Origin of the sequence: Stutzerimonas stutzeri (assembly GCF_002890915.1) — a bacterium.
Lineage (GTDB): Bacteria > Pseudomonadota > Gammaproteobacteria > Pseudomonadales > Pseudomonadaceae > Stutzerimonas > Stutzerimonas stutzeri_AF.
In genome coordinates this window covers 1-57671 of record NZ_POUT01000012.1, presented here as the reverse complement: position 1 = coordinate 57671, position 57671 = coordinate 1, and the positions used below count along the sequence as shown (strand labels likewise).

General features: G+C 63.5%; 49 protein-coding genes, 2 tRNA genes and 1 other RNA gene. 21 read left to right on the top strand and 31 right to left on the bottom strand.

The window, feature by feature from the left end; all coding sequences use genetic code 11:
* Positions 1–254 precede the first annotated feature (254 nt).
* The 5 genes from pgi to CXK94_RS18395 all read left to right on the top strand — a co-directional run bounded on the left by pgi (position 255) and on the right by CXK94_RS18395 (position 6565).
* Positions 255–1922: a glucose-6-phosphate isomerase gene (gene pgi / locus CXK94_RS18415; RefSeq protein WP_102895391.1), complete on the top strand. Its 1668-nt coding sequence runs from the start codon at positions 255–257 to the stop codon at positions 1920–1922.
* Positions 1923–2060: 138 nt separating this feature from the next.
* On the top strand, positions 2061–2936 hold the full coding sequence (locus tag CXK94_RS18410) for an oxygenase MpaB family protein (protein WP_102895390.1): 876 nt from the start codon (positions 2061–2063) through the stop codon (positions 2934–2936).
* Positions 2937–3060: 124 nt separating this feature from the next.
* The gene (locus CXK94_RS18405) at positions 3061–5946 is read left to right on the top strand and encodes a DUF748 domain-containing protein (protein WP_102895389.1); all 2886 of its coding nucleotides are present in this window, start codon (positions 3061–3063) and stop codon (positions 5944–5946) included.
* Between the two features lie 2 nt (positions 5947–5948).
* Positions 5949–6245: a DUF2845 domain-containing protein gene (locus tag CXK94_RS18400; RefSeq protein ID WP_102895388.1), complete on the top strand. Its 297-nt coding sequence runs from the start codon at positions 5949–5951 to the stop codon at positions 6243–6245.
* Positions 6246–6256: 11 nt separating this feature from the next.
* A complete protein-coding gene (locus tag CXK94_RS18395) occupies positions 6257–6565 on the top strand; it encodes a DUF2845 domain-containing protein (protein WP_102895387.1) in 309 nt (102 codons plus the stop codon).
* 112 nt (positions 6566–6677) lie between these two features.
* On the opposite strand, the gene CXK94_RS18390 is transcribed toward CXK94_RS18395, so the two are convergent.
* The 16 genes from CXK94_RS18390 to rlmE all read right to left on the bottom strand — a co-directional run bounded on the left by CXK94_RS18390 (position 6678) and on the right by rlmE (position 22659).
* On the bottom strand, positions 6678–7049 hold the full coding sequence (locus CXK94_RS18390) for a BON domain-containing protein (RefSeq protein WP_102895386.1): 372 nt from the start codon (positions 7047–7049) through the stop codon (positions 6678–6680).
* Between the two features lie 272 nt (positions 7050–7321).
* Positions 7322–9427: a polyribonucleotide nucleotidyltransferase gene (gene pnp, locus CXK94_RS18385; protein ID WP_102895385.1), complete on the bottom strand. Its 2106-nt coding sequence runs from the start codon at positions 9425–9427 to the stop codon at positions 7322–7324.
* Positions 9428–9599: 172 nt separating this feature from the next.
* Positions 9600–9869 (bottom strand): 30S ribosomal protein S15, encoded by a 270-nt coding sequence (rpsO, locus tag CXK94_RS18380; protein ID WP_003240577.1) that lies wholly within the window; start codon positions 9867–9869, stop codon positions 9600–9602.
* Between the two features lie 113 nt (positions 9870–9982).
* A complete protein-coding gene (truB, locus tag CXK94_RS18375; RefSeq protein ID WP_102895384.1) occupies positions 9983–10900 on the bottom strand; it encodes a tRNA pseudouridine(55) synthase TruB in 918 nt (305 codons plus the stop codon).
* 2 nt (positions 10901–10902) lie between these two features.
* Positions 10903–11289, bottom strand: coding sequence for a 30S ribosome-binding factor RbfA (gene rbfA / locus CXK94_RS18370; protein ID WP_102895383.1), 387 nt, complete (start codon positions 11287–11289; stop codon positions 10903–10905).
* A 127-nt stretch (positions 11290–11416) separates the two neighbouring features.
* Entirely contained in the window at positions 11417–13927 is a 2511-nt protein-coding gene (infB, locus tag CXK94_RS18365; protein ID WP_102895382.1) for a translation initiation factor IF-2, read from the bottom strand.
* Positions 13928–13955: 28 nt separating this feature from the next.
* A complete protein-coding gene (nusA, locus tag CXK94_RS18360) occupies positions 13956–15437 on the bottom strand; it encodes a transcription termination factor NusA (RefSeq protein ID WP_037038876.1) in 1482 nt (493 codons plus the stop codon).
* Between the two features lie 46 nt (positions 15438–15483).
* Entirely contained in the window at positions 15484–15942 is a 459-nt protein-coding gene (gene rimP, locus CXK94_RS18355) for a ribosome maturation factor RimP (RefSeq protein WP_102895381.1), read from the bottom strand.
* 128 nt (positions 15943–16070) lie between these two features.
* A tRNA-Met gene (locus CXK94_RS18350) sits at positions 16071–16147 on the bottom strand.
* Between the two features lie 95 nt (positions 16148–16242).
* A tRNA-Leu gene (locus tag CXK94_RS18345) sits at positions 16243–16328 on the bottom strand.
* Between the two features lie 8 nt (positions 16329–16336).
* Positions 16337–16720 (bottom strand): preprotein translocase subunit SecG, encoded by a 384-nt coding sequence (gene secG / locus CXK94_RS18340; RefSeq protein ID WP_102895380.1) that lies wholly within the window; start codon positions 16718–16720, stop codon positions 16337–16339.
* A 4-nt stretch (positions 16721–16724) separates the two neighbouring features.
* On the bottom strand, positions 16725–17480 hold the full coding sequence (gene tpiA, locus CXK94_RS18335; protein WP_102895379.1) for a triose-phosphate isomerase: 756 nt from the start codon (positions 17478–17480) through the stop codon (positions 16725–16727).
* A 65-nt stretch (positions 17481–17545) separates the two neighbouring features.
* Positions 17546–18883, bottom strand: coding sequence for a phosphoglucosamine mutase (gene glmM / locus CXK94_RS18330; protein ID WP_102895378.1), 1338 nt, complete (start codon positions 18881–18883; stop codon positions 17546–17548).
* A 12-nt stretch (positions 18884–18895) separates the two neighbouring features.
* Positions 18896–19747, bottom strand: coding sequence for a dihydropteroate synthase (gene folP / locus CXK94_RS18325; protein ID WP_102895377.1), 852 nt, complete (start codon positions 19745–19747; stop codon positions 18896–18898).
* Between the two features lie 168 nt (positions 19748–19915).
* Positions 19916–21826 (bottom strand): ATP-dependent zinc metalloprotease FtsH, encoded by a 1911-nt coding sequence (gene ftsH / locus CXK94_RS18320; protein WP_037038864.1) that lies wholly within the window; start codon positions 21824–21826, stop codon positions 19916–19918.
* Positions 21827–22026: 200 nt separating this feature from the next.
* Positions 22027–22659 (bottom strand): 23S rRNA (uridine(2552)-2'-O)-methyltransferase RlmE, encoded by a 633-nt coding sequence (gene rlmE / locus CXK94_RS18315; protein ID WP_102895376.1) that lies wholly within the window; start codon positions 22657–22659, stop codon positions 22027–22029.
* Between the two features lie 83 nt (positions 22660–22742).
* Here rlmE and CXK94_RS18310 point away from each other — a divergent pair, with 83 nt between their 5' ends.
* Complete coding sequence (locus CXK94_RS18310; protein WP_102895375.1) at positions 22743–23054, top strand: YhbY family RNA-binding protein; 312 nt, start codon at positions 22743–22745, stop codon at positions 23052–23054.
* A 173-nt stretch (positions 23055–23227) separates the two neighbouring features.
* On the opposite strand, the gene CXK94_RS18305 is transcribed toward CXK94_RS18310, so the two are convergent.
* From CXK94_RS18305 to grpE, 9 genes are all read right to left on the bottom strand, one after another.
* Positions 23228–23653 carry a DUF4149 domain-containing protein gene (locus tag CXK94_RS18305; protein ID WP_102895374.1) on the bottom strand — a complete coding sequence of 142 codons (426 nt, stop codon included), beginning with the start codon at positions 23651–23653 and terminating at the stop codon, positions 23228–23230.
* Positions 23631–24107: a transcription elongation factor GreA gene (greA, locus tag CXK94_RS18300; RefSeq protein ID WP_102895373.1), complete on the bottom strand. Its 477-nt coding sequence runs from the start codon at positions 24105–24107 to the stop codon at positions 23631–23633. Before greA ends, CXK94_RS18305 begins: the two co-directional genes overlap by 23 nt.
* Positions 24104–27325 carry a carbamoyl-phosphate synthase large subunit gene (carB, locus tag CXK94_RS18295; RefSeq protein ID WP_102895372.1) on the bottom strand — a complete coding sequence of 1074 codons (3222 nt, stop codon included), beginning with the start codon at positions 27323–27325 and terminating at the stop codon, positions 24104–24106. Before carB ends, greA begins: the two co-directional genes overlap by 4 nt.
* 22 nt (positions 27326–27347) lie before the next feature.
* Entirely contained in the window at positions 27348–28001 is a 654-nt protein-coding gene (gene leuE / locus CXK94_RS18290) for a leucine efflux protein LeuE (protein ID WP_102895422.1), read from the bottom strand.
* A 10-nt stretch (positions 28002–28011) separates the two neighbouring features.
* A complete protein-coding gene (carA, locus tag CXK94_RS18285; protein WP_102895371.1) occupies positions 28012–29160 on the bottom strand; it encodes a glutamine-hydrolyzing carbamoyl-phosphate synthase small subunit in 1149 nt (382 codons plus the stop codon).
* Positions 29161–29377: 217 nt separating this feature from the next.
* Positions 29378–30184, bottom strand: coding sequence for a 4-hydroxy-tetrahydrodipicolinate reductase (dapB, locus tag CXK94_RS18280; RefSeq protein ID WP_102895370.1), 807 nt, complete (start codon positions 30182–30184; stop codon positions 29378–29380).
* Between the two features lie 85 nt (positions 30185–30269).
* Complete coding sequence (gene dnaJ / locus CXK94_RS18275) at positions 30270–31400, bottom strand: molecular chaperone DnaJ (RefSeq protein ID WP_102895369.1); 1131 nt, start codon at positions 31398–31400, stop codon at positions 30270–30272.
* A 122-nt stretch (positions 31401–31522) separates the two neighbouring features.
* A complete protein-coding gene (dnaK, locus tag CXK94_RS18270) occupies positions 31523–33436 on the bottom strand; it encodes a molecular chaperone DnaK (protein WP_102895368.1) in 1914 nt (637 codons plus the stop codon).
* A gap of 100 nt (positions 33437–33536) precedes the next feature.
* A complete protein-coding gene (gene grpE, locus CXK94_RS18265; protein WP_037043497.1) occupies positions 33537–34106 on the bottom strand; it encodes a nucleotide exchange factor GrpE in 570 nt (189 codons plus the stop codon).
* 303 nt (positions 34107–34409) lie between these two features.
* Here grpE and recN point away from each other — a divergent pair, with 303 nt between their 5' ends.
* On the top strand, positions 34410–36083 hold the full coding sequence (gene recN / locus CXK94_RS18260; protein ID WP_102895367.1) for a DNA repair protein RecN: 1674 nt from the start codon (positions 34410–34412) through the stop codon (positions 36081–36083).
* Positions 36084–36146: 63 nt separating this feature from the next.
* On the opposite strand, the gene fur is transcribed toward recN, so the two are convergent.
* Complete coding sequence (fur, locus tag CXK94_RS18255; protein ID WP_037043491.1) at positions 36147–36551, bottom strand: ferric iron uptake transcriptional regulator; 405 nt, start codon at positions 36549–36551, stop codon at positions 36147–36149.
* A 95-nt stretch (positions 36552–36646) separates the two neighbouring features.
* Here fur and CXK94_RS18250 point away from each other — a divergent pair, with 95 nt between their 5' ends.
* Positions 36647–37162, top strand: coding sequence for an outer membrane protein assembly factor BamE (locus CXK94_RS18250; RefSeq protein WP_037043489.1), 516 nt, complete (start codon positions 36647–36649; stop codon positions 37160–37162).
* A gap of 46 nt (positions 37163–37208) precedes the next feature.
* Here the strand turns inward: CXK94_RS18250 and CXK94_RS18245 are convergent, their stop codons facing one another.
* Positions 37209–37520, bottom strand: a complete 312-nt coding sequence (locus CXK94_RS18245) for an RnfH family protein (RefSeq protein WP_102895366.1) — start codon at positions 37518–37520, stop codon at positions 37209–37211.
* On the bottom strand, positions 37513–37947 hold the full coding sequence (locus CXK94_RS18240; protein WP_037043483.1) for a type II toxin-antitoxin system RatA family toxin: 435 nt from the start codon (positions 37945–37947) through the stop codon (positions 37513–37515). The genes CXK94_RS18245 and CXK94_RS18240 overlap by 8 nt, the downstream gene beginning before the upstream one ends.
* Before the next feature lie 214 nt (positions 37948–38161).
* On the opposite strand from CXK94_RS18240, the gene smpB reads away from it, so the two are divergent.
* A complete protein-coding gene (gene smpB / locus CXK94_RS18235) occupies positions 38162–38644 on the top strand; it encodes an SsrA-binding protein SmpB (protein ID WP_102895365.1) in 483 nt (160 codons plus the stop codon).
* 30 nt (positions 38645–38674) lie between these two features.
* Here the strand turns inward: smpB and CXK94_RS18230 are convergent, their stop codons facing one another.
* On the bottom strand, positions 38675–39457 hold the full coding sequence (locus CXK94_RS18230) for a GntR family transcriptional regulator (RefSeq protein WP_037043480.1): 783 nt from the start codon (positions 39455–39457) through the stop codon (positions 38675–38677).
* 292 nt (positions 39458–39749) lie between these two features.
* Between CXK94_RS18230 and CXK94_RS18225 the strand changes: the two genes are divergently transcribed.
* The 10 genes from CXK94_RS18225 to CXK94_RS18180 all read left to right on the top strand — a co-directional run bounded on the left by CXK94_RS18225 (position 39750) and on the right by CXK94_RS18180 (position 53893).
* Positions 39750–41444 (top strand): L-lactate permease, encoded by a 1695-nt coding sequence (locus CXK94_RS18225; protein WP_037043476.1) that lies wholly within the window; start codon positions 39750–39752, stop codon positions 41442–41444.
* A 95-nt stretch (positions 41445–41539) separates the two neighbouring features.
* Positions 41540–42361 (top strand): (Fe-S)-binding protein, encoded by an 822-nt coding sequence (locus CXK94_RS18220; RefSeq protein ID WP_037043473.1) that lies wholly within the window; start codon positions 41540–41542, stop codon positions 42359–42361.
* Positions 42358–43818, top strand: a complete 1461-nt coding sequence (locus CXK94_RS18215; RefSeq protein WP_102895364.1) for a LutB/LldF family L-lactate oxidation iron-sulfur protein — start codon at positions 42358–42360, stop codon at positions 43816–43818. The genes CXK94_RS18220 and CXK94_RS18215 overlap by 4 nt, the downstream gene beginning before the upstream one ends.
* A 135-nt stretch (positions 43819–43953) precedes the next feature.
* Positions 43954–44625 (top strand): LutC/YkgG family protein, encoded by a 672-nt coding sequence (locus tag CXK94_RS18210; protein WP_102895363.1) that lies wholly within the window; start codon positions 43954–43956, stop codon positions 44623–44625.
* On the top strand, positions 44622–47471 hold the full coding sequence (locus CXK94_RS18205; protein WP_102895362.1) for an FAD-binding and (Fe-S)-binding domain-containing protein: 2850 nt from the start codon (positions 44622–44624) through the stop codon (positions 47469–47471). The genes CXK94_RS18210 and CXK94_RS18205 overlap by 4 nt, the downstream gene beginning before the upstream one ends.
* A gap of 182 nt (positions 47472–47653) precedes the next feature.
* Positions 47654–47959: a hypothetical protein gene (locus CXK94_RS18200; protein WP_037043463.1), complete on the top strand. Its 306-nt coding sequence runs from the start codon at positions 47654–47656 to the stop codon at positions 47957–47959.
* Positions 47960–48091: 132 nt separating this feature from the next.
* Positions 48092–48470, top strand: a transfer-messenger RNA (tmRNA) gene (gene ssrA, locus CXK94_RS18195).
* A gap of 98 nt (positions 48471–48568) precedes the next feature.
* Positions 48569–51010 (top strand): site-specific integrase, encoded by a 2442-nt coding sequence (locus CXK94_RS18190; protein WP_102895421.1) that lies wholly within the window; start codon positions 48569–48571, stop codon positions 51008–51010.
* A 162-nt stretch (positions 51011–51172) separates the two neighbouring features.
* Positions 51173–52432, top strand: coding sequence for a site-specific integrase (locus CXK94_RS18185; protein ID WP_011914403.1), 1260 nt, complete (start codon positions 51173–51175; stop codon positions 52430–52432).
* Between the two features lie 1095 nt (positions 52433–53527).
* A complete protein-coding gene (locus CXK94_RS18180; RefSeq protein ID WP_017243953.1) occupies positions 53528–53893 on the top strand; it encodes a histone-like nucleoid-structuring protein, MvaT/MvaU family in 366 nt (121 codons plus the stop codon).
* Between the two features lie 125 nt (positions 53894–54018).
* Here the strand turns inward: CXK94_RS18180 and umuC are convergent, their stop codons facing one another.
* On the bottom strand, positions 54019–55299 hold the full coding sequence (gene umuC, locus CXK94_RS18175) for a translesion error-prone DNA polymerase V subunit UmuC (RefSeq protein WP_017243954.1): 1281 nt from the start codon (positions 55297–55299) through the stop codon (positions 54019–54021).
* A complete protein-coding gene (locus tag CXK94_RS18170; protein WP_011914412.1) occupies positions 55286–55717 on the bottom strand; it encodes a LexA family protein in 432 nt (143 codons plus the stop codon). The genes umuC and CXK94_RS18170 overlap by 14 nt, the downstream gene beginning before the upstream one ends.
* 82 nt (positions 55718–55799) lie before the next feature.
* Here CXK94_RS18170 and CXK94_RS18165 point away from each other — a divergent pair, with 82 nt between their 5' ends.
* Entirely contained in the window at positions 55800–56513 is a 714-nt protein-coding gene (locus CXK94_RS18165) for an SOS response-associated peptidase family protein (protein WP_011914413.1), read from the top strand.
* A 376-nt stretch (positions 56514–56889) separates the two neighbouring features.
* On the top strand, positions 56890–57671 hold a 782-nt coding region (locus CXK94_RS18160), incomplete at its 3' end, for a LysR family transcriptional regulator (RefSeq protein WP_102895361.1).

Sequence of the window (57671 nt, the reverse complement as noted above, 5' to 3'; positions counted from 1 at the left end):
GGGACGATTCGCCTGGAGTCCTTCGGAACGCAGCGGGGGTTCCCCTGTCAGAGCAGTCTGTGATGGCATAGGATGTGCCATCGCCAGCTCGGTGGAAGCCGGGTTCGGTCAGCATCCCCAGCATTCAGGACGAGTGCCGGCGTGCCCGCACGATCATGCGAGTCAGTGAATCCTGCCGCGGCCATAGCGCACACACCGGTGCCCGCCAACCGTGCAGTTTTCAGTGGCCCGCCAGCAAAGGAAGCCGCATCACCATGAGCTACTACCAGCACCCCCTCGATGTCACCGGCCTGCCATCCTGGAAGGCCCTGGAAGAACACCGCCTGGCCATGCAGAACTTCAACATGCGCGAGGCCTTCCAGGCCGACCCCGCGCGTTTCGAAGAGCTGTCGGTTTCTTGCTGCGGCCTGTTCCTCGATTACTCGAAAAACCTGATCACCCCCGAAACCCGTGCGCTGCTGGTCAACCTGGCCCGCGAAGCCGGCGTCGAGCAGGCCGCCCACGCCATGTTCAACGGCGAACGGGTCAATGCCTCGGAAAACCGCCCGGCCCTGCATACCGCGCTGCGCCGGCCGATGGGCGACAACCTGATCGTCGACGGCGAAAACCTGATGCGCGAGGTGCATGGCGCCCTGGCGCAGATGACCGACATCGTCGGGCGCATCCACAACCACCTGTGGCGCGGCTACAACGACAAGCCGATCACCGACGTGGTGAACATCGGCATCGGCGGCTCCTTCCTCGGCCCGCAGCTGGTCTCCGAGGCGCTGCTGCCCTTCACCCAGCAGTGCGGCGTGCGCTGCCACTACCTGGCCAATATCGACGGCAGCGAGTTCCGCGAGGTGACCGCCAACCTCAATGCCGAAACCACCCTGTTCATCGTTTCCAGCAAATCCTTCGGCACCCTCGAGACACTGAAGAACGCCCAGGCCGCACGCACCTGGTACCTGGCCCGCGGCGGCACCGAGGAGAAGCTCTACCGCCACTTCATCGCCGTGACCAGCAACAAGCAGGCGGCGCTGGATTTCGGCATCCGCGAAAAGAACATCTTCCCCATGTGGGACTGGGTCGGCGGACGCTACTCGCTGTGGTCGGCCATCGGCCTGCCCATCGCCCTGGCGATCGGCATGCACAACTTCAAGGACCTGCTGTCCGGCGCCTACAGCATGGACCAGCATTTCCTCCACGAGCCGTTCGAAACCAACATGCCGGTGCTGCTGGCGATGCTCGGCGTCTGGTACCACAACTTCTGGGGCGCGCAGAGCTACGCCTTCCTGCCCTACGACCACTACCTGCGCAACTTCGTCAAACACCTGCAGCAGATGGATATGGAATCCAACGGCAAGAGCGTGCGCCAGGACGGTACACCGGTGTCCTGCGGCACCGGCCCGGTGATCTGGGGCGGCGTCGGCTGCAACGGCCAGCACGCCTACCACCAGTTGCTGCACCAGGGCACGCCGCTGATCCCGGCGGACTTCATCGTCCCGGTGGTCAGCCACAACCCGGTCGCCGACCACCAGGAGTGGCTGTACGCCAACTGCCTGTCGCAGAGCCAGGCACTGATGCTCGGCAAGACCCGCGAGGAGGCCGAGGCCGAGCTGCGCGCCAAGGGCCTGGCGGAAGCGGAAGTCCAGCGCCTGGCGCCGCACAAGGTGATCCCCGGCAACCGTCCGAGCAACACCCTGGTCACCGAGAGCATCAGCCCCGGCCGCCTCGGCGCCTTGATCGCGCTGTACGAGCACAAGGTCTTCGTGCAGGGCGTGATCTGGGGCATCAACTCCTTCGACCAGTGGGGCGTGGAGCTGGGCAAGGAGCTCGGCAAGGGCGTCTATGGCCGTCTGACCAGCTACGACAGTCCGCCGGCCGAAGATGCCTCGACCCAGGGCCTGATCGACTTCTTCCGCGGCCGCCATCGCGGCTGAGCTCCCCTGCCCGCCCGGCCACGATGGCCGGGCGGCGCCAGCGATCGCCGGCAAGCCGGCGCCTACATTGCGCCCTCCAGTCCCGCATCCCGCCCGCGACGCGCTAGCATGGCCGTCCACTCATCGACCAGACGCGCCATGGAATTCCTCCGCCGCCGTATCGAAACCCAGGTCCTCAGCCTCACCGGGCTCGCGCTCGGCGGCATCGACTACGAGAACCCGCCGGGCGATCCCGGCCTGTTCGGCCCCGAATCGGTGTGCTGGCGGGTCCATGGTGATTTCACCTCGATGCTCGTCGGTGGCATCTCCGCGCTGCTGCTGCAGGCGCTGCATCCCCTGGCGCTGGCCGGCGTATGGGACCACTCGAACTTCCGCGAGGATCTGCTCGGCCGCCTGCGCCGCACCGGGCAGTTCATTTCCGCAACCACCTTCGGCAGCCGGGCCGATGCCGAGAGGCTGATCGAACGGGTCCGGGCGATTCACCTGCAGGTCACCGGACATGCGCCGGACGGCAGGCCCTACGCGGCATCCGATCCGGACCTGCTGACCTGGGTGCATGTCGCCGAAGTGAGCAGCTTCCTCAAGTCGCACCTGCGCTATCTCGACCCGACCCTGCCGGACCACGCGCAGGATCGCTACTACGCGGAAGTCGCGCTGATCGCCGAGCGTCTCGGCGCCCGCGACGTGCCACGCTCGCGCGCGCAGGTGGACGACTACCTGGAACGCATCCGCCCGCAGCTGCGCTGTGACGAACGCTCGCGGGAAATCCTCCGGATTCTGCGCGCGGCCCCCGCACCCAGCGCCCTGGCCAGGCCCTTCGGCATGCTGATGCTGCACGCCGGGGTCGAGCTGCTGCCCGATTGGGCCAGCGAACTGTTCGGCCTGCCGCTGACGGCACAGCGGCGCCAGTTGATCCGCACCGGCGTGCGGTGTACCGCGCCGCTGCTGCGCTGGGCCGTGCGTAATGGTTCGGTGCACCGCGCCCGCCGGCGCATGGGCCTGCCGCCCCGCTAGCCCGCACTTCAGTGCCGGCGACCAATTCTGCGGGCTCGAACGCATTGCCGACGGCAACGGATTCGAGGAACCCCATCGGCATGCCATACTCCAAGGCAATCCATCGCAAGGAACCTGTTCGGTCATGCCCAACGGAATGAAGCGCGCGCTTAGCGGCGTCGCGCTCGCGCTGATCTTCTATTGCCTGCTCGGCTTCCTGATCCTGCCCGGTGCCCTGCAGCGCATCGCCAACCAGCAGCTGGCCGCCTACGCGACCGTGCCGGCGAGCCTGGAGCGCATCGAATTCAACCCCTTCAGCCTCGAACTGGACCTGTTCGAGCTGCACATAGGCGAGGCCGACGATCGCCAACTGGCCTTCGAACAGCTCTATCTGAACCTGCAGTGGGACAGTCTGTGGCAGCGCACCCTGCACCTGGCCGCCGTCGAGCTGACGGCGCCGCGCAGCGAAGTGCGCTTCGCCGATGATGGCGTGCTCAACCTCGGCCGACTGTTCGAACTACCGGAAGCCGAAGAGCCGGAGCCCGCGCAAGAAAGCGGCCTGTTCCCGCTGCGTATCGACCGCCTGCAACTGGCCCGCGGCTACCTGCACTTCCAGGACCGCCGCCCGAGCGAGCCGATCGACCTGGTCTACGATGCGTTGGATTTCGAACTGCACAACCTCACCACCCGGGCCGACGACAGCGCCGATGCGAGCCTCGCCGCCAGCGGCCCGGGCGGCGGCCGCATCGACTGGCAGGGCCAGTTCAGCCTGCAGCCGCTGGCCTCCCACGGCCGGTTGAAGGTCAGCAAGCTGGCCCTCACGGATTTCCGCCCCTATATCCGCGACGCCGCGCCGCTGGTGCTGGAGGGCGGCAGCCTCGACCTGAGCACGGACTACCGGCTGGACCTCAGCCAAGGGCTGGCACTCGATCTGCACAACGCCACGCTGACGCTGGCAGCGCTGGCCGTCGACAGTCCGCAGGGCCGCCCGCTGGTTCGCCTGGAGCAGCTCGTGCTGGGTGAGACCAGCGTGGATCTGCTCGGACAGCAGGTCAGCATCGGCACGCTGCGCAGCCGCAATCTCGAAACCTGGGCCGCGCGCGAAGCCGATGGTGAGCTGGATTGGCAGAAGCTGTTCGCCACCGCCGGTAGCACACCGGAGGCCCCCACCGAAGGCTCGCCAGCCGCCGAGCAAGACGAGCCGGGCAAACCCTGGCAGGTGTTCCTGCATGATGCGCAACTGCGCGATTACCACGTGCACCTCGCCGACCGGGTGCCGCAGGACGAAGTGGCGCTGGAGCTGGGCCCGCTGAACCTGGACGTGGCGGACTTCGACAGCCTGGGCACCAGCCCTTTCAAACTCAAGCTGGAAAGCGGCGTGGGCAGGCAAGGGGCGCTCCAGGCTACCGGACAATTGCAACTGAGCCCGATGAGCGGCAAGCTCGCCGTCACCACCCGCGACATCGACCTGCGGATCGCCCAGGCCTATATCAGCCCGCTGGTCCGCCTCGAACTGCGTAGCGGCATGCTCTCGAGCGAACTCGACGTCGAGCTGCAGGGCACCGAACCGCTGGCGTTCAGCGTCCGCGGCCAGGCCGAGGCAACCCAGCTGCACACCCTGGATACCCTCAACAACCGCGATTTCGTCAAATGGCAGCGGCTGCAACTGAGCGGCCTGGACTACCAGCACCCCAGCCGCCTGGAAATCGAGCGCATCGACCTGAACCAGCCCTACGCACGCTTCATCATCAACCCGGACCTGAGCACCAACATCAACGACCTCATGGTCGACCGCGGCGAGCCGACGGAAGAACCCGCGGCAACGCAGGCGCAACCGTTGGCGCTGCGCATCGGCGGCATCGCCATTGCCGACGGCTCGGCAAACTTCGCCGACTTCAGCCTGCGCCCGCCGTTCGCCACCGCCATCCAGTCACTCAACGGCAGCATCGGCACGCTGGACAACCGCGAGCAGAAGGCCGCCTCGGTGGATATCGCCGGCAAGGTGGACCAGTACGCCCCGGTAAGCATCAAGGGCAGCCTGACCCCCTTCGATCCGCTGCAGAGCCTGGACATCGCCACCCGTTTTCGCCAGGTCGAACTGACCACCCTCACCCCCTACTCCGGCAAATTCGCCGGCTACCGCATCCGCAAGGGCCGCCTCGACCTGGACCTGCATTACCGCATCCAGCAGGGCCAGCTGAACGCCGAGAACAAGGTAGTGGTGGAACAGCTGCAGCTCGGCGAGAAGGTCGACAGCCCCGACGCGGTGGACCTGCCGGTGCGCCTGGCGGTGGCCCTGTTGAAGGATACCAAGGGCACCATTTCCATCGAACTGCCGGTGCAGGGCAATCTCAACGATCCACAGTTCAGCGTCATGCCGATCATCTGGCAGACGCTGCGCAATCTGGTCCTGCGCGCGGCACAGGCACCGTTCAAGTTCATCGCCGGGCTGGTCGGCGGCGACCAGGTCGATCTCAGCCAGGTACGCTTCGCCCCGGCGAGCAGCGAGCTGGACGGCGAAGCGCGCCAGGCCCTGGACACCCTGGTCTCCGCCCTCCAACAGCGCCCGGCGCTGCAGCTGGAGGTCGAGGGCATGAGCGCCAGCGCAGCCGACGGCCCGCTGTTGGCCGAGCGGCGCCTGCAGCAGGAATATCGCGAGACCTGGTACCGCATCCTGCAGCGCCGCGGCGACAAGGTGCCGGCGGACGCCAGCCAGATCCAGATCGACGAGGACGACGAGGCCCCCTTGCTCGAAGGCATCTATCGCAGCCGGCTCAAGCAACAGCCTCCGGCCGAATGGCGGGAACTCGAGCCCGAGGAGCGTACCCAGCGACTGCGCCAGGCGGTTGTCGACTCCTGGGCCGGCAATACCGCGTTGCTGCGCCGGCTCAGCCAGCAACGCGCCGCGGCGATCAAGGACCATCTGGTGCAGGCCGGCCTCGATGCCGAGCGCATCTATTTGCTCGATACCGGAACGGCCGAGGCGGAGCCCGACGGCAAGGTCGCGACCATGCTGCATCTGGGGAGCTAACGATGCAACCGAACAAACGGCTCGTCGCCTGCCTGCTGCTGTCCACCGCCGCGGGCGTCCAGGCCGACACCTTGCGCTGTGGCAGCCAGCTGGTGAGCACCGGCGACCGCGCCTTCGAAGTCGAGCGCAAGTGCGGCCCACCCACGCACCGGGACCTGGTCGGCTACAGCCTCAGCCGCGACGACCGTCATGAATTCAAGCTGGAAGAGTGGGTCTACGGCCCCAGCAACGGCATGCTCAGCATCCTGACCTTCGAGGGCAATCGCCTGGTGCGCATCGAGACCCGCAGGGCCAACTGAGGAGCAAATCGATGGAGCGCCGCGCATTCACCAGCCTGCTCTGCCTGATGTTGCTCGGCTTCCAGGCGCAGGCGTCTTCCACCTATCGCTGCAACAGTCGCCTGGTCAGCCTGGAGGCGACGACGACCGAGGTTCGCAGCAAGTGCGGCGAACCGGCCAGCAGCTCGCTGGTGGGCTACAAGGAGGTTATCGACGATTACGGCTACCGGCAGGAAGTGGCGGTCGAGGAGTGGATCTACGGACCGAATCACGGCATGCTCCATTTCCTGCGCTTCGAGGGCAACCGGTTGCGCGGCATACGCAGCCGGCGAGGCAACTGAGTGTCGGTGCTCGCACATCGAGCCAGCCCCCGTAACGGAGCCATGAAAAAGCCCCGCCGAAGCGGGGCTTTTTCATCGGCCTTGCCGCCGCCCTTGGCAGCGGGCCCAACCCTTACTCGGCGGTCTTCAGGCCATCGGCGGACACATCACGCACGCCCTTGATGCCCTGGGCCTTGGTGATAGCGGCTTCCTTTTCCGCTTCGGTAGCGACGGTACCGGACAGCGAGACGACGCCATCCTTGGTTTCCACTTCGATATCCATACCCGGAGTCGCATCCTCGGCCAGCAGAGCCGACTTCACCTTGGTCGTGATCCAGGTATCGGAAACCGCATCACCGGCATCGTTCATGGTGTCGTTGGCGGCCAACATGACATTGGAGGCTTCGTCGATGGCGGGCGAAGTGTCGGCCAGCACGGTACCGGCGAGCGGCAGGCTGAGGGCAACGGCGATGGCGGTGGCAGTCAGAGTCTGAATAGTCTTCATAGATGTCACTCCTGTTCTCATGGTTTTCTGCGGCATGACTCCGGCCTCAGAACTCACGAATATTTAGCGCAAGCGACGTGCCAATCTCGAAATAAAAATTTCGCCAATAAAATCAATTAGTTAATAACAAGCATCGAAGCCCGATCACTTGCACAATGCAAGCTTGGCAATCCTGGCGCGTGCATCTTGCAATCTCCCGACGGTGCGATATCAGGAATCGCAGGCAAACAAAAAGGGCCCGAAGGCCCTTTTCGTCAGCAAGGAATGCCGGTTCAGACGCCGGAAGCTTCCGCCGCCGCCACGTCCTTGATGGACAGCTTGATGCGGCCGCGGTTGTCCACGTCCAACACCAGCACCTTCACTTCCTGACCTTCCTTGAGCACGTCGGTGACCTTCTCGATGCGCTGGTCGCTGATCTGCGAGATGTGCACCAGGCCATCCTTGCCCGGCAGGATGTTGACGAAGGCGCCGAAGTCGACGATGCGCTCGACCTTGCCAACATAGATCTTGCCGATTTCCGCCTCGGCGGTGATGCCCAGCACGCGCTGCTTGGCCGCCTCGGCCGCTTCCTTGGTCTCGCCGAAGATCTTGATCGAACCGTCGTCCTCGATGTCGATCGAGGCCTTGGTCTCTTCGCAGATGGCGCGGATGGTGGCGCCGCCCTTGCCGATCACGTCGCGGATCTTGTCCTGGTCGATCTTCATCGCCAGCATGGTCGGCGCGTTGGCCGACAGTTCGCTGCGCGACTGGGCGATGACCTGGTTCATCTGGCCGAGGATATTCAGGCGCGCTTCCAAGGCCTGGCCCAGGGCGATTTCCATGATCTCTTCGGTGATGCCCTGGATCTTGATGTCCATCTGCAGCGCGGTGACGCCCTTGGCGGTACCGGCGACCTTGAAGTCCATGTCGCCCAGGTGGTCTTCGTCGCCAAGGATATCGGTCAGCACGGCGAACTTGTCGCCTTCCTTGACCAGGCCCATGGCGATACCGGCGACCGGCGCCTTCATCGGCACACCGGCATCCATCAGCGCCAGCGAGGCGCCGCAGACCGAGGCCATGGAGCTGGAGCCGTTGGATTCGGTGATCTCGGACACCACGCGGATAGTGTAGGGGAACTCGTCCTCGCGCGGCAGCATCGCGGCGACGCCACGACGGGCCAGGCGGCCGTGGCCGATCTCGCGGCGACCGGCACCGCCCATGCGGCCACACTCACCGACCGAGAACGGCGGGAAGTTGTAGTGCAGCATGAAGGCGTCCTTCTTCTCGCCTTCCAGGGTGTCGAGCAGCTGGGCGTCGCGCGCGGTGCCGAGGGTGGCCACCACCAGCGCCTGGGTTTCGCCACGGGTGAACAGCGCCGAGCCGTGGGTCTTGGGCAGCACGCCGACCTCGATGCTCAGCGGACGCACGGTGCGGGTGTCGCGGCCGTCGATACGCGGCTGGCCGTTGACGATGTTCTCGCGCACGGTGCGGTATTCGATCTCGCCGAAGGCGTCCTTCACTTCGCCGGCGCTCGGCAGGCCCTCTTCGCCGGAGAGCTTGGCCACGGCCTGATCACGCAGCTCGCCGAGACGGTTGTAGCGGTCCTGCTTGAGGGTAATGGTGTAGGCCTTGGAGATTTCCGCACCGAACTCGTTGCGGATGGCGTCCAGCAGCACGCTGTTGGCCGGGGCGGGCTTCCAGTCCCAGGCCGGCTTGCCGGCCTCGGCGGCCAGTTCCTTGACCGCCTGGATTACGGCCTGGAATTCCTGGTGGGCGAACAGCACGGCGCCGAGCATCTGGTCTTCGGTCAGCTCCTGGGCTTCGGATTCGACCATCAGCACCGCTTCTTCGGTACCGGCCACGACCATGTCCAGGCTGGAGGCCTTGAGCTGCTCGTAGGTCGGGTTCAGCAGGTAGCCGGTGCTCTCGTGGAAGGCCACGCGGGCGGCACCGATCGGGCCGTCGAAGGGGATGCCGGAGATGGCCAGCGCCGCCGAGGTGCCGATCATCGAAGCGATGTCCGGATCGGTCTTCTTGCTGGTGGAGACGACGGTGCAGACGACCTGCACTTCGTTCATGAAGCCTTCCGGGAACAGCGGGCGGATCGGCCGGTCGATCAGGCGCGAAGTCAGGGTTTCCTTCTCGGAAGGACGGCCTTCGCGCTTGAAGAAGCCACCGGGGATCTTGCCGGCGGCGTAGGTCTTCTCCTGGTAGTGCACAGACAGCGGGAAGAAGCCCTTGCTCGGGTCGGCAGTCTTGGCGCCGACCACGGTCACCAGTACGCTGACGTCGTCATCGACGGTCACCAGCACTGCGCCGGATGCCTGGCGGGCGATGCGGCCCGTCTCAAGGGTTACGGTCGACTGACCGAACTGGAATTTCTTGATTACCGGATTCACGGTTTTTCCTTCTCTTTGTTGCCTTTGGGGAAATCGGTGGAATGGCGGGAGTCGGACCCGATTCATTCCCTATGGATAGCTAAAAGCTGGAAGCCCGAAGCTGGAAGCGGGGGGCAGGCCCCTGGCTTTCAACTTCGAGCTTCCAGCTTCTGGCTTCCAGCTCGGTTGCGTCTTAGCGACGCAGACCCAGACGGCCGATCAGGGCGCTGTAACGAGTGGTGTCCTTACCCTTCAGGTAATCCAGCAGCTTGCGGCGCTGGTTGACCATGCGGATCAGACCACGACGCGAGTGGTGGTCCTTGCCGTTGGCCTTGAAGTGGCCTTGCAGCTTGTTGATGTTGGCGGTCAGCAGGGCTACCTGCACTTCCGGGGAACCGGTGTCGCCTTCAGCTTGCTTGTACTCGTTAACGATCTGGGCTTTTTCTTCAACGCTCAGTGCCATGATGGGCTCCTTGAGTGAACAGGCCGGGAATCATCCCGTGTTTAGTAAAGAGAAATGACCGTGCCTGCTGACAGCCACCCTCGACGCACCGCGCAGAACGCGATGCGCAACGGTCATTCCGACCGAATCAGTCGACGCGGCGCAATGCGCCCGTCTTCGCTCACTTCACCGATACCGATGAAGCGGCCATTGTGGTCCTGCACGCGGACCATGCCGTACTTCGGCGCTTCCGGTGCCCGTACCGGCTGCCCGTGCAGCCAGTAATAGGCGCTGTGCTCGGACAGCTGCAACAGCTGCCAGTGTTCCAACCCGCTATCTACCGGCTGCAGCAAGGCATCCAGGGCCTCGGCACCGCCTTCGGCGTGCAACCGTTCCAGCGTCTCCAGTGCGACCGTCTGGGACAGCTCGAACGGACCGGCCTGGGTACGCCGCAGCTCGGCGACATGCGCACCGCAACCCAGCAGTTGACCGAGATCCTCGACCAGGGTGCGGATATAGGTGCCTTTGCTGCAGGCCACGGCCAGCCGTGCCCGGTCACCGTCGAGTGCGAGCAGCTCCAGGCGCGCAATATTAACAGAACGCGGCTCGCGCTCCACCACCTCTCCGGCACGCGCCAGCTTGTACAGCGGCTGGCCGTCGCGCTTGAGCGCCGAATACATCGGCGGCACCTGCTGGATATCGCCACGGAAGCGCGGCAGCAGGGCCTCCAGTTGCTCGTGGGTGACCGCTACCGGCCTGCGCTCGAGGACTTCGCCCTCGGCATCGGCGGTGGTAGTGGTCACCCCCAGCTGCATGACCGTCTCGTAGGCCTTGTCGGCATCGAGCAGGTACTGGGAGAACTTGGTGGCCTCGCCGAAGCACAGCGGCAGCACGCCGGTCGCCAGCGGATCAAGGCTGCCGGTATGCCCGGCCTTTTCCGCGTTGAGCAGCCAGCGAACCTTCTGCAGCGCGGCGTTGGAGGTGAACCCGCGCGGCTTGTCGAGCAGGATGATACCGCTGACGTTGCGGCGCACACGCTTGACCTGTGCCACGCTCACTCTCCTCGCTCGTCGCTGTGCTTGCGGTCTTCGGCGACCGCCCGCTCGATCAGCGAACTCAGCTCGACGCCGCGGCGGATGCTCGCGTCGTAATTGAAATGCAGTTGAGGAACGCTGCGCAGCTTCATGGCCTTGCCCAATTGCATGCGCAGGAAGCCGGCGGCCTCGTTGAGGATGCGCAGGTTGCCCTTGACCGTCTCCTCGTCGTCACGGCCCATGATGGTGATGTAGATCTTCGCGTGGGACAGATCACGGCTGACCTCGACGCCGGTGATGGTCACCAGGCCCAGGCGCGGATCCTTGATCTCGCGCTGGATGAGCAGGGCCAGCTCGCGTTGCATCTGGTCGCCGATACGCTGGGTACGGCTGTATTCTTTGGCCATATAAAGCTGCCTCAAGCTTCAAGCGCTAAGCTTCAAGCGAAAAAAATACCGAAAAGCCAAACGGCAAGCTCAATCGGTGGGCCAGGCCACCTCTTGAAGCTTGCCGCTTGAGGCTTACCGCTGCTCGTCAGAGCGAACGCGCCACTTCGACCTTCTCGAACACTTCGATCTTGTCGCCGACCTTGACGTCGTTGTAGCTCTTCACGCCGATACCGCATTCCATGCCGGCGCGGACTTCCGAGACGTCATCCTTGAAGCGGCGCAGCGATTCCAGCTCGCCCTCGAAGATGACCACGTCGTCGCGCAGCACGCGGATCGGACGATTGCGGTGCACCATACCCTCGGTGACCATGCAACCGGCGACCGCACCGAACTTCGGCGAACGGAACACGTCGCGGACCTCGGCGATACCAAGGATGTTCTCGCGCACGTCGCTGCCGAGCATGCCGGTGAGCGCCTTCTTGACGTCTTCGATGATGTCGTAGATGACGTTGTAGTAGCGCATGTCCAGGCCCTCGGCCTCGACGATCTTGCGCGCACCAGCGTCGGCGCGCACGTTGAAGCCGAACAGCACCGCGTTGGAGGCCAGTGCCAGGTTGGCATCGGACTCGGTGATACCACCGACGCCACCACCGACCACGCGCACCTGCACCTCGTCGTTGCCCAGGCCGTTGAGCGAGCCCTGCAGCGCCTCGAGCGAGCCGCGCACGTCGGCCTTGAGGACGATGTTGAGGGTCTTCTTCTCGTCCTGGCCCATGGTCTCGAAGATGTTTTCCAGCTTGCCGGCATGGGCGCGGGCCAGCTTGACCTCACGGAACTTGCCCTGGCGGAACAGCGCGACTTCGCGAGCCTTCTTCTCGTCGGCGACCACGGTCAGGTCGTCGCCGGCTTCCGGCGTGCCGTCCAGGCCGAGGATCTCGACCGGAATCGCCGGACCGGCTTCCTTCACCGGCTTGCCGTTCTCGTCGAGCATGGCGCGCACGCGGCCGAAGTTGACGCCGCACAGCACCATGTCGCCCTGGCGCAGGGTACCGTCCTGGACCAGTACGGTGGCCACCGGACCACGGCCCTTGTCCAGGCGCGACTCGACCACCACACCGCGACCCGGCGCCGACGGCGTGGCCTTGAGTTCGAGAATCTCGGCCTGCAGCAGTACGGCTTCGAGCAGTTCGTCGACACCGGTACCGACCTTGGCGGAAACCGGGATGAACGGCGTGTCGCCGCCCCACTCCTCGGGGATCACATCGAGCGCGGCCAGGCCGTTCTTGATGTTGTCCGGATTGGCTTCCGGCTTGTCGATCTTGTTCACCGCGACGACGATCGGAACACCGGCCGCCTTGGCGTGCTGGACGGCTTCCTGGGTCTGCGGCATCACGCCGTCGTCGGCCGCCACGACCAGGATCACGATGTCGGTGGCCTTGGCACCGCGGGCACGCATGGCGGTGAACGCCGCGTGGCCCGGGGTATCGAGGAAGGTGACCATGCCGCGATCGGTTTCCACGTGGTAGGCACCGATGTGCTGGGTGATGCCGCCGGCTTCGCCGACCGCCACCTTGGCACGACGGATGTAGTCCAGCAGCGAGGTCTTGCCGTGGTCGACGTGGCCCATCACGGTCACCACCGGCGCCCGGGTCACTTCCTCGCCTTCGAACTTCAGCAGCTCGGCCAGCTGTTCTTCCAGCGCATTGTCGCTGACCAGCTTGACCTTGTGGCCGAGCTCTTCGGCCACCAGCTGTGCGGTCTCCTGATCGAGCACCTGGTTGATGGTGACCGGCGAACCCATCTTGAACATGAACTTGATGACTTCGGCAGCCTTCACCGACATCTGCTGGGCCAGTTCGGCCACAGTGATGGTCTCGCCAATCGACACTTCGCGCACGACCGGTCCTGTCGGGCTCTGGAACCCATGCTGGTTACGTTTCTTGAGTTTGGACTTGCCACGACCACCGCGACGGAAACCATCCGCATCATCGTCGCCGCTGCGCACGGTACGCGTGAGCGGCGCCTTGGTCTTGAGCGAAGGACGGTGCTGGGCATGCTTGCGATCACGGCGCTCGTCATCGTCGCTGCGCGGCTTCTCGACGCGGCGCGGCTCTTCCTTCTTGCGCTCCGGCGCAGGAGCGGCAGGCTCGACTGCGGCCGGCGCCGGCTCGGTAGCAGCAGCGGACTCGACCGCCGCCGGAGCAGCAGGCGCAACGGCCTCGGCCTGCGCCTTGGCCAGCTCGGCCTGACGGCGGGCCTCTTCCTCGGCGCGCTGGCGGGCTTCTTCCTCGGCCTTCAGGCGAGCGGCTTCCTCGGCGGCGCGCTGTTCTTCCAGCTCGCGACGCTTCTCGGCCTCGATCTCCTCGGCGCTGCGCTTGACGAAGGTCTTCTTCTTGCGCACTTCGACGCTGATGGTCTTGCTGCCACCGACCTTCAGCTTGGTCGTGGTCTTGCGCTGCAAGGTGATCTTGCGCGGTTCGTCCACTTTCGCCCCATGGCTGCTCTTCAGATGGGCCAGCAGGGCCTGTTTCTCGTTATCGGTCACTACTTGCTCGGCGCTGGTGTGCGACAGTCCTGCCTCACGCATCTGCTGAAGCAGTCGCTCGACCGGTGTGTCGACCACCTGGGCCAGTTCTTTCACCGTGACTTGCGTCATGCATTTCTCTCCTCAGGCCGCTAATTGCTTACTCGAACCAGTGGGCTCGGGCGGCCATGATCAGCTTGCCGGCACGTTCTTCATCGATGCCGTCTATGTCGAGCAGGTCGTCTATGGACTGCTCGGCCAGGTCTTCACGGGTGATGACTCCCCGCACGGCCAACTCGACCGCCAGTTCGTTGTCCATGCCGTCGAGGGCCAGCAGGTCTTCGGCCGGCTGAGCGTCGGCGAGCTTCTCCTCGTTGGCGATGGCCTTGGTCAGCAGGCGATCCTTGGCCCGCGTGCGCAGCTCGTTGACGATGTCCTCGTCGAAGCCTTCGATGCCGAGCATTTCCTCCATGGGGACATAGGCGATCTCTTCGAGGGAGGTGAAGCCCTCTTCCACCAGCACCTGCGCCAGCTCTTCGTCGACATCCAGCTCGTCGATGAAGCTGCGCAGGATGTCGCCGGTCTCTTCTTGCTGCTTGGCCTGGATGTCGGCCTCGGTCATCACGTTGAGCGTCCAACCGGTCAGTTGGCTGGCCAGGCGCACGTTCTGGCCGCCGCGGCCGATAGCCTGGGCCAGGTTGTCTTCGGCAACCGCGATGTCCATGGCATGGGCATCTTCATCGACGATGATCGCCGCGACTTCCGCCGGGGCCATGGCATTGATGACGAATTGTGCCGGGTTCTCGTCCCACAGCACGATGTCGACCCGTTCGCCGCCGATCTCGCCGGAAACGGCCTGGACCCGCGAACCGCGCATGCCGATGCAGGCGCCCTGCGGATCGATGCGCTTGTCCTTGGAACGAACGGCGATCTTCGCCCGCGAACCGGGGTCACGCGAGGCGCCCATGACTTCGATCAGGCCTTCGGCGATCTCCGGCACTTCGATGCGGAACAGCTCGATCAGCATCTGCGGTGCGGTACGCGACAGGATCAGCTGCGGGCCGCGGTTCTCGGTGCGGATCTCCTTGAGCAGTGCACGGACGCGGGCGCCGACGCGGAAGGTCTCGCGGGCGATGATGTCCTCGCGCGCCAGCAGCGCCTCGGCGTTGTTGCCCAGGTCGACGATGACGCTGTCGCGGGTCACCTTCTTCACCGTGCCGGAGATGATTTCGCCCAGGCGATCGCGGTAGGCCTCGACCACCTGCGCACGCTCGGCCTCGCGCACCTTCTGCACGATGACCTGCTTGGCGGTCTGCGCCGCGATGCGACCGAATTCGATGGATTCGATCTTCTCTTCGATCACGTCGCCGATCTTGGCGTCGGGCTTGCGCTCCTGCGCCTGATCGAGGGTCAATTGGATGGCCGGATCCTCGAAGTCCTCGTCATCGACGACGGTCCAGCGGCGGAAGCTTTCATAGCTGCCGTTGTGGCGATTGATTTCCACACGCAGATCGACTTCGTCTTCATAGCGCTTCTTGGTAGCCGTGGCCAAAGCCAGCTCCAGCGCCTCGAAAATCACACTCGCCGGTACGCCCTTTTCATTGGACACCGACTCCACAACCAGCAGTACTTCTTTGCTCATCGTACGCCTCGCCTTTCGCAATCCATTGGGTCCGCGGGATCCGCTCTCAGTCAAAACGGGGAACTATGTTGGCCTTGTCGATCGAATCGATCGGCAGCAGGTATTCGTGATCATCGACCTGCACGACCACGTCCTGCTCTTCCACCCCGCGGAGAAGACCCTGGAAATTGCGCCTGCCCTCGAAGGGCGAGCGCAGCTTTATTTTTACCTGCTCACCGACATGCGCCCGGTACTGCTCGATGGTGAACAGCGGCCGGTCCATGCCCGGAGAAGAAACCTCAAGGGTGTAGTCCACGCTGATCGGATCTTCCACATCGAGCACACCACTCAGCTGACGGCTTACCTTCTCGCAGTCATCAATGAGAATGCCGTCGGCATGATCGATATAGACCCGCAGCAGCGAATGTCGCCCCTGGGAAATGAATTCAATGCCCCAGCACTGATAGCCAAGCGCCTCGACCACCGGGGCCAACAAGGCCTGCAACTGTTCTAGCTTGCTCGACATCGAAGTCCCTCGCGCATGCTTCACAAATGAAAAATGGGCGAAACGCCCATCCCTTTTGACCGCCTGTAAATGCCGGCGACCTGGCCTCAAGCTAATAAAAAGCCCCTGTACAGGGGCTCTTTATCGACTGGTTGCGGGGGCTGGATTTGAACCAACGACCTTCGGGTTATGAGCCCGACGAGCTACCAGACTGCTCCACCCCGCGTCAAACTGGGCACGAATTATACGGCTCGCACCACATACAGGTCAACCTGAACCCTTGAAACACAAGAAAGCCCGCACTAGGCGGGCCTGCTTGTTTGGTACCGAGGAGGGGACTCGAACCCCTACAGCCTATGGCCACTACCACCTCAAGGTAGCGTGTCTACCAATTCCACCACCTCGGCAAAAACCCTTATTGCCCTTCCTCTACCTGGGGAAGCTCGCCCGCGGCGTCCACCGGCGTGCGCTCCTCCAGCACAGGAACATCCTCGACGGCCGGCTTGCTGACCGGAACTTCCAGCACCGCCGGATCCGGCAGCCCCGCCTGGGACAGTTGATCAGCCTGCTGCTTGGCGAAAAACGCCAGACCCAGGCTGGTCACGAAAAAAACGCCGGCAAGTATAGCAGTAACTCGACTCAAAAAGGTAGCGGAACCTTGGCTTCCGAAAACGGTTGCCGAAGCACCCGAGCCGAAAGACGCACCGGCATCCGCACCCTTGCCCTGCTGCAGCAGCACCAGTGCAACCACACCCAGAGCAACCAGCAGATGCACCACGATTACAACAGTCTGCAACATCTGTTCAGTTCCCCGCGGCGCGACAGATCGCACCGAATTCATCCGCTTTCAGAGAGGCACCACCAATCAACCCCCCATCAATATCCGCCATCGCGAACAGCTCGGCGGCATTATCCGCCTTGACACTGCCGCCATACAGGAGCCTTGCGCCTTCGGCGACACGGCGATCCCGGCGCGACAGCTGCTCACGAATGGCAGCATGTACCTCCTGGGCCTGCTCAGGCGTCGCGGTCAGCCCGGAGCCAATCGCCCAGACCGGCTCGTACGCGATGACCGCCGACTCGAAGGCTGCGATGCCCTGCTCGTCGAGCACTCGTGCCAGCTGCCGACCGACCACCTCGAGCGTCTTGCCCGCCTGGCGCTCTGCGAGCGTTTCACCCAGGCACAACACAGGTTTCAAACCACTCGCCTGTGCCGCTGAAAACTTTCGGCTGACCACCTCGTCGCTTTCGCCCAATACCAGGCGACGCTCGGAATGACCAACCAGAACCCACTCACAACCGGCTTCGACCAGCTGCGCGGGCGATACCTCACCGGTCAGGGCCCCGAAGCCTGTTTGCGCAGCGCTGTCCTGGGCGCCTACGGCGATTTCGACGCCGACGACACCATCCAGGACCTGACTGATATGCACACAGGAGGGAAACACCGCAATCTCGACCGCTGCAGGCAATTGCTGCATCCGGAGAGATTCGATCAGCTCTGCGACGCTAGCGCGGGTACCGTTCATCTTCCAGTTACCAGCTACCATGGGGCGACGCATGCTTTACCTCATCGGTCAAAGTGGGCGCAGATGTTACTCAACAGCCAACGCCCTGGCAAGCGCGATCACGCACAAACTTCAGCGACGACCTTGGCCAGTTCCTCCGCCAGGTTGCGCACCTGTTTTTCGTCGTCGCCCTCGACCATCACCCGCACCAGCGGTTCGGTTCCCGACTTGCGCAGCAGCACGCGGCCGCGACCGCCCATTCGCCCGGTAACGCTGTCGCAGGCGGCCTGCACGTCCGGATGGGAGATGGGATCGCGATCGCCGGCGAAGCGCACGTTGACCAGCACCTGCGGGCACTTGTGCCAGGCCAGCCGCTCCTGGGCCAGTGTCTGCCCACGACGACGCAGGGCCAGCACCACCTGCAGCGCAGCGATGATCGCATCGCCGGTGGTGGTGTGCTGCGCACAGACGATATGCCCGGAGCTCTCCCCGCCCAGCGGCCAGCCACGCTCGAGCATTTCGGCGATCACGTAGCGGTCGCCGACCTTGGCGCGGACGAAGGGGATCTCGCGCGCCTTGAGCGCCAGCTCCAGGCCGAGATTGCTCATCAGGGTGCCGACCACCCCGCCCGAAAGTCGGTCGCGCTCCTGCAGGTCGGTGGCGATGATGTACAGCAGCTCGTCGCCATCGACGACCGCCCCGGTGTGATCGACCATCATCACCCGGTCGCCGTCGCCGTCGAAGGCGATCCCCATGTCCGCGCCATGCTCGACGACGGCCTTCTGCAACTGGCCGACATGGGTGGAGCCGACGTCGGCATTGATGTTCAGGCCGTCCGGCTGCGCGCCGATGACCACCACCTCGGCGCCCAGTTCACGGAACACGTTGGGCGCGACCTTGTAGGTGGCGCCGTGGGCACAGTCGATCACCAGCTTCAGCCCGGAAAAATCGGTACTGGTCGGTACGCTGCTCTTGCAGAACTCGATATAGCGCCCGGCGGCGTCGTTGATGCGCGAGGCCTTGCCCAACTGCGCCGACTCCACCACGCTCATCGGCGCATCGAGCAGTTCCTCGATCATCAGCTCGACCTCGTCGGGAAGCTTGGTGCCGCTACCGGAGAAGAACTTGATGCCGTTGTCGTGGTGCGGATTGTGCGAGGCGCTGATGACGATGCCCGCCTCGGCATGGAAGGTGCGGGTCAGGTAGGCGACCGCCGGCGTGGGCATCGGCCCCAGCAGCAGCACATCGGCACCCGCCGCCGACAAGCCGGCCTGCAGGGCCGATTCGAACATGTAGCCGGAGATGCGCGTGTCCTTGCCGATCAGGATCCGGCATTTGCCCTGCTTGCGGAAGGCCATGCCGGCCGCCCAACCCAGCTTGAGCATGAAATCGGGGGTGATGGGGTAGTGACCGACATGCCCGCGAATGCCGTCGGTACCGAAATATTTTCTACTCATTGAGTGACTTCCCTATTCCGCTGCCTGCACGGCAGCGATCATTCGAACCACATCGACCGTCTCGGCGACGTCGTGCACCCGCACGATCTGCGCGCCCTTGCTCACCGCCAGCGCCGCCAATGCGAGGCTGCCGTACAGGCGTTCGTCGACACCACGCCCCAGCACCCCGCCGATCATGCTCTTGCGCGACACGCCGACCAGCAACGGCCGGCCGAAGCGCTGCAACTGCTGCATATGCTTGAACAGACTGAGATTGTGTTCCAGCGTCTTGGCAAAGCCGAAACCGGGATCGAGGACGATGCGCTCGGCAGGAATGCCCGCCGCCGCGCAGGCCGCCATCCGCCCGGCGAGGAATCCGCCGACCTCGGCGGTCACGTCGGCGTAGCGCGGATCGTCCTGCATGTCGCCGGGCTCGCCAAGCATGTGCATCAGGCACACCGGCAGGCCGCTGTCGGCCGCCGCGTCCAGCGCGCCGTCGCGCCGCAGCGAGCGGACGTCGTTGATCAGCCCCGCGCCGAGCCGGGCGCATTCGCGGATGACCGCGGGCGTCGAGGTATCCACCGAGATGACCACATCCAGCTCGCGGGCAATCGCCTCGACGATCGGCGCGACCCGCTCCAGCTCCTCGGTGGGCGACACCGAGCGGGCGCCGGGCCGGGTGGACTCGCCGCCCACGTCGACCAGCGTCGCCCCAGCGGCGACCATCGCCCCGGCATGGCGCAAGGCGGCGTCGCGCTCGGCGAAGCGGCCGCCATCGGAAAAGGAGTCGGGGGTGACATTGAGAATCCCCATCACGTGCGGACGGGACAGATCGAGAACCCGGTTGCCACAGGACAGCCGGGCCGGGGAAAACGAATCAGTCATTCTATGAGCCTTAAGCTTTCAGGCCGGGCGCCCTGCGCAGGTGCTTCAGGCCAACCGCGCCACCATGGACGAATCGGAGGACAATTTACACCAGAAGGGGCGCCTATGCGCCCCTTCCGGATACAGCCCTTTTCATCGCGACCAGCGGAACCGTCGGGTCTCCGGCGCTCAGTGCTCGCCCGCGGGCCCGCCGATCGGCGTTTCCGGACGGCTGTCATCCGGGACCACCGGCGTTCCGGAGGCACCGGAGCCGCCCTCCCAGTCGCGCGGCTCACGCGGCTGGCGCCCGGCCATGATGTCGTCGATCTGCGCCGCGTCGATGGTTTCGTACTTCATCAACGCCTCGGCCATCATGTCCAGCTTGTCGCGATTGTCCGAAAGGATCTGCTTGGCCGTGCCGTAGCAGTGATCGATGATGCTGCGCACCTCTTCGTCGATCATCTTGGCGGTTTCGCCGGAGACGTTGGCGTGCTGGCTGCCGGCGCTGCGACCGAGGAACACCTCGCCTTCCTCCTCCGCATACATCAGCGGCCCGAGCTTTTCCGAGAGCCCCCACTTGGTGACCATGTTCCGCGCCAGTTGCGTCGCGCGCATGATGTCGTTGGACGCGCCGGTGGTGACCCCCTCGAAACCGAGGGTCATCTCCTCGGCGATCCGCCCGCCGAACAGCGAGCAGATCTGGCTGATCAGGGCCCGCTTGGACAGGCTGTAGCGATCCTCCTCGGGGAGGAACATGGTGACGCCCAGCGCCCGACCACGGGGAATGATGGAAACCTTGTAGACCGGATCATGCTCGGGCACCACACGCCCGACGATCGCGTGGCCGGCCTCGTGATAGGCGGTGTTGAGCTTCTCCTTCTCGGACATGACCATGGACTTGCGCTCGGCGCCCATCATGATCTTGTCCTTGGCCAGTTCGAACTCGCGCATCTCGACGATGCGCTTGTTGGCCCGCGCGGCGAACAACGAGGCCTCGTTGACCAGATTGGCCAGGTCGGCGCCGGAAAAGCCCGGCGTACCGCGGGCGATGACCGCCGGCTCGACGTTCTCGCTGACCGGCACCTTGCGCATGTGCACCTTGAGAATCTGTTCGCGGCCGCGGATGTCCGGCAGGCCGACCACCACCTGGCGGTCGAAGCGGCCCGGGCGCAGCAGCGCCGGATCGAGCACGTCGGGACGGTTGGTCGCGGCGATGACGATGATGCCATCGTTCATCTCGAAGCCGTCCATCTCCACCAGCAGCTGGTTGAGGGTCTGCTCACGCTCGTCGTGCCCGCCACCCAGGCCGGCGCCACGATGACGACCGACGGCGTCGATCTCGTCGATGAAGATGATGCACGGCGCATGCTTCTTCGCCTGCTCGAACATGTCGCGCACGCGGCTGGCGCCAACGCCGACGAACATCTCGACGAAGTCGGAACCGGAAATGGTGAAGAACGGCACCTTGGCCTCGCCGGCGATGGCCTTGGCCAGCAGCGTCTTACCGGTACCGGGCGGGCCGACCATCAGCACGCCGCGCGGAATGCGGCCACCCAGGCGCTGGAACTTGCCGGGGTCGCGCAGGAACTCGACCAGCTCGTGCACTTCTTCCTTGGCCTCGTCGCAGCCGGCGACGTCGGCGAAGGTGGTCTTGACCTGGTCTTCCGATAGCAGGCGCGCCTTGCTCTTGCCGAAGCTCATCGGCCCGCCCTTGCCGCCCGCACCGCCCTGCATCTGCCGCATGAAGAACATGAACACGGCGATGATCACCAGGATCGGGAAGCTGGCCACCAGCAATTGGGTCCAGATGCTCTGCTGCTCCGGCTGCTTGCCTTCGATCAGCACGTTGTTGTTGAGCAGGTCACCGATCAGGCCGTTGTCCTGGATCGCCGGGCGAATGGTCTTGAAGGTATCGCCGTCGCTGCGCTTGCCGATGATGACAAAACCATCGACGGTCACGCGCTCCACGCGCCCTTCCTTGACCTGCTCGAGGAAGTCCGAGTAGTTCAGCGTCTGCGGCTCGCTCGGGCTGGAGAAGTTGTTCATCACCGTGACCAGGACGGCGGCGATGATCAGCCACAGGATCAGGTTTTTTGCCATGTCGTTCAAATTCACTACCCTCTGGAGCAAACCCGTTGTCTGCGGGCCCGCATGACGGCCGGTTGGTTGCTCGGCCTAACTTACTACACAACGCAGCGGAACTGGCAGCCGGTCTGTAACCCCATGAAACAGTCTAGCCGTTCGTTCGACCGAAGCCCTGTCCTATGGACCACAGCGGCCGGCATTCGGCACCGCGGCCGCTAGTCGGCCTGGCCACCCTTGAAGCCGCGCGCCAGCAGGTACTGCTCACGGGAACGATCGCGAGAAGACAGCGGCTTGCGCATCTGCACCTTCTCGAAGTTCTGCCGTACCTCTTTCAGGTAGGCATCGAAACCCTCGCCCTGAAAGATCTTGATCAGGAAATCCCCGCCCGGGCGCAGCACGCGCGCGGCCAGGTCCAGCGCCAGCTCGCAGAGGAACATCGCCCGCGGCTGGTCCGCGGCCCGCACTCCACTCATATTGGGGGCCATGTCGGAAATCACAAGGTCGACCGGATGCTCGCCGATCGCCTCCAATATCTGCCCGAACACCTCGTCCTCGGTGAAATCGCCCTGGATGAAGGTCACGTCGGCAATGCTGTCCATCGGCAGGATGTCAGAAGCGATCAACCGCCCCTTGTCACCGATGACCCGGCTGGTGACCTGCGACCAACCGCCCGGCGCCGCACCGAGGTCGACCACGGTCATGCCCGGGCGCAGGATGCGATCCTTTTCCTGGATCTCCAGCAGCTTGTAGCTGGCGCGCGAACGATAGCCATCGCGTTGCGCCATCTTCACGTAGGGATCGTCGAAATGTTCTTTCAGCCAACGCGGGCTGGTCTTGGAGCGTGCCAAGCTGATACCTCATCTGTGCGGCCCGGTACCTCTCGGTTACACTAGCGGCCGTTTTTCAAGGGTTCTGACGCAAGGGTCGAAATATGCCGCTCACCAACGAGCAGAAGAAACACTACAAATCCATCGGCCATCACCTGAAACCGGTACTCATCGTAGCCGAAAACGGGTTGACCGAAGGGGTCCAGGCCGAGCTCGAACGCGCCCTGAACGATCACGAGCTGATCAAGGTCCAGTTCCGCATCACCGAACGCGAGGATCGCCGTGCCCTGATGGAGGAGCTCTGCGCGATCGGCAAGTGCGAGCTGGTCCAGACGATCGGCAAGATGGCCCTGGTCTACCGCCGCAACCCGAAGGTCAACAAGCAGCTTTCCAACATCCATCGCTTCCAGGCCTGACAGCCGGAGGGGCTTCGCCCGAAGCCAGCCCGAACACTTGGCGCCCACCCCATGCCAGCCGCGGTGGGAGCCCGGAGGCGGCGGCGATAGTCACGCCGGATCGCCAGCAAGCTGGCTCCTACAAAAAGTGTCCTCGGCCACAAGATTCCATCCGGACCTTCGTCCACCGACAACTATCGACGAGCCCCGGGCAACGGTTGCAACACCAACACCAGGCCACACAGGGCCATGGCCAGGTAACTGAAGTTGGGCCAGTAGAGTGCCCCGCCGCCGGTGCTCGCAACATGGCTGATGCCCAGCAGCAGGACCGCGCTCAGCAACTGGCCACGCATGTCCCGCCACAGGCTGCGAAAGCCTTCGGCCAGCCCCAGCACGATCAGCTGCAGCACCGCGCAGAAAGCCGCGAAGCCCACCAGCAACGGGCGCAGGCTGCTGCCGATCTCCTCGATCAGCAGAGGCGCCAGGCCGATCTTGTCCAACGCCGGCAGAACGACGAACTGCAGCAACCAGAGCCCGCCGACCCAGAACGTCTGGGCCAGCTGCCAGCTGATGTTGCCAGCCCGTGGGGGCGGGCTGTCAGATATGACGGACCTCGACAATCTCGTACTCGATGACGCCGCTGGGCGTCTTGACCGCGACCACGTCGCCTTCTTCCTTGCCCACCAGGGCGCGGGCGATGGGCGAGCTAACCGACAGCTTGCCCTGCTTGATGTCGGCCTCGTCGTCGCCGACGATCTGGTAGGTCACCTGCTCGTCGGTCTCGACGTTGGCGATGTCCACGGTGGTGCCGAAGATCACCTTGCCGGTGTGCGGGATGCTGGCGATATCGATGACCTGGGCGTTCTGCAGGCGGCCCTCGATATCGCGAATGCGTGCCTCGACCATGCCTTGCTGTTCACGGGCGGCATGGTACTCGGCGTTCTCCTTGAGATCGCCCAGCTCGCGCGCCTCGGCGATGGCCTGGGTGATCTGCGGCCGCAGCACGGTTTTCAGGTGCTTGAGTTCTTCTTCCAGGGCGCGCGCGCCCTGGACGGTCATGGGGAATTTTGTCATGCGTTGATTCCTGCATGGAGATCCTGCAAGCGGCGCACGGTCTTCTCGGGACCGAACTTGAGCGCCTCACAGATTGCCTGGCCACCGGCGATGGTGGTGGTGATGCAGATCTTGTGCTGCAGGGCGTTGCGACGGATGGAGTACGAATCGGCGATGGACTGGCGACCCTCGGTAGTATTGATGATCAGGGTGACTTCGTCATTCTTGATCATGTCGACCACATGCGGACGACCTTCGGTCACCTTGTTCACACGGCGCACCGGCAGCCCGGCGGCCTCGATGATCCGTGCGGTGCCGGCGGTGGCCACGACCTCGAAGCCGAGGCCAACCAGATCGCGGGCGACCTGCTCGACGTAGGGCTTGTCGTCCTCGCGCACGCTGAGGAAGGCGCAACCGGAGGTCGGCAGGATTTCGCTGGCACCCAGCTGGGCCTTGGCGAAGGCCTCGGCGAAGCTGTCGCCGACGCCCATCACCTCGCCGGTGGATTTCATCTCCGGGCCGAGGATGGTGTCGACGCCAGGGAACTTGGCGAACGGGAACACCGCTTCCTTGACGCTGAAATAGCCCGGGATGATCTCGCGGGTGAAACCGACTTCGGCCAGGCTCTTGCCCGCCATGACCCGCGCGGCGACCTTGGCCAGCGACTCGCCGATGCACTTGGAAACGAACGGCACGGTACGCGAGGCGCGCGGGTTGACCTCGAGCACGTAGATATCTTCGCCCTGCACGGCCATCTGCACGTTCATCAGGCCGACCACATCGAGCTCCAGGGCCATCTTGCGCACCTGCTCGCGGATCTCGTCCTGGATGGGCTGCGGCAGCGAGTAGGCCGGCAGCGAGCAGGCCGAGTCGCCGGAGTGCACGCCGGCCTGCTCGATGTGCTGCATGATGCCGCCGATCACCACGGTCTCGCCGTCACAGACGGCGTCCACGTCCACCTCGATGGCGCAGTTGAGGAAGTGGTCGAGCAGCACCGGGCTGTCGTTGGACACCTGCACCGCTTCGCGCATGTAGCGCTTGAGCTCCTCTTCCTCGTAGACGATCTCCATCGCGCGACCACCCAGCACGTAGGACGGACGCACCACCAGCGGATAGCCGATGGCCTTGGAGGCGGCGATGGCCTCCTCCTCGCTGCGCGCGGTGGCGTTCTGCGGCTGGCGCAGGTTCAGGCGCTGCACCATCTGCTGGAAACGCTCGCGGTCTTCGGCGCGGTCGATGGCGTCCGGCGATGTGCCGATGATCGGCACGCCGGCCTCTTCCAGGGCGCGACAGATCTTCAGCGGGGTCTGTCCGCCGTACTGCACGATGACGCCCTTGGGTTGCTCGACGCGGACGATCTCCAGCACGTCCTCCAGGGTTACCGGCTCGAAATACAGGCGGTCGGAGGTGTCGTAGTCGGTGGAGACGGTCTCCGGGTTGCAGTTGACCATGATGGTCTCGTAACCGTCTTCACGCATGGCCAGCGCGGCATGTACGCAGCAGTAGTCGAACTCGATGCCCTGGCCGATGCGGTTGGGGCCGCCGCCGAGGATCATGATCTTGTCGCGAGCGCTCGGGTTGGCCTCGCACTCTTCCTCGTAGGTCGAGTACATGTAGGCGGTGTCGGTGGCGAACTCGGCGGCGCAGGTGTCGACGCGCTTGTACACCGGCAGCACCTTGAGCTTGTGGCGGTGGCTGCGCAGGTTCTTCTCGGTGACGCCGAGCAGCTTGGCCAGGCGCGCGTCGGAGAAGCCCTTGCGCTTGAGCTTGTACATCAGGTCACGGTCGATGCTGGACAGGCCGAGGGTCTTGACCTGTTCCTCGTCCTTGACCAGATCCTCGATCTGCACCAGGAACCAGGGATCGATCCTGGTCAGGGCGAACACGTCTTCGACGCTCTTGCCGGCACGGAAGGCATCGGCCACGAACCAGATGCGGTCGGCGCCCGGCACGGTCAACTCGCGCTTGAGCGTGCTCTCGGCCTCGGCATCGGCCAGGTTCAGCTTCGGATCGAAACCGGTGGCGCCGACTTCCAGGCCACGCAGGGCCTTCTGCATCGACTCCTGGAAGGTCCGGCCGATGGCCATGACCTCACCGACCGACTTCATCTGGGTGGTCAGGCGGGCGTCGGCCTTGGGGAATTTCTCGAAGGCGAAGCGCGGTACCTTGGTCACCACGTAGTCGATGGCCGGCTCGAACGAGGCCGGGGTACGGCCGCCAGTGATGTCGTTCTGCAGTTCGTCGAGGGTGTAGCCGACGGCCAGCTTGGCGGCGATCTTGGCGATCGGGAAGCCGGTGGCCTTGGAGGCCAGTGCCGAGGAACGCGACACGCGCGGGTTCATCTCGATCACCACCATGCGCCCGGTGTTCGGGCAGATGCCGAACTGCACGTTGGAGCCGCCGGTTTCCACGCCGATCTCGCGCAGCACCGCCAGCGAGGCGTTGCGCATGATCTGGTATTCCTTGTCGGTCAGGGTCTGCGCCGGCGCGACGGTGATGGAGTCGCCGGTGTGCACGCCCATCGGGTCGAAGTTCTCGATGGAGCAGACGATGATGCAGTTGTCCTTCTTGTCGCGGACCACCTCCATCTCGTATTCCTTCCAGCCGATCAGCGACTCGTCGATCAACAGCTCGCTGGTTGGCGACAGGTCGAGGCCGCGGGTGCAGATTTCCTCGAACTCTTCGCGATTGTAGGCGATGCCGCCGCCGGTGCCACCCATGGTGAACGACGGCCGGATGATGCAGGGGAAGCCGACCTTGTCGAGCACGCCGTAGGCTTCGTCCATGCTGTGCGCGATGCCGGAAACCGGGCAGGCCAGACCGATGTTCTTCATCGCCTTGTCGAAGCGCGAGCGGTCCTCGGCCTTGTCGATGGTATCGGCGTTGGCACCGATCATCTCGACACCGAACTTCTCCAGCACGCCGTGCTTTTCCAGGTCCAGCGCGCAGTTCAGCGCGGTCTGGCCGCCCATGGTCGGCAGCAGCGCATCAGGGCGCTCCTTCTCGATGATCTTGGCCACCGTGGCCCACTTGATCGGCTCGATGTAGGTGGCGTCGGCCATGGCCGGGTCGGTCATGATGGTGGCCGGGTTGGAGTTCACCAGGATGACGCGGAAGCCTTCTTCCTTCAGCGCCTTGCACGCCTGCGCGCCGGAATAGTCGAACTCGCAGGCCTGGCCGATGACGATGGGGCCGGCACCGAGGATCAGGATGCTCTTTATGTCTGTACGCTTGGGCATGGGACTCTCGTGCTTAACAAATTCAGGTCAGGGTCGCGCCGGCCAGCTTGATGCCGAAACCGACAAACATGGCGCCTACGCCGGAGGTGGCTCCGACCGCCAGGCGTTGGCGCCGGCGAAACCAGTCGGCCAGGCGCACGCCGCAAAAAATCAGGAAACTCAGGTACAGGAAGCTGATCGCTTCGAGGATGGCTCCCAGCACCAGGAACGACAACCCGGGATAGGCGTATCCCGGATCGACGAACTGAATGAAGAAGGAGATGAAAAAGAGGATCGCCTTCGGGTTGGACAGGCTGAGGAACAAGGCCCGGCCGAACGGGTTGCTCACCGTCGCGTGCGCTTCCAGCGCCTGCGCGGCGGCCTCCGGCGCATGCAGCTTGCGCCAGGCACCGCGCAACATGCCGATGCCGAGGTAGCACAGGTAGGCCGCGCCGAGATACTTGAGCACCACGAAGACCATCGGCACCGCCTGCAGCAGCGAGGCGATCCCCAGTGCCGACAGGGCCATCAGGATCGCATCGCCCAGGAATACCGCACTCGCCGCCTTGTAGCCGCTCGCCACGCCATGCTGCGCCGAGGTGGCGAGTACGAACAGCGAATTGGGCCCCGGCAGCAGGACGACGAACAGCGTCCCCAGCACATAGGTCCAGAGATCGGTGATTCCCAGGCTCGGCAGCATGTCGACCTCAGCGCCGCGCGGCCATCGCCGCGATGAAACGATCGAACAGCGGCGCCACGTCGTGCGGCCCCGGGCTGGCTTCCGGATGCCCCTGGAAGCTGAAGGCGATCTTGTCGGTGCGCTCGATGCCCTGCAGGGTCCCGTCGAACAGCGACTTGTGGGTGGCGCGCAGGTTGGCCGGCAGGCTCGCTTCGTCCACGGCGAAACCATGGTTCTGGCTGGTGATCATCACCACGCCGGTATCCAGGTCCTGCACCGGATGGTTGGCGCCGTGGTGGCCGTTGGGCATCTTCACCGTCTTGGCGCCGGAAGCCAGTGCCAGCAACTGGTGGCCCAGGCAAATGCCGAATACCGGAATGTCGGTTTCGAGCACATCCTGGATCGCCTTGATCGCGTAGTCGCACGGCTCGGGATCGCCCGGACCGTTGGCCAGGAACACGCCGTCCGGGTTCAGCGCCAGCGCCTCGCCGGCGGGCGTCTGGGCCGGCAGCACGGTGACGCGGCAGCCGCGCGCGACGAGCATGCGCAGGATGTTCAGCTTCACGCCGTAGTCGAAGGCCACCACATGGTAGGGCAGCTCGGCGGCGGGGATTTCCGGATGGCTGTCGCTCTTCAGGTTCCAGACGCTGGAGCGCCACTCGTAGCGCTCCCGGGTGCTGACTTCCTTGGCCAGGTCCATGCCCTTGAGCCCCGGGAAGCTGCGCGCCAGTTCCAGCGCCTTCTCCTCGCTCGCGTCCACCCCCGCCAGGATGCAACCGTCCTGCGCGCCCTTCTCGCGCAGGATGCGCGTCAGGCGGCGGGTATCGATACCGGCGATGGCGACGGTGCCGTTGGCCTTCAGGTAATCGGGCAGCGACTGCTTGTTGCGCCAGTTGCTGGCCAGCAGCGGCAGGTCGCGGATGACCAAGCCGGCGGCCCATACCTGGCGGGCCTCGGCGTCTTCCGGCGTGGTGCCGGTATTGCCGATGTGCGGATAGGTGAGTGTGACGATCTGCTTGGCATAGGAAGGATCGGTGAGGATTTCCTGATAGCCGGTCATGGCGGTGTTGAACACCACCTCGCCGATGGTCTGGCCATCGGCGCCGATGGATTCGCCGCGAAAGATGCTGCCATCGGCAAGGGCCAGGATGGCTGGCGTGGTGGCTGGCTTAGTCAAGAGACCTCCCGTAGATCAAGGCTGGAGCAGACGCAGATTGTAAAAAAGCGGGATGACGTGTGAAGGTCATCCCGCTTTTTTGTTTGATTCATTTCTGCGCAACTTTTAGTGGACACACTAAAGCGGAAAGCTTACACAAAACCGCCTTTCCGGTCCAGCCGAAATAGCCGGTCAGCGCACCCGAACGGGGCACAGGGCAGCCAGTGCGAGCAGCGAATCATTTCAGGCCGAGCACGTCCTGCATGTCATAGAGCCCAGCCGGCTTCTCGTCCAGCCACAGCGCGGCGCGCACCGCCCCCTTGGCGAAGGTCATGCGGCTGGAGGCCTTGTGGGTGATTTCCACCCGCTCGCCTTCGGCGGCGAAGAGCACGGTGTGGTCGCCGACCACATCCCCGGCGCGCACGGTGGCGAAGCCGATGGTTTCGCGCTGGCGCGCCCCGGTCTGCCCTTCGCGGCCGTAGATGGCGACTTTCTGCAGGTCACGCCCAAGCGCATCGGCCACCACTTCCCCCATGCGCAGGGCGGTGCCCGATGGCGCATCGACCTTGTGCCGGTGGTGCGCCTCGATGATCTCGATGTCGACTTCGTCGCCGAGCACCCGCGCGGCGGTATCCAGCAGCTTGAGACAGAGGTTGACCCCAACGCTGAAGTTGGCGGCGAAGACGATCGGGATTTCCCTGGCCGCGGCGGCCAGGCGCTCCTTCTCTTCCACGGAAAAGCCGGTGGTGCCGATCACCATGGCCTTGCCGGCGCGGCGGCAAACCTCGAGGTTCTTCAGGGTCACCGAGGGATGGGTGAAGTCGATCAGCACGTCGAACTCGTCGACCGCCTTGGCAACGTCACCCGTCAGCGGCACACCCAGACGGCCGATCGCCGCCAGTTCGCCAGCGTCCGCACCGACCAGGGTGCTGTCCGGTCGGTCGATCGCCGCGGTCAGCCCGGCAGCGCCCGCGGTCTGCTGCACCGCCTCGATCAGGGTCTTGCCCATGCGCCCCGCGGCGCCCATCACTGCAATACGTCGCATAACTCAAAGCTCCAAGCTGGAAGCCTGAAGCTGGAGGCTGTCCCGGCGCGTTTCAGGCTTCCGGCTTCAAGCTCCCAGCTTCCGATCAGACATCGCCGAAAAAGCGTTTCACACCCTCGAACCAACCGCTGGCCTTGGGCGAATGAGAGGTGTCGCCCTGCAGCGTGCCGCGGAACTCCTCGAGCATCTCGCGCTGGCGCTTGCTCAGATTGACCGGCGTTTCCACCACGACCCGGCACATCAGGTCGCCTGCCGCACCACCACGCACCGGCGCGACGCCCTTGCCGCGCAGACGGAACTGCTTGCCGGTCTGGGTGCCCTCCGGAATCTTCAGCTTGACGCGGCCATCCAGCGTCGGCACCTCCAGCTCGCCGCCCAGCGCCGCATCGGCGAAACTGATCGGTACCTCGCAGTACAGGTGCTTGCCATCGCGCTGGAAGATCGCGTGCTCGCGCACGTTGACCACCACATAGAGGTCGCCCGCCGGCCCGCCCTGGGTGCCGGCCTCGCCCTCGCCGGAGAGGCGGATGCGGTCGCCGGTGTCGACGCCCGGCGGCACCTTGACCGACAGCGTCTTCTGCTCTTCCACGCGGCCCTGGCCATGGCAGTTGCCGCAGGGGTCGGAAATCATCTTGCCGCTGCCGTGGCAGCGCGGGCAGGTCTGCTGCACCGAGAAGAAGCCCTGCTGCATGCGCACCTGACCGATGCCGCCGCAGGTGGTACAGGTCACCGGACTGGTGCCCTTCTTGGCGCCGGAGCCGTCGCAAACCTTGCATTCGACCAGGGTCGGCACGCGGATGGTCACGGTGGTGCCGCGCACCGCCTCTTCCAGGTCCAGCTCCAGGGTGTAGCGCAGGTCGCTGCCGCGCTGGGCGCCGCCGCGCGCGCTGCCGCGCCCGCCGCTGAAGAAGTCGCTGAAGACGTCGCCGAAGATATCGGAGAAGTTGGCGCCGCCATAACCGGCGCCCGCCGCGCCCGCTCCCATCTGCGGGTCGACGCCAGCATGCCCGTACTGGTCGTAGGCGGCGCGCTTGCCGGGATCGGAAAGCACCTCGTAGGCCTCGTTGGCCTCCTTGAATGCCTCCTCCGCCGCCTTGTCGCCCGGATTGCGGTCGGGGTGATGCTTCATCGCGAGGCGGCGGTACGCCTTCTTCAGCTCCGCCTCGCTGGCGCCGCGCTCGACGCCCAGCACCTCGTAAAAATCACGTTTGGCCATAACTGTCCTGAACCCTCAAATTCGTGCCCTCCAGACACGCCGACGCGGGAGCAAGCCCCCGCGCAGCGGTCATGCCCGCCCGAGCGGAGTCGGGGCGGGCTGGAGCGGAAGCAAGCCGGGGCTTACTTGTTGTCCTTGACCTCTTCGAACTCGGCATCGACCACGTCGTCGCCGGCCTGAGCCTTGTCATCCGCCGGCTGGCCTTCGCCCGCCTGCGCCTGCTCGGCGTACATCTTCTGCGCCAGCGGCGTGGAAGCCTGGGACACCGCAGCGATCTTGGCTTCGATCTCGGCCTTGTCGTCGCCCTTGATAGCCAGCTCCAGTTCGCCGAGCGCCTTCTCGATCGCGGTCTTGTCGTCGTCGCTGGCCTTGTCGCCGGCCTCGGTCAGCATCTTGCGGGTGGCGTGGACCAGTTGATCACCCTGGTTGCGCGCGGTCACCAGCTCCTCGAACTTGCGGTCTTCCTCGGCGTTGGCCTCGGCGTCACGCACCATCTGCTCGATTTCCTCCTCGGACAGGCCGGAGTTGGCCTTGATCACGATGGACTGCTGCTTGCCGGTGGCCTTGTCCTTGGCAGACACGTGCAGGATGCCGTTGGCGTCGATGTCGAAGGTGACCTCGATCTGCGGCATGCCACGCGGCGCCGGCGGGATCTCGGCCAGGTCGAAGCGGCCCAGCGACTTGTTCTGCGCGGCCTGCTTGCGCTCGCCCTGCAGCACGTGGATAGTCACCGCGCTCTGGTTGTCGTCGGCGGTGGAAAACACCTGCGACTTCTTGGTCGGGATGGTGGTGTTCTTCTCGATCAGCGGGGTCATCACGCCACCCAGGGTCTCGATGCCCAGGGTCAGCGGGGAGACGTCCAGCAGCAGCACGTCCTTGACGTCACCGGCCAGCACGGCGCCCTGGATGGCGGCCCCCATGGCCACGGCTTCGTCCGGGTTGACGTCCTTGCGCGCTTCCTTGCCGAAGAACTCGGCGACCTTCTGCTGCACCAGCGGCATGCGGGTCTGGCCACCGACCAGGATCACGTCGTCGATCTTCGAGGCGTCGATGCCGGCGTCCTTGAGGGCAATGCGGCAGGGCTCGATGGTGCGCTCGACCAGGTCCTCGACCAGCGATTCCAGCTTGGCGCGGGAGATCTTCACGTTGAGGTGCTTCGGACCGGACGCGTCGGCGGTGATGTACGGCAGGTTGACGTCGGTCTGCTGGCTGGAGGACAGCTCGATCTTGGCCTTCTCGGCGGCTTCCTTCAGGCGCTGCATGGCCAGCGGGTCGCCCTTGAGGTTCATGCCGCTTTCTTTCTTGAACTCGTCGACGAGGTAGTCGATCAGACGGATGTCGAAGTCCTCGCCACCGAGGAAGGTGTCGCCGTTGGTGGCCAGCACCTCGAACTGGTGCTCGCCGTCGACCTCGGCGATCTCGATCACCGACACGTCGAAGGTACCGCCGCCCAGGTCATAGACGATCACGGTGTGGTCGCCCTTGGCCTTGTCCATGCCGTAGGCCAGCGCCGCCGCGGTCGGCTCGTTGATGATGCGCTTGACGTCCAGGCCGGCGATGCGGCCGGCGTCCTTGGTGGCCTGGCGCTGGCTGTCGTTGAAGTAGGCCGGCACGGTGATCACAGCCTCGGTCACGGCCTCGCCCAGGTAGTCCTCGGCGGTCTTCTTCATCTTCTTCAGCACTTCGGCGGAGATCTGCGGCGGCGCCATCTTCTGGCCCTTGACCTCGACCCAGGCGTCGCCGTTATCGGCCTTGACGATGCTGTAGGGCACCAGCTTGATGTCCTTCTGCACCACATCCTCGTCGAAACGACGACCGATCAGGCGCTTGACCGCGTACAGGGTGTTCTGCGGGTTGGTGACCGCCTGGCGCTTGGCGGACTGGCCGACCAGGGTCTCGCCGTCGTTGGTGTAGGCGATGATGGACGGGGTGGTACGGCCGCCTTCGGCGTTCTCGATGACCTTGACGTTGCCGTTTTCCATGATGGAGACGCAGGAGTTGGTGGTCCCCAGGTCGATACCGATGATCTTGCCCATTTAATTCTCTCTCCGAAATTTCGATTGGTCCGCGCCTGTTTTACCGGCCGCGGGTAACACAAAAACGCTTGGCTACCAGATGGGGTCTGGCAGCCGGAATTCAAGCCTTCTCGTCGATCGAAGGCGTCGCCTCTGCCGGCGCCTTGCTGACCACGACCATCGCCGGGCGCAACAGGCGGCCATTGAGCAGGTACCCCTTCTGGAACACCTTGAGCACGCTGCCCGGCTCGACGTGGGTGCTTTCTTCCATGGCCATGGCCTGGTGGTGCTCCGGATTGAACGGCTCGCCATGCGGGTCGAGCTGTTCCAGCTGGTGGCGCGCCAGGGTGTCGAGCAGCAGCTTGAGGGTCAGCTCGACGCCTTCGCGCATCGGCTTGACCGCCTCATCGTCCGGGTTCGACAGCTCGAGACCGCGCTCCAGGCTATCGGCCACGGCCAGCAGGTCACCGGCGAACTTTTCCAGGGCGAACTTGTGCGCCTTCTCCACGTCCTGCTCGGCACGGCGACGGATGTTCTGCAGCTCGGCAGCCACCCGCAGGGACTGATCCTGCGCCGCAGCCAGCTGCTCCTCCAGCGACTGCACACGAGCAGCCAGGTCTTCGGCCACTTCGGTCTCGGCGTTCTCCGGCGTTTCGGGGGTCTGGTTATCCAGGTTCTGCTCGTCGGCCATGCGCTCCTCCTCTTCGTACGATCAGCGGGTGGCAAACCCGCGCTTGTGCGGCTATATGGGGGCGCGGAATCCTGGTTCAAGGGGGAGAACGGCAACTGCAAGCCAGCGTAGGATGGATGTCGCTTTTTTACATCCACCGTAGCCCCGCTCGTCGAGTCGATGAAGCGTGACCCGACCTACAGCTGTCCAGGGCCCGCTTATGGTTTGCAGCTTCAGGCTGCTTTTCTCGCTTTTATTTGAGGCTTGTGGCCGCTCGAAAAACTACTGTATAAATAGCCAGCCAAGCACTCTGGGAGCCTCGCCATGCTGGTTCATCTGTCGGTCCACAACTACGCCATCGTCGAACACCTGGATCTCGAGCTCAAGCGCGGCATGAGCGTCATCAGCGGCGAGACCGGCGCGGGCAAGTCGATCATGCTCGACGCCCTCGGCCTGGCCCTGGGCGACCGCGCCGACAGCAGCGTGGTGCGCATCGGCGCGGACAAGGCCGACATCCTCGCCAGCTTCGACCTGGACGACATCCCCGACGCCCGCGCCTGGCTGGCCGAACGGGACATGGACAGCGAAGGCCCCTGCATCCTGCGCCGGGTGATCACCGCCGAAGGCCGCTCGCGCGGCTACATCAACGGTACACCCTGCCCCCAGGGCGACCTCAAGGCGCTGGGCGAGCTGCTGATCGACATCCACAGCCAGCACGAGCACCAGTCGCTGCTCAAGGCCGACACCCACCGGCGCCTGCTCGACGAATACAGCGGCAGCCAGGAGCTGGCCCGCCAGGTGCAGCTGGCCGCGCAGCGCTGGCGCCAGACCCGCCAGAGCCTGGAGCGCCTGAGCAACAGCAGCGACGAACAGCGCGCACGCCACCAGTTGCTCAGCTATCAGCTGGAGGAACTGGAGAACCTGGCCCTCGGCGAACACGAGCTGGAACAACTGGAACACGAACACAAGAACCTGGCCAGCGCCGAGCAGCTGCTCGGCGCCTGCCGCCAGGTCATGGAGCTGTGCAGCGAGAGCGATGCCGGCAACGTGCTGTCCGCGCTGACCGCCAGCCTGCAACGCCTGGCCGCCTTCCAGAACCAGCCCGGCGCGCTGGTCGAGGCGATCAACCTGCTGGCCAGCGCACAGATCCAGGTCGAGGAAGCCATGGGCGAGCTGAATCGCTTCGTCGACCACTTCGATGCCGACCCCGAGCGCCAGCAGATGCTGGAGGAGCGCCTGGACACCATCTATACCCTGGCGCGCAAGCACCGCGTGCAGCCACCCGAGCTGCCGGGACTGCATCAGCAACTGCTCGAGGAGCTGGAGAACCTCAACGCCGACGACGAAGCCGTCGAGCGCCTCGGCGAAGAGCTGGCCGCCTATGCGCGCCACTACGAAGAGAAGGCGGGCGAGCTGAGCCGCATCCGCCAGGCCGCGGCCGAGCAGCTGGCCGCCGCCGTGGAAGCGGAAATCCAGCGCCTGGGCATGCCGGGTGGCAGGTTCAGCGTGCAACTCAAGCCCGCCGCCGAGGGCGAGTACCAGCCCTTTGGCCTGGAGCAGGTGGAATTTCTGGTCAGCGCCAACCCCGGGCAGCCGCTCCGCCCGCTGGCCAAGGTCGCCTCAGGTGGCGAGCTGTCGCGCATCAGCCTGGCGATCCAGGTGATCACCGCGCAGACTTCTCGCGTACCGACGCTGGTATTCGACGAAGTCGACGTCGGCATCGGCGGCCCCACGGCGGAAATCGTCGGCCAGCTACTGCGCCGGCTCGGCGAACGCGGCCAGGTGCTGACCGTCACCCACCTGCCACAGGTCGCCGCCCAGGGCCATCACCACCTGTTCGTGCACAAGGCCCGTGGCAGCGACGAGACCCGCACCGCGGTCGCCGAACTGGACCACGGCGGCCGCATCGAGGAGATCGCGCGCATGCTCGGCGGTGTCGACCTGACCGAGCAATCGCTGGCCCATGCCCGGCAGATGGTCGGCGCGGCGCAAGCCTGAGCACCAGGCAGGACGACATGAAAAAGGCGACCCGAGGGTCGCCTTTTTCATGTCGCCGGAAGATCAGCTCTTCTTGCGTACGTAGAGCACCAGATTGTGATCCACCAGTTCATAACCGTGCCGCTTGACGATCTCTTTCTGCAGCTTCTCGATATCGGGGTCGAAGAACTCGATGACATCCCCGCTATCGACACAGACCATATGATCGTGATGCCCGCTGTCGGCCAGTTCGAAGACCGCATGCCCGCCATCGAAGTTGTGCCGAACTACCAGGCCGGCCGCCTCGAACTGCGTCAGCACACGATAGACCGTTGCCAGCCCGACGTCCTCGCCCGCCTCCATCAGCGCCTTGTAGACATCTTCGGCACTCATGTGACGGCGATCGGTAGTGTCCAGCATCTGCAGAATCTTGACCCGCGGCAGGGTAACTTTCAGACCCGCTTTACGTAGTTCGTTATTTTCAACCATGGTTGGCTTTCTCGCTGCTGCTGTTTCGCAGCCTCCTTCAATACGGGTATGATCCGGGTTCTTTGCCCAGCCAAGATAGTGGAAGTCACCCACCGATGCAAAACACCAAGCTCATGCTGGCCAGCCTCACCTTCGTGGGCCTGTTCGCACTCGCCGGTTGTTCATTCCCCGGGGTTTACAAGGTCGACATTCAACAGGGCAATGTCGTCACGCAGGACATGATAGACCAGTTGCGCCCCGGAATGACCCGTCAGCAGGTGCGGTTTATCATGGGCAATCCGCTGATTACCGATACCTTCCACGCCAACCGCTGGGATTACCTGTACAGCATTCAACCCGGCGGCAGCCAGCGCCAGCAAGAACGCGTGAGCCTGGTCTTCAACAGTGCCGATCAACTCGTCGGCCTGGCCGGCGATTTCATGCCCGGTGTCAGCCGCGACGAGCAGATCCTCGGACGCCAGCAACCGGGCACCGTCACGGCGCCGAGCAGCGAGCGCCAGGAAGCCCAGGAGCGCCCGGCGCCGGGCTCGCTGCAGGAGCAGATCCAGCGCGAAGTCGACGAAGCCGAAGCCGTGCCGGTGCCGATTCCCGAACCGCTGGAAACCGAATGAACGAAGCCCGGCCAGCCCGGGCTCTTTCGTCAATGGCCTCGCGGCCTCAGGATTCTTCCGTCTTCATCGCCGCCCGCGCGGCCCGCTGCTTGCGCGCCTCCTTCGGATCGGCGATCAGCGGGCGATAGATTTCCACGCGCTCGCCATCCTCCAGCACCCGCTCATCCGGCTTGGGCACCGCCTTGCCGAAGATGCCCAGCGGCGCGCTGGCCAGGTCCAGGCCGGGAAAATGCGCCTCCATCCCCGAGCGCAGCGCGGCATCACGCACCGTGGTCCCCGCGGGCACGCTCAGCCGCAACAATTTCTGCTTGTCGGCCAGCGCATAAACGACTTCGACGGCAATCGGCTGCTTATCCATAGAGTTGCTTCGCCCGTGCACAGAACGCATCCACCAACGTATTGGCGGCCTGATTGAACAAGGGGCCGAGGGTGGCCTTGACCACCGGCCCGGCGTAATCGAAGGTCAGGTCGAGGCTGATCTTGCAGGCTTTCTCGCCCAGCGCCTTGAACTCCCAGATGCCATGCAGATGACTGAACGGCCCTTCCTCGAGCGTCATCTCGATCCGCTTGCCGCCCTGCAGGGCATTGCGCGTCATGAAGCGCTGGCTCAAGCCCGCCTTGGCCACGGTCATGCTGGCCTGCATCTCGGTGTCGCTGCTGGACAGCACCTCGGTCGCCGAACACCAGGGCAGGAACTGCGGATAGCTGGCTACGTCGTTGACCATGTCGAACAGCGCCTGCGCCGGATACGGCAGCAGCGCCGAGCGTTGAATATGCGTCGTCATGCAGACCTTCTACTTCGTCATTTCGATGGGCGCCAAGCTGAACGGCCCTGGCGCTGCCGGCATCGCAACCGCACCCGAAGGGCACCGACAGCAGCCGGCTCGGCGCAAAAGCCGGCACATTGTCGGGGATATGTGCCGGCCCCTCAAGTTTCCTCCTCTCCGCCACGTGCAGCCTGTCGCCAGCCGCAACGGGACTCCCTATAATGCCGCCCCTATGGCCAAACAGAAGAAACAGTCCCCCGGGACCATCGCGCTGAACAAGAAGGCGCTACACGACTACTTCATCGAGCAGAAATTCGAGGCGGGCCTCGTCCTGGCCGGCTGGGAAGTGAAGAGCCTGCGCGCCGGCAAGGCGCAGCTGGTCGACAGCTACGTGCTGCTCAAGGACGGTGAAGCCTGGCTGATGGGTGCGCACATCACGCCGCTGACCAGCGCCAGCACTCACGTCATCGCCGACCCGACCCGCACCCGCAAGCTGCTGCTGAACAAGCGCGAGCTGGGCAAGCTGTTCGGCGCCGTGCAGCAGAAGGGCTACGCCTGCGTGGCGCTGTCGCTGTACTGGAAGAAGCACATGATCAAGTGCGAGATCGCCCTGGCCAAGGGCAAGAAGGAATTCGACAAGCGCCACACCGAGAAGGAACGCGACTCCGATCGCGAAATCCAGCGTGCGATGCGCAGCAAGGGCAAGGAAGACTAACCCGCCCGCTACCGGCACCTGGCGCCGGACCTAAGCCCCCTTCACCCGGTCACCATGGCGGCGCTGCGCACGCGCCAGCCGCTGGGCTTCCTGCTGCCCTTCGGCGAGCACTTCCTGCACGTAGTTGATATGCCGGTGGATGACCTCGCGCGCCTCTGCCGCACGCCTGGCCATGATCGCCTCGTACAGCTCGCGATGCTGGCTCATGAGCATGTCGCGGGTTTCGTCGCGCAAGGCGTACATGCCGCCGATATTGGTCACCACGTTGCGCTTGAGCAGATCGAACAGCCCGCGGATGGTATGCAGCAGCACCGCATTGTGACTGGCTTCGGCAATGGCCAGGTGGAACTGCGCATCGGCCGCCCCCTCCTCCGCACGGGTCACCTTGCCTTCGCGGTCATAGCAGTCCTGCAGTGCCGCAAAGGCCTCGGTCAGGCGCTGCTGGTCCACTTCGGTGGCCCGCAGCGCCGCGTAATAGGCGCAACTGCCCTCCAGGGTGTGACGGAACTCCAGCAGGTCGCGCTGCGCATCGCGGTTGTTCTCCAGCAGATGCAGCAACGGGTCGCTGAAGGTGGAGCCCAGCGATTCCGCAACGAAATTGCCGCCACCATGCCGGCTGACCAGCAAGCCCTTGGCTGCCAGCTTCTGGATCGCCTCGCGCAGCGATGGGCGTGACACGCCGAACTGCTCGGCCAGCGCACGCTCGGCCGGCAGCCGCTCGCCGGCCTTGAGCGTGCCCTCGAGAATCATGGTTTCAAGCTGCGCGACGATATCGTCGGCCAGCCGGCGCTGGCGTACCACTCCAACTTCCATTTCGCTCCCCGCGCACTTCAGATTGGTTTGACCACTTTGAATGAAGCGTCAGCCTAGCGGGGCCTTTTCAGGGCCGCAAGCCGAGCGGCTAAGACCAATGTCTAAAAGCCCTCAATTGACGCATTCAGCCGCGACCTCTTACGCTGGCGTCTCGTCACTGCAAATTGGTCTTACCACTTTACAAGATCAATCCCAACAACAAGAGGACTACCCATGACGTCACCGCGAAACATCCATGCCGGAGTTCTTCCGGACTTCAATCAGCGCCTCGTGACGGCGGGAGTCTGAAGCCATGTCCAACGGTCTTCTCGCATTTCTCGCGTTTTCCCCCATTCTCCTCGCGGCGGTCCTGCTGATCGGTTTGCGCTGGCCCGCCAAACGCGCCATGCCCCTGGTTTACCTGCTTACCGTCGGCATCGGCCTGTTCGTCTGGGACATGAGCTTCAATCGCGTGCTCGCCTCGACCCTGCAAGGGCTGGTGATTACCGCGGGCGTGTTGTGGATCATCTTCGGCGCCATCCTGCTGCTCAATACCCTCAAGCATTCCGGCGGCATCACCGCGATCCGCGCCGGCTTCACCACCATCAGCCCCGACCGCCGCATCCAGGCGATCATCATCGCCTGGCTGTTCGGTTGCTTCATCGAAGGTGCCTCGGGCTTCGGCACGCCGGCCGCCATCGCGGCACCGCTGCTGGTCGCCATCGGCTTCCCGGCATTGGCCGCAGTGCTGATGGGCATGCTGGTGCAATCCACCCCGGTGTCCTTCGGTGCGGTCGGCACGCCGATCATCATCGGCGTCACCGGCGGTGTCGACAGCGCCGCGTTCGGCACCCAACTGGCCGCCCAAGGTTCCAGCTGGGAGGCCTTCCTGCAGCTGATCACCAGTGAAGTGGCGGTTCTCCATGCCCTCACCGGCACCATCATGCCGCTGATCATGGCGTTGATGCTGACGCGCTTCTTCGGCAAGGAGAAAAGCTGGAAGGCTGGTTTCGAGGTACTGCCGTTCGCGATCTTCGCCGGCCTGGCCTTCACCCTGCCCTACGCGATCACCGGCATCTTCCTCGGCCCGGAATTCCCGTCGCTGCTCGGCGGCCTGATCGGCCTGGCCATCGTCACCACGGCGGCACACTTCGGCTTCCTCACGCCGAAGAAGAGCTGGGACTTCGCCGATGCCAAGGACTGGCCGAACGAATGGGTCGGCAGCGTCGAGATGAAGCTCGACGAACTCACCGCCAAGCCCATGAGTACCCTGCGCGCCTGGCTGCCCTACGTGCTGGTCGGCGCCCTGCTGGTGATCAGCCGCACGGTGCCGGAAGTCGGTGCCTTCATGAAGTCCATCGTGCTGGTGTTCCCGGACATCCTCGGCGAGGCCGGCATCAAGGCCGACTTCATGCCGCTGTATCTGCCCGGCGGCATCCTGGTGCTGGTGGTACTGGCCACCTTCTTCCTGCACGGCATGAAGGCCCGCGAGCTGGCCGCGGCCGTCGGTGAATCGAGCAAGGTATTGATTGGCGCCGGCTTCGTCCTGCTGTTCACCGTGCCGATGGTGCGCATCCTGATCAACTCCGGCGTCAACGCTGCCGAGCTGGCGAGCATGCCGATCACCATGGCGCGCTTCGTCGCCGACAGCGTCGGCTCGGTCTACCCGCTGCTGGCGCCGAGCGTCGGTGCCCTGGGCGCCTTCATCGCCGGTTCCAATACCGTCAGCAACATGATGCTCAGCCAGTTCCAGTACGGTGTGGCGCACAGCCTGGGCGTCTCCGGCGCGCTGGTCGTCGCGGCCCAGGCCGTGGGTGCCGCGGCGGGCAACATGGTCGCCATCCACAACGTGGTGGCCGCCTCCGCCACGGTCGGGCTGCTCGGCCGCGAAGGAACTACGCTTCGTAAGACGGTCTGGCCGACCTTGTATTACGTGCTGATCTCGGGCCTGCTGACGCTGATCGCGATTTACCTGATCGGCGTGACGGACCCGCTGGTCGGGCTGTGATCCAACCGTGAAGTCTTGCCCCGCCTGCGCGGGGCAAGAGCGTTTCCAACATCCCGCAGTTTGCGGATAACCGGGCCCACCCGGAGACCAAGCCGATGAGCGAACTCTTCTACAACGCCGCGCCCAACGCCACCCGCGTTGCGCCGCCGCTGCCCAAGCCACGCGAGTACCCGGCCAAGCCGAGCCAGGTCTACCTGTTCGGTACCTGCGTGGTGGACCTGTTCTATCCCGAGGCTGGCCTGGATGCCATCCGCCTGCTCGAACGCGAAGGACTGAGCGTGCACTACCCGCAGGGCCAGACCTGCTGCGGCCAGCCGGCCTACACCACCGGCTACACCGACGAGGCGCGCAAGGTCGCCCGTGCGCAGATGGAACTGTTCGCCAACGACTGGCCGGTGGTGGTGCCGTCCGGCTCCTGCGCCGGCATGCTGCGCCATCATTACCTTGAGCTGTTCAAGGACGAACCGGCCACGCTGAAGCAGGCCCAGGCGCTGGCCGAGCGCACCTTCGAACTGGCCGAATTCCTGCTCAACGTCTGCCAGGTCGAGTTCAAGGATGCCGGCACACCGACCAAGGTCGCCCTGCACACCTCCTGCTCGGCCCGCCGCGAGATGAACACGCACCTGCACGGCCGCGCCCTGCTCGCCCAGCTGGGCCAGGTCGAGCGCGTCGAGCATGACCACGAGAGCGAATGCTGCGGCTTCGGCGGCACCTTCAGCGTGCGCATGCCCGACATCTCCGGCGCCATGGTGCTGGACAAGACCCGCGCGCTGAAGGAGTCCGGCGCGCACCAGGTGGTCAGCGCCGACTGCGGCTGCCTGATGAACATTAACGGCTCGCTGGAGAAGCAGCACGAAGCCCTGCGCGGCCAGCACCTGGCCTCCTTCCTCTGGCAACGCACCGGAGGTGCCCGATGAACGCCGAACAGCGCATCCACGCCGTGCAGATCGAGAACGCCGGCGACCCGGATTTCCGCGCCCGCGCGCGCAAGGCCCTGAAGGACGAGCAACTGCGGCGCAACTTCCGCACCGCCATGGACTCGCTGATGACCAAGCGCGCCGCGGCCTTCAGCGATGCCGACGAGCGCGAGCGGCTGCGCGAGATGGGCAACCATATCCGCGCCCGCGCACTGTCCAGGCTGCCCGAACTGCTCGAGCGGCTGGAAGCCAACCTGACCCGCAACGGTGTGAAGGTGCACTGGGCGGAGACGGTGGACGAGGCGAATGCCATCGTCCTCGAGATCGCCCGCGCTCACGAGGCGCGCCAGGTGATCAAGGGCAAATCGATGGTCAGCGAAGAGATGGAGATGAACCATTTCCTCGAAGGCCATGGCATCGAAAGCCTGGAATCGGACATGGGCGAGTACATCGTCCAGCTCGACCACGAGAAGCCTTCCCATATCATCATGCCGGCCATCCACAAGAATGCCGGCCAGGTCGCGTCCTTGTTCCACGACAAGCTCGGCGTGGAGTACACCAAGGACGTCGACCAGCTCATCCAGATCGGCCGCCGCACGCTGCGGCAGAAGTTCTTCGAGGCCGACATCGGCGTCTCCGGGGTCAACTTCGCGGTGGCCGAGACCGGCACCCTGCTGCTGGTCGAGAACGAAGGCAACGGCCGCATGAGCACCACCGTGCCGCCGGTGCACATCGCCGTCACCGGTATCGAGAAGGTGGTCGAGAATCTGCGCGACGTGGTGCCGCTTCTGTCGCTGCTGACCCGCTCGGCGCTGGGCCAGCCGATCACCACCTACGTCAACATGATCTCCGGCCCGCGCAAGGCGCACGAGCTGGACGGCCCGCAGGAAGTACACCTGATCCTGCTGGACAACGGTCGCAGCCAGGCCTTCGCCGACAGCGAGCTGCGCCAGACGCTCAACTGCATCCGCTGCGGCGCCTGCATGAACCACTGCCCGGTGTACACCCGCGTCGGCGGCCACACCTATGGCGAGGTCTACCCGGGCCCGATCGGCAAGATCATCACTCCGCACATGGTCGGTCTGGACAAGGTACCGGACCACCCCAGCGCCTCGTCGCTGTGCGGCGCCTGCGGCGAAGTCTGCCCGGTGAAGATTCCGATTCCGACCATCCTGCGCCGCCTGCGCGAGGAGAACGTCAAGGCGCCGGACGACCCGCACAAGGTCATGCGCGGCCAGGGCAGCAAGTACTCGCGCAAGGAGCGGCTGATCTGGGCCGGCTGGCGCCTGCTCAACACCAGCCCGACGCTGTACCGCCTGTTCGGCTTCTTCGCCACCCGCCTGCGCGCCCTGACGCCGAGCAAGCTTGGCCCCTGGACGCAGAACCACAGCGCACCGAAACCGGCCGCCCGCTCGCTGCACGAGTTGGCCAAGGAACACCTGGAGGGCAAGCGATGAACCACCCCCGCCGCTGCCTCAACGCCCGCGTGGACAAGGCTGCGCCGTTGTCCACCCTACGCTGGCCAGCGTGCTTCGTAGGGTGGAAAACATGCGCAGCATTTTCCACCAACATGCCGTTTCCGGGAGCCTGACATGAGTGCCAAAGCCAACATTCTCGCCAAGCTGAAAAAGAGCCTGGAAGGCACTACGCCTATCGTCGATGACTACGACGAGTCGCTGGTCACCCAGCCGTGGAGCTATGCGCCGGAGCAGCGTATCGCCCGCCTGCGCCAGCTGATGGAAGCGGTGCACACCGAAATCCACCTGACCAGCGATGCCGCCTGGCCGGCCCTGCTGGAGCAGCTGCTGCACGACCGCCAGCTGCCGAGCCTGCTGATCGCCCCGACCACGCCGTACGGCGCGCGCTTCGCCGAGCATTGCGCCGGTCGCGCAGGCCTGCCGGCGCTCAAGGCCTACGACCGCCCGGTCGAGGAGTGGAAGGCCGAGCTGTTCAACGACACCCCGGCGAGCCTCACCGGCACCCTCGGCGCCATCGCCTCCACCGGCAGCCTGATCATGTGGCCGACCCGCGAGGAGCCGCGGCTGATGAGCCTGGTGCCGCCGGTGCACTTCGCCATCCTCAAGGCCAGCGAGATCCACGACAACTTCTACGAGATCCAGCAGAAGTTCCAGTGGGCCGCCGGCATGCCGACCAATGCGCTGCTGGTTTCCGGCCCATCGAAGACTGCCGACATCGAGCAGGTGCTGGCCTATGGCGCCCACGGGCCGAAGGATCTGGTCGTGCTGATCCTGGAGGACGCATGAACGCCGCCCTGCCCCTCGAACGCACTCCGCTGCCAGCGGCGTTCCTCGCCGAGGTCGAGCGGCTGATCCCTGCCGAGCGCCGCTTCGACGACCCGCTTTCCACCCTCGCCTTCGGCACCGACGCCAGCTTTTACCGGCTGATTCCCAAGCTGGTGGTGCGCGTCGAATCCGAAGCTGAGGTGATCGCGCTGCTCAAGCTGGCCCACGCGGAAAACGTCCCGGTGACTTTCCGCGCCGCCGGCACCAGCCTGTCCGGCCAGGCGATCAGCGACTCGGTGCTGATCGTGCTCGGCGACAACTGGAACGGCCGCGAGATTCGCAACGGCGGCGAGCAGATCCGCCTGCAGCCCGGCGTCATCGGCGCCAACGCCAACGCCGTGCTCGCGCCCTTTCAGCGCAAGATCGGCCCTGATCCGGCCTCGATCAACGCGGCGAAGATCGGCGGCATCGTCGCCAACAACTCCAGCGGCATGTGCTGCGGCACCGCGCAGAACAGCTACAAGACCCTCGCCGGCCTGCGCGTGGTGCTGGCCGACGGCACCATGGTCGACAGCGAGGATGCCGCCAGCGTTGCCGCGTTCCGCCAGAGCCACGCCGCCCTGCTCGAGCAGCTGGCCGAGCTGGGTCGCGAAACCCGCGCCAATACCGAACTGGCCGCGAAGATCCGCCACAAGTACCGGCTGAAGAACACCACCGGCTTTTCGCTCAATGCACTGGTCGACTACGACGAGCCGCTGGACATCCTCAACCACCTGATGGTCGGTTCCGAAGGCACGCTGGGCTTCATCAGCGCAGTGACCTACGACACCGTGCCGGACCATCCGCACAAGGCCAGCGCGCTGGTGGTGTTCCCCGATGTGGAGAACTGCTGCCTCGCCGTGCCGGTGCTCAAGCAGCAACCGGTGTCCGCCGTGGAGCTGCTCGACCGCCGCAGCCTGCGCTCGGTCGAGCACAAGGCCGGGATGCCCGAGTGGGTGAAGGAACTGTCGCCGACGGCCTGCGCGCTCCTGATCGAATCACGCGCCGCCAGTCAGTCGCTGCTGCACGAGCAGATCAATCTGATCATGGCGTCGATCGCGCACTTCCCGGTGGAAAAGCAGGTCGATTTCAGCGAAGACCCGGTGGTTTACAACCAGCTGTGGAAGATCCGCAAGGACACCTTCCCGGCGGTCGGCGCCGTGCGCCAGACCGGCACCACGGTGATCATCGAGGACGTGACCTTCCCGGTCGAGCGCCTGGCCGAGGGCGTCAATCGCCTGCTCGAACTGCTCGACAAGCACCGCTACGACGAGGCGATCCTCTTCGGCCATGCGCTGGAAGGCAACCTGCACTTCGTCTTCACCCAGGGCTTCGATGATCCGGCCCAGGTCGCCCGCTACGAAGCCTTCATGGGCGAAGTGGCGCAGCTGGTCGCCGTCGAGTTCGGCGGCGCGCTCAAGGCCGAGCACGGCACCGGGCGCAACATGGCGCCCTTCGTCGAGCTGGAATGGGGCAGCGAGGCCTACGCGCTGATGTGGAAGATCAAGCGCCTGCTCGACCCCACCGGCATCCTCAACCCGGACGTGGTGCTCTCCGAAGACCCGGACATCCACCTGAAGAACCTCAAGCCGCTGCCGGCCGCCGACGAGATCGTCGACAAGTGCATCGAGTGCGGCTTCTGCGAGCCGGTCTGCCCGTCCAACGGGCTGACCCTGACGCCGCGCCAGCGCATCGTCATCTGGCGCGACATCCAGGCACGCAAGCGCGCCGGCGTCGATACCAGCGAGATCGAGCGGCTCTACCACTACCACGGCGTCGAGACCTGCGCCGCCACCGGCCTCTGCGCCCAGCGCTGCCCGGTGGGCATCAATACCGGCGACCTGGTGCGCAAGCTGCGCGGCCGCGAGGCCAACCGCACCGGCACCGCCAACTGGCTGGCCGAGCACTTCGCCACCGCCGTGCAGGGCACCCGCTTCATGCTGCATGTGGCCAACGGTGCGCACCTGATCATGGGCACCCGCAACATGGCCAAGCTGTCGGCGACCATGACCCGCGCCAGCAAGGGCCGCCTGCCGCAATGGACCCCTGCCACACCGCAGCCGCTGCAACGCCTGCACCTGCCCAAGCCGCCCGCTGCGGACGAGCGCCCGCGGGTGGTCTATCTCGCCGCCTGTGTCTCCCGCGCCATGGGTCCGGCGGCGCGCGACCCGGAACAGGAGCCGCTGCTCGACAAGACCCGCAGCCTGCTGGAAAAGGCCGGCTACCAGGTGATCTTCCCCGAACAATTGAACGACCTGTGCTGTGGCCAGCCGTTCGCCTCCAAGGGCTATGCCGAACAGGGCGAACGCAAGCGCCAGGAGATGCTCGACGCGCTGCTCAAGGCCAGTCGCGGCGGGCTCGACCCGATCTACTGCGACACCAGCCCCTGCACCCTGCGCCTGGTCCAGGGCCTGACCGATCAGCGCCTGGACCTCTACGACCCGGTGCGCTTCATCCGCACGCATCTGCTCGACAAGCTGGACTTCGTCCCGCAGGACAAGCCGATCGCCGTGCACGTCACCTGCAGCACCCAGCACCTGGGCGAGGCGCAGGCGCTGATCGACATCGCCCGGCGCTGCGCCAAGGAGGTCGTGGTTCCTGAAGGTATCCACTGCTGCGGCTTCGCCGGCGACAAGGGCTTCACTACGCCGGAGCTGAACGAGCACGCACTGCGCAGCCTGAAGAACGCCGTGCAGATCTGCGAGGAAGGCATCTCCACCAGCCGCACCTGCGAGATCGGCCTGTCGCGCCACGGCGAGATCGACTACCACGGGCTGGTCTACCTGGTGGATCGGGTGAGCCGCAGCAAGGCCAGCGCCCCTCTCTAGCCCGCCACATGCGGCCCCGGCAGCGATGTCGGGGCCGCCTCGTCGATGTCATTTCGATGAACGCTCAAGCGCGATCGCAGTCCGAATTTTAGAGCCCGTGACGGGTTCACTTCACTCGGCGCCGCCGCTTCAGCTATCCCATCAGGCAGGCCCGGGAAGTCCACAAGACTGGAGGACCCACCATGAAAGTGCATGCACTGCTCGCATCCGCGATACTGCTCGCCAGCCCCGCCGTCTTCGCCCAGCAGGACCTGTGCCAGACCAACCTGCAGGAAATCGACGACAACATGGCCACCAGCATGGCCACCCTCGGCGAACCGGCCAAGAGCAAAGTCGAGGAGTACGTCCAACAGGCCAAACAAGCACAGCAGGCGGGCGATACCGAGGCCTGCATCGCCCACTCCACCAAAGCCCTGCAGGAACTCAAGGGCCCCGGCAGCACCGGCAGCGGTGGCACCAGTGGCTCTGGCTCCGGCGCTGGCAACTGAGCCATGGCGGCAGGATCGTGCCCACGATCCTGCCGCAGCCAGCTGTACATTTTGCAACCAGCATGGCTAAAAACTGATCGACACAGCGTCAAGATGGCCGTACACTCGCGCCCAGCACCACAAGCAACACCAGGGGCCGATTAGGATTCGACGCCGGTAACGAAACTTGAGGGGCATGCCGAGTTGGTAACAGAACTCGTAAATAAACTGTTGCAAACCTATAGTTGCCAACGACGACAACTACGAAGGGTACGCGCTAGCCGCCTAACCTTCATCTGGTCGCTTCGGCGCCAGCGGTCACTAGGGGATGCCTGTAAACCCGAACTGACCGTCAGACAGAACAGGATCGCCGCCAAGTTCGCTGTAGACGTAACGGCTAAAACTCATACAGCTCGCTCCAAGCACCCTGCCAATCGGGCGGCGCGGAGTTAACTCAGTAGATCTGGCTAAGCATGTAGAACCGATAGCGGAGAGCTGGCGGACGGGGGTTCAAATCCCCCCGGCTCCACCAATTCAACACTGAAACCCGTCTAGAACGCGGGTTTCAGCCCAGATTTGATGGCATTGGATTACTCACAGTCCGTCTGTGAATCCAAAAGGTATGCCATCATGTCCAAGCGCCAAAGCAAAACGGGTGTCCCCCACCTGGTCTATCAAGCCAACACTGGCTTCCAGTACTACCTCACATTCCCGAAGCATTTCGCGGCCAACCCGAAACTGCCTGCGCAAATCCGGTGGTCGCTCAGCCACGACGAAGCCCTGGCCCGCGATCTCGCTAAGTACCTGAATGCTTCTTTCGAGCAGTTCCTTGCCAAGGCAACCGAGCACTATGTCGAGCTCTTTTCTGACCGCCTGCTGGTTGACCTCCAAAGGTTTCACTTAGCGGTAGCGGAAGCACTCAAATTCGCCGACCGGGTTTGGAAAGTCCGTCCGTCGCCCATGAAGCTCGCGAACCAAGACCTTTCGGTCGCCCACGCTCGCATGATGAAAGAGAGTGCCGAGCGTGTAGTGCTCTATAGCCACGAGCCAGGGGGCGAAATTTTCTTCGCACTGACACCAACGCCCGCACTGGTAAAAGCGCTTGGGGTCGGGTTCGTACGCTTTGACTGGCCGCTCGGAACCAACAACCAGAACGTGGCGAGCGACGCTGCCCGGTACATTTACGCCGCCCTTGATGTACTCGAGACCGTCCCACCCTCCCCAGGGCGCTATTCGAAAGAATCTCCTGCATTTGCAGCGATGACGCTTTATGAATACCTGTGCCATGCCCGCCCAGATCAGGGTCGGAATCTCATGCACATCCCCCAAGCACTACCGCAGTCTCGGCAAGCTTTGCATTTTCATCTTCAGCAAGCCAACGCGATGCATTTGAAGCTACGCATCATCGATCGTGCGCTCTTGGTGCAGGAAGAGTCCGGGCTTTATGTGATGCTTATCGAACTCGATCCGTTGTGCATGAAAGCGCATCTGAGAGAAAAGAAAAGCTTTCGGGTTGAGCTGCTCACTAGCTCCATCATCATTGCGGTCCTCATGCTGACGTATACGCTGCAGAAGGTTGATAAGGTGCTGTTGCGTTACTTTCAGGAAGACGATCACCAAGATCCTTACGCCCAAGCCATGCAGGAAATCGGTGACCTGGTTCGGCGGATGTTGGGTTCTGCTGCAACCGCCGAGCCTATGCAGACGATTCCGGAGCTGAACTCGCCGACAGATGCTGTGGCACCGCCACAGGATCCAGGCACGCTCGCGTTGCTGAATGCGCTCGGGAGCGTTCTGCCCGACGCGCAGAAAGCCAAGCTTGAAACCCTCTTTACGCAACCCTCCGTCAACGATCGCATTGTCTCGCCGGCGCGTGGTTCAAACGCAGGGTTGAGCCTCGCAGCTTTGGTAAAGGAATACGAAGAACGGCAAATTCGTGAAGGCGCCTGGGCTAACCCGCGGACTCGCATTACCGCAAAGGCCCGCCTGGAAGGCCTGTGCGAGCTGCTTGGCGGGCACCGGCAAGTCGAGACGCTGACTCGCGCTGAATTCAACACGCTACGCGATCATCTGCGTAGCTATCCGAAGAACCGGCATCGCCTCCGTGCCACGCGTAACCAGCCGCTAAGTAAGATCATTAGCGACGGTAAGTTCGAGCCAATCAACCCTCGCACTGCGAAAAAGTTTTTTGAGCTGGCAAGGGCCCTTGTCACCTACGCTCATGATCAGGGTTACATCACCGAAAATATCGCGGCCGGATTGGCATTCAGCACCAAAGGAGCCGAGGCGCCGAGGAAGCGCACGTATAGCCCAAGCCAGATCGAGAAACTTCTTCACGGTCCGGCCTACACACTGACCACGCCGCCGCGCTGGCGCTTGGATGACTACAAGTTTTGGCTGCCGCTGCTTGGCCTTTTTACAGGCGCAAGGCTAAGTGAGCTGTGCCAGCTACGGCTCGAAGACATTCGGCAAGAACTCGGCGTCTGGCTCATCAGCATCAATCGAAGCGGGTCGAAACAGCTGAAGACGTCCGATTCGGAAAGGTTGGTGCCGATTCACCGGCAGCTTATCGAGTCGGGCTTCCTGGAGTTTCATCAAGCACGCCTGGAAGCTGTCGAGCGAGACGGCAAGGCTCCGCTTTTCGACAATATTCGGGTATACGGCGACCTTTCTCCCGGGCATGTTGCGAGCCGTTGGTTTCTCGGCTCAAGCCAGATTAGCCGGGGTTACCTTGGGCTTTGCGGCCTGGGAGATGACGGCCTGACGTACCACGGTCTGCGCCACACCTTTATCAATCAATTTCGCAGACAGAACCTTGACCTGGCGAAAGCCAAAGCGCTTGTAGGCCACTCGGATAAAAGTACCACCGGTGGGTACGGCGACTGCTATCCGTCTGACGTGCTCAAAGACGAGCTCGACAAGCTCGATTTCGGGCTAGGGCTGGGACACATCCATTACCGGCACTATCAAGAGTTACGAGAACGCCAGGGCGTTTTCAATGTCGGTCGCCCGGTTGGCACCCCCTTCCCCAGCGTGCGGGTTGCTAAGCGACACTGGAAAACGTACGCATAATATTCAGCTAATAAAAGGTAGGGGCTCGCTCTTACCTTTTGCTCATCTTGCGATTATTGACAAGTTGTCAATAAAAACTATCGCATGGTAAATCCTAATAGATTATCTTGACTGTTTATCCATCCAGTAATAATCTCAAGCCTCACCCACTGTGAGGTATATATGAATGTAACTGCCCCCCTCTCCATTCCTTTTTACAAAGGCCTGAGTCTTATCGTCGAACCCGGCCATGAAGAACACTTGCGAATCGCGTTGGCAAACATTTCAGCGATTACGGATGCGATAAACCGCTTTCAGTCTTCTCCTTTGCTTACCGAGTTCATGGACATAACGCTGTCCCGCTTTCTGCGAGAAAACAATTACGCAGGGAAATCCGAGCACATGCTTCGAGCGCGGATGGAGAAACTAAAAATCGCTCTGACGCAAGATAATCCTACCCGCCGAGTTGCTGAGCTTGATCGGGCCGACGTACAGCGTCTGAAGGATCAGCTACCGTCGTTACTCAAGCAGAACGCTGCGTCGGGTAGCAAAGGCGCAAACCTCACGACCTACTATCAGTTGTTCAATCGAATGCTAGACGAAGCACTTGAGAGCAAGCTGATTACCGAGGCGATCAAAGTCGCGACCTGCAATACAAAACACGCCGAAATCACCAAGCCATTTCTGGATAGCAATCTGAATCAGATGTTCTCAGGCTGGCCCTACAGAAAGTATCTCGCAGGCGACCTGCCGAAAATCAACCAGGACGCCAAGCCCTATCGGTTTTGGTTGCTCCCGCTTGGGCTCTATACCGGCGCGCGGCTTAACGAGCTCTGCCAGCTACGTGTGCATGATGTGATCCAGGATGTCCACGGCGTAGACCTTATCGATATCAACGATAATGGCTACAACAAGTCGTTGAAGACGGGGCCGTCGGCTCGGCAGATTCCAATCTGCTCGAAGCTAGTGGAGATGGGCTTTCTAAATTTCGTAGAAGAACGGCGCCAGGCCGATGGCAATGACGCTCTGCTTTTCAACGAGCTGAGCTTCGATCCAAAGCACCTATACTCCCGCGACCCAAGTCGGTTTTTCTGCGGGCCGTGCACGGGTACAGGATACATCGGTCAGCACTGTCCGCCGGCGGTTAATGGCGGGCTCAATTTTAAAAGTCTCCGTCGCTCGTTTGCCGTTCGGCTGGAACGGTCAGGCATATCTCCATCCACGATCGCCTATCTGCTCGGCCATGAGGGTGGTGCACCAGAAGTCACAGCAGACCATTACCTGGAGCAGCCACTGAGTCTGAGATTACTGGAGCAGATGGAACGGGGACTGACATACAACGCACAGACCGAGCAGATCCGCTGGGAGCATTTTAAAAAGCTGCTCGCAAACCAAGCCGGACGCGGAAAGCGAGGAAGGAGAACTAAGCAAAAGCCTTGCTAGCGCGTAGCGTTCAAAACAATCATCGCCTGGAGATGATTATGAGACAGGATGAATAAAAGGCCGCAGCCAATCTGCGGCCTTTTTCGTTCTGAACACAACAGGAAAGAAACCGAATTTTCACGCAACTCCGGGCATCGCTTGCGGCGACGGTTGGCACGCCCTATCGCTGAGCACAGTCCACCATCGAAGAACTTGCATCCGCTGCGACGAGAATTCCGTGACAGTCGGCTGCTGCCACACAAATTTCAGTTGAAGCGTGGGCGCTTTGGCATCAGACCGGACACCGCTTCATAACGCCACTGTGACAGACACACGGCACGGTCACCCGGCGCATCGACACTCACTAACTGCCGCAAGCCCTACGAGTGACACGGCGAGACTGCAGCACTCGAGTCATGTGACATGGCGGTCGTAAGACAAGTGTGCCGCAGTGATCGGGCTTATGATTGAGGCCGGGGCGGCAGCGCCCGCGAATGGCGCAGCTCACGTCTGTGCACAATCGCCATTTCGGCCAGGCAACGCCTGGCGGCTATGATTTGACAACAAAATTGCGGGGGCATACTTGAAGCAGCGAAGCGTTCCTTCAAGTATGCCCCCGCGCCCCATACTTGAAACCTTCAAGTATGGGGCAGTTGAGCATTTTGGGCGTTTGCAGGTAAGCGAAACGAATGTGGAGCGAGACCGAGCAATAAGACCAAAATGATCAACTGCCTTCGCGAAGCGGCTGCCATTGTTGTCAAAAAAGGCAGCTTTCTTCATTTGCCGCAGGTAAATGGCTAGCTCCAATTTCGATGCTATGCATGGCTACCTCTGCTAAAGCAGAAGAAGCCTGCTCACGTCCGCTTCCTCTACGGGATGCGCGACGTTTCTATGCAACGGCCGCCGCTTGGTCACCTCCCATTTTGCTAACCCACCACTTCATATGTCAGGAAGTACGCACCTCTCTGGCTGACAAACACTCCGCAGCGCCATCCCTGTACCAGCCTTCTCGATGACTGAATTACTCACGAAATCGGTCGGTCCTTAGTTTTCTCCCTCCGTGCCCAAGCGGTAGACTGAGACACACAAAGCAGTTTCGTTCTCCGAAGGTTACCCATGTCCAAACTCGCCGAATTCAAAGCTCTAGAAGCCCAGCTCGCAGCCCAGCTCAAGCAGCTTGATGCTCTTAAGAATGACGACAAACTCAAGCGCGAAATCGAGTTCGAGGAAAAACTCCGCAATTTGATGGGGCAATATGACGTAGGCCTGCGCGAAATTATTTCAATATTGGATCCGCAGCCCAGCCGCACCAGCATCAGCGCCACCCCGACGTCTCAAGCGCCTCGTCGGCAGCGCCAAGTTAAGGTTTACAAAAACCCAGAAACTGGAGAGGTGGTAGAGACGAAGGGTGGCAATCATAAGATTTTGAAAGCTTGGAAAGAAAAGCACGGCGCCGAAAAGGTAGAGGGTTGGCTTCAGTAAGCTATCCGACCAACACAAGAGCCAGGCACTGCCTGGCTTTTTCTTTACGCTTTCAGCGGTCAACGGATGCAAGCGATCGCACTACAACCAGTACCTGGAATTCATCGGTCCTCGCATGCACTCGCCTAGTTGCACCGCACCACCCACAACTGATCCAGCCTGGTCGTGAAACTTTGGCTCATCATCTCCCGTCGCATGCCCCAGTCCGGCGCGGTGGTTACGCGGCCGGGCCGGAGGGTATTGCGGCCCCACTTGGCGTTGATTGCATCGAGCACGCCCATAACGCGCTCCGACGCGGCGGGCTGGGTTTGGGCGAATAGATCGTCGGTGTACTCGCCGCGCTGGCAGAGGTCCATCAGCAGGACCTCTGCCTTGCTGAACGAAAAGCCATCGCGATAGATGTGTTCCAACCCAGCGATCGCCGCCCGGATGATGTAGCGGGTGTCGTTGGTGGGATACGGCAGCTCACACACGACGCCTTTCGCGAACTTGGGCTCGTCGGGATTAAACATGCCGGTACGGATGCTGATTCGGACGCGCTTGCACATGGACTGCTGTGCCCTCAGCTTCTCGCTGGCCCGAGCGGCATATGCCGCCACTGCGTCCTTGATTGGCTCAAGCTCGCGCAGGCGCTTGCCGAACATCCGCGAGCAGCAGATCTCCTGTTTGGGTGACGCGACCTCCTCCAGATCGAGGCACGGCGTCCCGCGCAGTTCGCGTGCGGTTTTCTCGATGACCACGCTGAATTTTTTGCGCAGGGTCCAGGCATCCGCGCTAGCTAGATCCCAAGCAGTACGTATGCCCAACCTGTTCAGGTGCTCGGTCATCCGGCGACCGACACCCCATACATCGCCGACGTCAGTCACGCGCAGCACCTTGTCGCGCCGCACCGGGTCGAGAAGGTCCACTACCCCACCCGTCTGCTTCTGCCAGCGCTTCGCTGAATGGTTCGCCAACTTGGCGAGCGTCTTGGTCCCCCCAATGCCCACCCCGACCGGGATACCTGTGCTGCGCAGTACCTCAGCGCGGATCCGCCTGCCGAGCACTTCGACGTCTGGCACACCGGTAAGGTCGGCAAACGACTCGTCGATTGAGTACACCTCAACCGCAGGCACCAGGCTCTCGATGACCGTCATGACGCGCTCGCTCATGTCGCCGTACAGCGCGTAATTGCTGGAAAACACCACAACGCCCCAACGCTCCAGGTCGCGCCGGATCTGAAAATACGGCACGCCCATTTTGATACCGAGCTGCTTTGCCTCGGCCGAGCGCGCGATCACGCAGCCGTCATTGTTCGAAAGCACGACGATAGGCGTACGGCGCAAGTCTGGTCGAAAGACACGCTCGCAGCTGGCGTAGAACGAGTTGCAATCAATGAGGGCGATGGCCCGCTCAGTACTTGCCATGGATTCGGATGCTGTATGACACCACGCCCCATACGTAGAGTTCTTCGCTTTCGAGGAGGTACCGCGGCGGGAACTTCGGATTAGCCGAGCGCAGAATGACCTGGCTGCCGGCTCGGTCGAAAATCTTGACCAGAGGCTCGTTATTCAGCGCTGCGATGATCACCTCCCCTTTTTCTGCCTCCCGTCCCCGGTCGATGATCAGAATGTCTCGGTCGAAAATGCCGACCTGGATCATGCTCTCCCCGTCTGCGCGCGCCAGGTAGGTATGCGGAGCTCGGATGTTCATCAGCTCGTCGAGCGAGATGCTCCCCTCCATGTGGTCCTGCGCTGGGCTCGGGAATCCGGCGGGCACGCAGAAACTGAAAAACGGCAGTGCAATTGTGGCGGGAGCAGCAGGTCCCAACATATGGACGGGCATGGCACAGACCTCATAACTGTATGCATATACAGTATTCTGAAGCTAGAGTCCGGTCAATTGAACCAGATGTGCGGGGGCACCCATGTGTGGACGTTTCGCTCAGTACCGAATCGCCTATGAGTACCTGGACAAGATCGCGATGCAGCTGCCCTTGCCATTGCGTGGCAGCGTGAATCCTGAGCCAATCGGACGCTACAACGTGTGTCCGCAATCACTGGTTCAGCTCCTGCACCAGGACGATGATGGCCTGCGCATGGAGCCGGTCAAGTGGGGTTACGCCCCATTGTGGGCACAGGGGAAGCGACCACCAGCGATAAATGCCAGGGTGGAAACGGCCGCGACTAGCAAGTTCTTTCGCGATATCTGGCAAACCGGCCGCGCAATAGTGCCCGCTGATGGTTGGTACGAGTGGAAGAAGGACGCGGCCAACCCGAAGATCAAGCAGCCCTACTACATCACGCTCCGTAGCGGCGAGCCGATGTTTTTCGCTGCGCTCGGGCGGTTTCAGCGAGGCGCCTCGCTGGAACCCCGAGACGGCGACGGCTTTGTTGTCATTACGTCATCTAGCGCTGCCGGCATGCTCGATATTCACGATCGGCGTCCTCTGGTTCTATCGCCAGAGTACGCTGCGCTCTGGATGCAGCAGGAGCTTTTGCCGCTCAAGGCTGAGGAGCTAGCACTGGCGCATGGTTTATGCGTCGAGGAATTCGAGTGGCATCCGGTGGGTAAGGACGTCGGGAACGTGCGGAATGATGGGCCGGAACTTATCAATAGGATCGCCCAGCCGCTGGTATAAAGGCATTTCGCTTCAATGACCGTTGGTGACAACCTAAATCAAGTGCGAGCTTTGCTTTCAGGCCCGCCACTGTATGGGCTCGCGCGACGGTGAGTCGTCAGTTTAGAAAAGTGAGCCAGGGAAATTCGCTAAAGCTCAAACGACGAGCTTGAACACACCTCTTAGGGGCAGATAGCACCGCTTCCGCTTACGGCCAGAAGCGGCCTATCGTTACCAGCTGAAATCGACCCTAAGCTGCCGCGTGTGTTCTGGCACCACACATTACGGAATTCCCCCACACTCACAGAAACCGTCGTCTATTGGGGCAATGTGGAACCAAGCAGCTGTAGCTTGCCTGGTGGCATAATCGCAGTTGGTTCATAACAGGTGTGCATTAATGGCCACTGAAAGCTACGACCAGCTCGCGATCTTTGCAGCCGTGGCGCAGGAGCGTAGTTTCACGCGCGCCGCTGCCAAGCTAGGTATGTCGCAGCCGGCCTTGAGTCGCGCCATGCGCCAGCTGGAAGAGCGCCTCGGCGTTAGGCTACTCGCGCGCACCACTCGCAGCGTTGCCCCCACGGAGGCAGGAGAACATCTGCTGCGGGTGGTCGCGCCCAGATTCGAAGAAATCGACAGCGAGCTGGGATTGCTCAGCGAGTTTCGTGACAAGCCGGCGGGCAAGCTGCGCCTCACCGCTGGCGAGCATGCGGCGATCACTATCCTGCAACCCGTACTGGCAACGCTGCTACCGGATAATCCGGATCTGAGCATCGAGGTCATCGTCGACTACGGTCTGACCGATATCGTGGCGGAAGGCTACGACGCCGGCGTACGGCTAGGTCAACAAGTGGCCAAGGACATGATTGCGATGCGCATCGGCCCAGATATGCGCATGGCTGTCGTCGGCTCCCCGGCGTATTTCGCTAGGCATCCGCAACCAGTAATTCCGCGTGACCTGATGCAGCACAATTGCATCAACATCCGCATGCCCACCTACGGCGGCATCTTCCCTTGGGAATTCGAGAAGAACGGAGAGGAACTCAAGGTACGAGGTAACCGTCCGCCGAACCCATCTCCCCGCTTCTTCCAGATAACGGCATGGTGTCCACCTATTTTTGGTGGACACCATTTCAAGCCACTTTCTGGAGGGTTTCGTGTCTCGACAGCGCCGTACATTTC

Bases quoted from the DNA above. Each gene is read 5' to 3' on its own strand.
- dapB (WP_102895370.1), bottom strand. From the start codon at position 30,184: ATGCGACGTATTGCAGTGATGGGCGCCGCGGGGCGCATGGGCAAGACC.
- CXK94_RS18400 (WP_102895388.1), top strand. From the start codon at position 5,949: ATGCAACCGAACAAACGGCTCGTCGCCTGCCTGCTGCTGTCCACCGCC.
- rpsO (WP_003240577.1), bottom strand. From the start codon at position 9,869: ATGGCACTGAGCGTTGAAGAAAAAGCCCAGATCGTTAACGAGTACAAG.
- CXK94_RS18225 (WP_037043476.1), top strand. From the start codon at position 39,750: ATGTCCAACGGTCTTCTCGCATTTCTCGCGTTTTCCCCCATTCTCCTC.
- CXK94_RS18220 (WP_037043473.1), top strand. From the start codon at position 41,540: ATGAGCGAACTCTTCTACAACGCCGCGCCCAACGCCACCCGCGTTGCG.
- dnaJ (WP_102895369.1), bottom strand. From the start codon at position 31,400: ATGGCCAAACGTGATTTTTACGAGGTGCTGGGCGTCGAGCGCGGCGCC.
- rbfA (WP_102895383.1), bottom strand. From the start codon at position 11,289: ATGGCCAAAGAATACAGCCGTACCCAGCGTATCGGCGACCAGATGCAA.
- CXK94_RS18310 (WP_102895375.1), top strand. From the start codon at position 22,743: ATGCCGCTCACCAACGAGCAGAAGAAACACTACAAATCCATCGGCCAT.
- smpB (WP_102895365.1), top strand. From the start codon at position 38,162: ATGGCCAAACAGAAGAAACAGTCCCCCGGGACCATCGCGCTGAACAAG.
- CXK94_RS18190 (WP_102895421.1), top strand. From the start codon at position 48,569: ATGTCCAAGCGCCAAAGCAAAACGGGTGTCCCCCACCTGGTCTATCAA.
- glmM (WP_102895378.1), bottom strand. From the start codon at position 18,883: ATGAGTAGAAAATATTTCGGTACCGACGGCATTCGCGGGCATGTCGGT.
- secG (WP_102895380.1), bottom strand. From the start codon at position 16,720: ATGTTGCAGACTGTTGTAATCGTGGTGCATCTGCTGGTTGCTCTGGGT.
- CXK94_RS18170 (WP_011914412.1), bottom strand. From the start codon at position 55,717: ATGCCCGTCCATATGTTGGGACCTGCTGCTCCCGCCACAATTGCACTG.
- CXK94_RS18185 (WP_011914403.1), top strand. From the start codon at position 51,173: ATGAATGTAACTGCCCCCCTCTCCATTCCTTTTTACAAAGGCCTGAGT.
- grpE (WP_037043497.1), bottom strand. From the start codon at position 34,106: ATGGCCGACGAGCAGAACCTGGATAACCAGACCCCCGAAACGCCGGAG.
- umuC (WP_017243954.1), bottom strand. From the start codon at position 55,299: ATGGCAAGTACTGAGCGGGCCATCGCCCTCATTGATTGCAACTCGTTC.
- tpiA (WP_102895379.1), bottom strand. From the start codon at position 17,480: ATGCGTCGCCCCATGGTAGCTGGTAACTGGAAGATGAACGGTACCCGC.
- carB (WP_102895372.1), bottom strand. From the start codon at position 27,325: ATGCCCAAGCGTACAGACATAAAGAGCATCCTGATCCTCGGTGCCGGC.
- CXK94_RS18180 (WP_017243953.1), top strand. From the start codon at position 53,528: ATGTCCAAACTCGCCGAATTCAAAGCTCTAGAAGCCCAGCTCGCAGCC.
- CXK94_RS18390 (WP_102895386.1), bottom strand. From the start codon at position 7,049: ATGAAGACTATTCAGACTCTGACTGCCACCGCCATCGCCGTTGCCCTC.
- fur (WP_037043491.1), bottom strand. From the start codon at position 36,551: ATGGTTGAAAATAACGAACTACGTAAAGCGGGTCTGAAAGTTACCCTG.
- greA (WP_102895373.1), bottom strand. From the start codon at position 24,107: ATGACAAAATTCCCCATGACCGTCCAGGGCGCGCGCGCCCTGGAAGAA.
- CXK94_RS18395 (WP_102895387.1), top strand. From the start codon at position 6,257: ATGGAGCGCCGCGCATTCACCAGCCTGCTCTGCCTGATGTTGCTCGGC.
- CXK94_RS18245 (WP_102895366.1), bottom strand. From the start codon at position 37,520: ATGGATAAGCAGCCGATTGCCGTCGAAGTCGTTTATGCGCTGGCCGAC.
- CXK94_RS18205 (WP_102895362.1), top strand. From the start codon at position 44,622: ATGAACGCCGCCCTGCCCCTCGAACGCACTCCGCTGCCAGCGGCGTTC.
- CXK94_RS18230 (WP_037043480.1), bottom strand. From the start codon at position 39,457: ATGGAAGTTGGAGTGGTACGCCAGCGCCGGCTGGCCGACGATATCGTC.
- CXK94_RS18410 (WP_102895390.1), top strand. From the start codon at position 2,061: ATGGAATTCCTCCGCCGCCGTATCGAAACCCAGGTCCTCAGCCTCACC.
- folP (WP_102895377.1), bottom strand. From the start codon at position 19,747: ATGACTGATTCGTTTTCCCCGGCCCGGCTGTCCTGTGGCAACCGGGTT.
- infB (WP_102895382.1), bottom strand. From the start codon at position 13,927: ATGACGCAAGTCACGGTGAAAGAACTGGCCCAGGTGGTCGACACACCG.
- CXK94_RS18210 (WP_102895363.1), top strand. From the start codon at position 43,954: ATGAGTGCCAAAGCCAACATTCTCGCCAAGCTGAAAAAGAGCCTGGAA.
- nusA (WP_037038876.1), bottom strand. From the start codon at position 15,437: ATGAGCAAAGAAGTACTGCTGGTTGTGGAGTCGGTGTCCAATGAAAAG.
- CXK94_RS18240 (WP_037043483.1), bottom strand. From the start codon at position 37,947: ATGACGACGCATATTCAACGCTCGGCGCTGCTGCCGTATCCGGCGCAG.
- CXK94_RS18250 (WP_037043489.1), top strand. From the start codon at position 36,647: ATGCAAAACACCAAGCTCATGCTGGCCAGCCTCACCTTCGTGGGCCTG.
- rimP (WP_102895381.1), bottom strand. From the start codon at position 15,942: ATGTCGAGCAAGCTAGAACAGTTGCAGGCCTTGTTGGCCCCGGTGGTC.
- CXK94_RS18215 (WP_102895364.1), top strand. From the start codon at position 42,358: ATGAACGCCGAACAGCGCATCCACGCCGTGCAGATCGAGAACGCCGGC.
- ftsH (WP_037038864.1), bottom strand. From the start codon at position 21,826: ATGGCAAAAAACCTGATCCTGTGGCTGATCATCGCCGCCGTCCTGGTC.
- CXK94_RS18165 (WP_011914413.1), top strand. From the start codon at position 55,800: ATGTGTGGACGTTTCGCTCAGTACCGAATCGCCTATGAGTACCTGGAC.
- dnaK (WP_102895368.1), bottom strand. From the start codon at position 33,436: ATGGGCAAGATCATCGGTATCGACCTGGGGACCACCAACTCCTGCGTC.
- CXK94_RS18405 (WP_102895389.1), top strand. From the start codon at position 3,061: ATGCCCAACGGAATGAAGCGCGCGCTTAGCGGCGTCGCGCTCGCGCTG.
- CXK94_RS18200 (WP_037043463.1), top strand. From the start codon at position 47,654: ATGAAAGTGCATGCACTGCTCGCATCCGCGATACTGCTCGCCAGCCCC.
- recN (WP_102895367.1), top strand. From the start codon at position 34,410: ATGCTGGTTCATCTGTCGGTCCACAACTACGCCATCGTCGAACACCTG.
- pgi (WP_102895391.1), top strand. From the start codon at position 255: ATGAGCTACTACCAGCACCCCCTCGATGTCACCGGCCTGCCATCCTGG.